The sequence below is a fragment of the Nocardia sp. NPDC051990 genome (genome assembly GCF_040680755.1).
Taxonomy (GTDB): domain Bacteria; phylum Actinomycetota; class Actinomycetes; order Mycobacteriales; family Mycobacteriaceae; genus Nocardia.
On record NZ_JBFAXH010000017.1, the window covers coordinates 1 to 57,671 of the forward strand.

The following is a 57,671-nucleotide window of genomic DNA, read 5'->3' on the forward strand; positions in this document are numbered from 1 at the left end:
CAGCAGGCGGCTGCGCCGACTGCCCCGCCCCCGGACCCGGCGGCGCGACAACATTGCCCTGCGGCACAGCGGTAACGCCCGGAGCAGAACCACCCGGGGCAGCCGTTCCCGGCGCTACCGCATTGTTGTTCGACGACCCCTGATTCGCCGGTGCCGACCCGTTCTGTCCCGGTACCGCCGGTTGGCCGGGTGCGGTCGGTTGGCCGGGTACGGTCGGACTCGTTCGTCGCCGCTTCGACCATGGGGTTGTCGGCGCGGATTGCCCCTGTTCGGCACCGCCTTCATCCGCCGGATGCTCGACGGCGATCTCCGCCTCTGTGCTCGTCACCGCGCACCGCCGAGCGGCCGTGCCGGACGCTCGAGCGGCAGGTGGTGGAGGTACATCCGGTATCTCCTCCTACATTGATCGCCCAGCGGACCGGAACAACATGGTGGCCACGGCAATTCTTGCACGTCCTACCGTCATCATCCTGACTCGTTCGGCGCGGACGTCGCGTTCCCACCCTTGGGAATCCTCAAGAATGAGTGGAGTCGATAGAAGTTCCACGCACGGTCGTCAACGGTCTATCGCCGGGTAGACGCGCACTCGACAGTGAATAGGTGATCACATGTTCGGTCTCGGATTGAAGGACATCATTTCCGGTGTGGCGACCGGCGTGGGATTCGCGTTCGGTGGACCGGTCGGTGGCGCTCTGGTGGGCGGGATCGTGGGTGGTGGCATCGCGATGTTCGAGGGTAAGGGCTGGGACGATGTTATGGAGGCCACCTTGGTCAACGGTGCCCTCGGCGCCATCCCGGGTGGCGTCGTCGGGGGTGCCGCCAAGGGTACCTTGCTCAAAGGTGGCACGAAGGCGCTCATGGAGAGCTTCAAAGACGCCGGAACCCTGTTCTTGAAGAAGGGTGCCAAGGCGCAGTACGGCGGATTCGCGGAACGCCTGGCGTTCTTGCGGGCGCCGATGAACAAAATGGGCTTGGGCACCACCACTGCGACATTGGCCTCGGCCTACGGCGGTAAAGCTTGGCGGGATTTCGATCAGACAACACAGGCAGCTCCGCCAGAACCCGCTGAACTCCCGACAATCATCATTACGTGACTGGGTCGCGGGGTAGCTCAGTGGAAATCACAATTCATGAGATGTGGATGCCTAATCTCACATTGATCAAACAGATGGCACCACAGTATGCATTCCTTGAAGCTACAGATATTTGGTATAGAACCCTGCCGAGGCAGTTTCGTGGCTATTTCGAAAGTTTCGGCAAGGATGGCAAGGCCGATCCGCCGAAGGCGGAACCGCCCCCGCAGGTTACAGGCGACCAGCTGGCGAACTTCAAGACCTACTCTGCCACGGCACAGAGCTTGAGGCAGGCGATGGTCACTCTCACCGAATCAGGGCAGGCGCTGGCGCCGTTGGCTCACAAGACGGCCGCTATATCCGAGGCTGGACAGCGAGCGATCAATAGAGCCATCGACATCATCAGCCAAAACGCACCGACGAAGCCCAAGCCCGGAATGAAGGAAGACCAGCACATCTACGAGTACTGCGATGCGGCAATTCAGGCGGCCGTGGAGGCCATTAACGGGGCGCAGCAGGCCAACAAGGAGAACGCCGCCGGGCTGGACCAGGAGTCCGCGAAACTTAAAGAGCTGGAAGAGCAGATCAAGAAGCTCCAGCAGGAGAACGCGGCTCTGAAGCAGCTGCGGGCCGACCCGGCCGACGTGCCCCAGATACCCACGCAGAACCCCACGCAGACTCCCCCCGGTGTCACCCCGATCGACGACAATTCCAAGGTCCCCGGGCTGGACAATCTCGATCCGACAACTCCCGGAGTCGATACCGGGACCACGCCGACCGGCCAATCGCTCGATGACAAGGTGCAGAAGGCGCTCGACAACCTCAACAACCCCACCAACCCCGCCACGAATCCGATTAACACCACGCCACAATCGGTGCCGAATACTCCCGCCGCATCACCGGCGAATTCCGGTATGGACATGATGAGTTCGATGCTGCCGATGATGATGATGCAGATGATGAACCGCGGCCAAGCCGACACCGACCTGAACAACCGGCGCCGCGAATACGACCCGTACGAGGACCAAATCCGAGCTGTCCCCGCGGCCGTCGTACCCGCCCAACCGGCGGTGCAGCCCGCCACCAGCACACCCGCGCCCGCAGCCCCGGCCAATACCGCGCCCCCGACGAGTTCGTCGTCCTCGCAGCCGACGACCGGCATGCCGGGCCGCACGCCGAACTCCGACGGAACTGTCGTGTACACCTTCCCGGACGGCCGTACGCAGAAGGTATCCGTCACGGTCGCACAGGCTTTGGATGCGGCGTTCGGCAATGCCAGCGGCACCGACGCCCAAGCGGCATACGCGAAGACCCCGGCGAAGTGGTCGAGGTCGAGGTCGTCGTCGGACACGGGACAGTCGTCGGACACGGGACAGGAAGAGAGGCAGATCGGGACCTCGGTCGATCCGTACCAGCTGATGACCGGCGATGTCGCGATCTGGGCCGTAGGCCAGAAAGTACGCACCGCGATCGTGGTGGTCTTCCCTGCCGACGACGGCGGCACACTGGAGGTCGTGGTCAACGGCCAGCTGAAGCAGTTCGCTGCGACGGAAATGTCCGATAGCGCTGGGGAATTCGGTGAATTCGTCGGATTCAACCGTCCGCTCGGCATCGAAGCGACCGCGCCGGAGGACCACGATCAGAGCAAGATGTCGGGTATGCAGGTCGCCAGCGATCCGTCGGCGGGTGCCGCGGTGACCGCTCCGGCGTGATGCTGAGCCGGATGGTGAGAGGAGGATGCAATGCCGCTCAATGTCGACCCGGCGCAACTCGTCGCTGTGGCCTCGAAGTTGGCCGCGCTGGCGCGTGACACCGGAGCCGGATTGCCGAACAGCTGGGTGCAGCCCGCGGGGGCCGACCCGATCTCCGGGGCCCATGTGCCCCGGCTCAACGCTCAGGCCGCGTCGCTGTTCAATGGTGTGCTCGGCGTGCTCAACGAGGTCCAGCGCCACGCACACCATGTTGGCGGCGCGGCAACCGATTACACCACCACTGATGATCAGAATGCCCGCATCGTGAGCGGCAGCGGCGCGGAGATCCTCGCCAATCCGGTAGGCGATGTGCAGGAGTTCGGTCTCCGGCAGCCACCGACCTTCAACCTGCCCGCGGCCACCGGATCCGTCGATCCGCTCACCTTCGCGAAGCAGTTGCATACCGGCCCCGGCCCTGAGCCCGCGACCAGTTTCGCGGCCGATATCCGCAAGTACACCGGCGGCTTCCACGCCGCCGCCGCCGAAGGCGTCGACGGTGCGGCCTTGTTGATGCAGAACTGGACGCCGGTCGGCACCACGGTGGCCGAGCACCTCACCGAACATCGGAATTGGCTGGGGCAGCTCGGCGCCGGATTGGGTGCGCTGGCCGACAATGTCGACGCCTACAGCACCGCGTTCACGGTCGCGAAGGCCAAACATCCGACACCCGATGAGATCATCGCCGCCCGGAAGCGGCTGCTGGCCTCGATGAAATCGAAGAACGAGTTGGCCCTCCAAGCGGCGCTCGCCGAATTCCAGGAGCAGAACGCCCGCTCCGCCGAGGCGATCACCGACTACACCACGACCGTCAACTCCCAGATTCCCACCGAGGGTGGCACGAGCGACACCGGTGGCAGCGGCAAGGGCAGCAGCAGTGGGAGCAATGGCAGCAGCAGTGGCAGCGATACCAGCATGCTGTCCCAGATGCTGCCCGCGATGATGAGCGCCATGACCTCCGCCGCCAGCATGGGCCAGAACCAGGACAACTCCGGCCTCGGCCTCGATGACGAGTACAGCGACTACGGATACGACGACCTCGGCATCCCCAGCGGTCTCGGAGCCATGAGTTCCGGGGCCGGGGGCAGCCCGATCTCCGGCGTCGGGGTGCCGGATATCTCGGGCGCGGTCACTTCGGTCTCGGTGGGCTCGATGCCGATCGTCGCGACCGCGGGCGCGGCATCGGGCACCCCGGTCGGAATGGCGAGGACACCGGTCATCGATCCAATGTCGTCCGCATCGTCGGGCGCGGCCGCCGCACGCGGTGCTGGTGCCGGGAACGGAATGATGCCGTATATGCCGATGTCCCCCGGTATGGGCGGTGCCGGTGCCGGCGGCGGCAATGGTAACGAACGCAATCGGGTGGTCGCCTGGCATCCCGACCGGCTGATGTACGTCGACGACACCCCGCATACCGAACAGGTCATCGGGGAACGGCCGACGATCGCCCCGACCGTGACACCGCCGACGCCTGCGCCAGGCCAGGGCCCGACCCAATCCGGAGGTTCCATGTGAGTGATATCCACCCCGATGTACAGGCGGCCCTTGACGCCGCCCGCGAGTTGCGGCATCGAATCGCCGATATGCGTGAGCGGATCGACGGTATCCGGGCGCGTCGTCCGTCGCCCAGCGGGGCGATCATCCCCGAGGTGGATGCGATGGGCCGGCTGACGGATCTGTTTCTGGCGCCGGGCACCGTGGACCGTCTGACCAATCAGGAACTGGTCACCGAGATCATGGCGGCCATTCGGGAGAGCACCGCCGATGCGGCACGGCAGTACCAGAGTGTCATGGAAGCGGTGCCGCCGCCCGAGGTGTTCGAGTCGACCGGCTCCTCCGGGTCGTCCTCGGCGACAGCTGGTGCGGTGCCGTCATGACCGAACCGGGCGCGGTTACCATCGCCGATACCGTGCGGTGGCTGCACGATGAGGGCCTGGTCCGGTTGGCCGGGGTCGCGGAACGCATGCCGAGTCTGGTGGCCGCGTACACCATCGACGTGGCAACCGGAACAGTCGTCGCCCATCCCGCGACCGGTGCCGGTGTCGGATCGGATGTGGTGACCCTCGGCGCGGACGATCTGCCCTATCCGGTCGGCACTGCGAAGCGGTTGGTGATCGTGGGTGTCACCACCGCCGAGACACTGCTGGTCATCGACCTGGCGACCGCATTGACCATTGCCATCAATGCCGATCGCCCTGAGCTCGTGGCTCGGGCCTGGGCGGTGCAACTGCTGCTCAACTCCGAGATCACGGTGACCACCAATAGCGCCGATATCGCGATCGCGAGCAGTCCGCGCTGCCGCCAGAGTTTCATCCCCGGTAGCAGCGCAACGATCATGAATATCGACGACGCGCGCCCGCCGATCACGACGGTTACGCTCAATCCGACCAACGAGGGGCCCGACCATCTCGATATCGCCCCGGACGGAACGGCCGAGATGTACCTCGGCGCTCGATTCTGGCAGCTACGCCAGATCATGACCATCGATGATGCCGCGTGGAGCGCGCTGGCCGGGCGACTGGACGCACCCGATGAGGATCCGTCCGGGCACGGTGCATCCTCGAATCGTCAACCTGCCGAACGACTTTAGGAGGGATCCCGTTGACTGACCCACATCAGGACGAGTTCGACGTGGACGAAGGCGCGCCGGCTCCCGACTGGCGGAGCATGGTCTACGAAGTGTTCAATCCCGACCACAGCTGCGGTGTCGCCTGCGACCGTGACGGTGAGATCGTCGGGATGCACATCACCGACGACGCTCGTGACAACGGCGATGCCTGGTTGGCCGCGGAGATTCTGAAGCTCGCGCGGCTGGCACATATGAAGTCCCGGGTCGGGCTGCGGGCCGAAATGGAGTACAAGGGCACGCGTTCCTACACGATCGACTCGTTCGATCTGCCCACCGAAGCTTCCTTCCGCGCCACGGTGAACGCCGCATTCGGCGCCACCGGCTGAACCGAAATTTCCGCACCGAACCTCTCTCAGACGGGATGCCGACATGGTGGATATGGATGAACCGCACGAAGTGAATGCTTCGGCAGGCAGATTCGCCGGAGCCATCGAAACGGTGTCGGGTCAGGTTTCCGGTACCGTCTCGGACCTGGTCCTACACCATCGGCCGGAATCGGCACTCGACCGGTCGCTCGACGCGCACCGGCAGGCAATTGTGACGGCATTCGGTCGCGCCCTGACGGCGAGTAACCGCGGTGCCCGGGTCACCCATGCCGCGACGGTGAGCACGACGAATGTCCTCACCGATGCGGATACGGCGGGCGCGGCGCACGTCAACCGATACGACTCGATCTGATCATCGGATGCCACCGGAGCACGAAAGTCCGTACTGGGATGAGATCGTCCAGGACAACTGGCCCGAAGTCCCGCCCGGTGACTGGAGTGCACTGGAAACCACGGCGCGTGACGGCGCCGCGGCGCTGGATACCCTAGGCGCCGAACAAGCACGCAAGGACTTCGACAATCGAGTCCGTGTCAGCGAGGGGCTCGAACCCGTCAAACAAAATATGCGGAAGCAGCGGGGAAACCCGCAGGCATTCACCGACGCGCTGGATGCTGCGGCCGATATCTTCGGGCATTTCTCCGATCTGGTCTATCGCACCCGCAACCAGATCCTCGACATCGTCGACGATGCCACCGCCAAGATTCGCCATGCGTATCAGGCCGCCGAGAACGACGAATCCGATGATGAGTCCGAACGTGAGGCCAAGGCGGCCGCACTTCGCGATCGTGTGGCCCGGATTATTGCCGAGGCCCGCGCCGAAGTAGATGATGTGGCGCGGACCGCGCTGAATTCGGTCGGTCCGACGAATTTGCCGTCGCTGGAGCGGCTTTATGATGCGCTGCGGCAGCCGGGTCCATGGACATCCGGCGGTTCCCATCGGCCGGACGGACCACCAGGACATCGGCCCGCACATCAACATGGACCCGACCCCCAGCACGAGATCGAGCACCCGGGGACCGGACCGAACTACCAGTTCCCGGGTCCGCTGGGCTTCGGTCCGCAACTCGATATGCCCGAGATGAATCCGTCCGACCCACAGTTGCCGGGGAGCGGGCCGATAGATCGTCCCGTGGATTCGCCGTCCCAGCGCACGCCGACGGCTGCGCCAACCGCCCCAGGAATGCCCCCCGTGGTCTCGGCCCCGCCCTCGACTCCGGGCGTCACCACGGGCTACGTACCGGTGGCGCATCCGGACGGTGCTGATCCAGGTGCTTCTGCGACCGGTGTCCCGTCGCGTGCGACGTCGCCCACAACCGGCGAATTCCAGGATCGCCCCGATGCCGGTGCCCATCATGCCGGTGCCCATGGCGAGATGGCAGGCGAGGCCACCGATTCTGGGCAGCATGGGGAAACCGGCACGGCCGGAGCCGATTCCGGGCACGGTGCCGATACCGCCGAGATCACCAGGGAGGCGGCGTCGACCAACTCGGCAGCGCAGATGTCGCCGATGCTGCCGCCGATCCTGCCGCCCGCGGCCGGATCGACCGGCATCTCCGCGGCGTCAGTGTCGTCCGCGCCGCAGGTGTCGGCTCAGACGTCGGCACAATCCCCAGCGGCGCAGTCGCGGCCGCTGGTGGTGGACTCGAAAGCCCCGCAGGTCGATTCGCGCGGATCGGGTTCCCTGGCCCCGAAGGTATCCGCCGGTCCGGCCGCGCCGGTGCCGAATGCGGCCGTCCCGACCGCGAAACCGAGTTCGCCGCAACGTGATCCGCAGGCCGTGGACAGACGGCCGGATACTGGCGGCAGCGATGAACTGATCCGCGATGTCGTGGGGGGTGCGATGGTGGCCGCCGCCGCTCCGACCTTCATACTCGGCGAGCGGGTCGACGGTGATCTCGTGCTGGCGCGGACATTGCTGGGCGGTGTACTGGCCGTGGTGGATTCGTCGGTGATCGGGCTGGAATGGGCAGTAGCGATAATGCGGCATTCCGGCGGCGTCAACGCGTTCGTCGCCTCGAATGAGGGCCGTAGCTGGCTCCCCGCGGGCCTCTATCTTCCGCGGGAGATTTCGACGCCTTGGATGTGGGAGGTAGCGGACCCCGCGTGGGAAGGCGTGTCCGATCCGGCGCGGGTGCTCGCCGAGTTCGGCGCGGCGTGGGGACGCCGAACGGGTGCCAAGGTGACGGCCATCGTATCGTCGCAACCGATCGATTCGGCTATGCGCGCCCAACTGCGTGAGGTACCGATGGACGGCCCGGTATCCGCCTCGTCGGCAATGGATTTGAGCGCCGCGGCAGCGGGATTGGCGGATCGGCTCGGCCTGGTCGCCGCGCCGCAGTTACTGGAGCGGGTCGGACAGGTGCCGGCGCAGGGGATCGGATCGCGCTGCATCGACCTCGCCTGGGATGCCCATCGGCGCGTCGGACAGGCGAGTGCGCCCGACTCGCTGGGGTTGCCGGGTTTGCGTCAGCGGATCCTGGAGGCGATTCGGCGGCGTCGGGAGGTGGCTGCCGACTGGTGGGAGGAATTGCGCGATGCCGACGATTTGCTCGCGGCGTCGATGCTGTCGCGCCGTGCTGATGTAGCGCGGGTGGCGTTGGGGGAGTTGCGATCCGATGCTGATGGGCGGTCGGCATCGGAGGCGATGCTGCTGCGCGGGATGGTATTCGAGCGGCGTTGTGACGAACTGGTGCTGCTGCTCGCGGAGGAGCCGAATCGACAGCGTTTGCGCGATGCGGTCTACGCCCATGGGCAGATCGTCGATCATCCGTTGTTCGTGGACGCGCCGCGCGCGCCCACCGGCACCACGGCCGCGCGGCGACCGACGATCAGCGCGGGACCACCACGTCAGTCGTAGTAGTCGTCGTACTCGTCGTCCTCAGGAACAACCGCGGCGGGCTCCGCGGCCACGTCCGATTTCCGCAGGCTTGGTGCGCCCGGCAATAGATCCTCCGGATCGGGCATGCCACCGACGATATCTTCGATGGGGCCGATGGTTTCGCTGACCCGCTGATGCGCCAGCCGCGCGGCCTCCCTGGCCGCTTCGGTGACGGCCCGGCCGAGATCCGCGGCCGCGCCACGTAAGGCGCGCGGCTCCAATCGCACGTCGGTGACAATGCCGGACTGATCAACGGTCACCTCGACCGCACCGTCGCGCGAACTGGCCTTGACGCTCAGGGCGGACAACTCGTCCCGGATATCCGCGAGCTGTGCCTTTTGCTGCTCGTATTGCCACTGCTCCATCAGTTGCTGTCTACCTCGAATGCCGCCTAGCCTCAGCGCTTTCTACGCATCGTGACAACGATATCCGTTCGTATCGCCAGCGGCCATTGCCTGCCAGGGCAGCACTACCGTGCCGCCCACACCGCGGTTCCATCGTCGGCGGTGCATTTACACGGGGCTACTCCTGGGCCAGGATCCGTTAGGAGATGATCTTGACGGGTGCGATGGAAACGTGAAGCAGTAGGTCTCGGCAGCAGAACATCATCGGCATCGAAGCCTTGGGGCGGGGCCGCTCGTACCTGACCATGTGGTCAAGGATTCGGCGTCGAGCGGTTGCGGGAACGCCGCGGGCGTTGGCCGGCTTCGACCGCGATCCGGTCCTCCAGCTCGGCAGGAATATGCCCGATGATGTCCAACCTGTTCGCGATCAGCAATTTCCGCAGGACGGCCGCGACCTGAGCATCGACGGTGCGGATCGAACTGCCCCGGCGGGCCGCGATCGCACTGTTGGCCCAGCCCGCGGCCGCTAGAACCGCGACTTCTCGCTCCGCGCGGGAGAGTTCGTGCCACCGCGAGGGATCGGCACCACCGCGGCGCACGGTGGACGGCGACTGGTAGATAGCACCCGCATCCAGCAGGAATTTCCGCAATTCGTCGAACTCTGGCCGTAGCGCTTCGCCACGCTGCATTGCGGCTGTGAACGCGTCTTCGCCGAGCACCTTGGTCGCGACGGCAGCGGCCAGCTCGAACTCTTGGCCGAACCAATTCAGTTTCGTCGGTGCGATGCCGTGTGCACGGTGCAGCACGGCGCTCATACCGCACATATGCGCAATCTCGGTGGCCGCTTTCCACAGTTGGGCGGGGTCGCCGTCGCCGGATGCGAGCTGACGGGTGATGGTATGACCCAGTGCGATCATGTTGAAAGGGATAAACCACAACGCCGAAAAGGTATCTCCCTTGGTAAAGAACTGCTCGAGCGCGGTCTGGCCCGCCCGCATCGCCTCGTCGATCTCCCCGTGCACACATATCGCATACAGCCACACCATCTCCGCCCAATCCAGCGACCAGCATGCCTGCGCAGCGATGGCACGATCGAGATGTCGCCGGGCAGTGCGTACGGCTCGCTCGGGGTCCCCGGTGACCGCACAGGCCAGTCCTTCGAACAGCTCGCTGCGCTGCTCGCCCGCCCGGTCACCCGCATCGGCGAACTTCCGGCGCGCACGCGACAACACGTCGGCAGCGGCCGGATGCAGCTCACACATCAACTCGATTCCCCAGGAGAACTCCACCGCAGCGGGCAGACCGATATCGGCGGTTGGCGTATCACGCCACGTCCTACGCAATTCGAGGTCGGACACACAATGGGCTACGCATTCGTCCAGGAGTTGCGCGGCAACGGCTATCTCGCCCTGCCATATCGCATTCCAGGCCATCAGCGCGGTCGCATCGACCCGGAGCCGAGTCGATGCCGGGTCGATGTGCCGGATGGCGCGTAGCGCGCGTTCGGCCAGTGAAGTGGCGGCGCGATTGGCGACCCCGAAAAACGGGACCAGCCACGCCATGAGGGCCGCGACCGTCTCGAGGCCGACAACAATCTCGGTGGGCTCATCGAAACTGGTTTCGATGCCGATCAGAATGTTCTCCCAGGCGGAGTTCACCCAAGAGAACCAGTTCCGCTCCTCCGGGCCGAGCCAGATTTCCTGTCCCGCAACGACTTTGTCCCGGTAGTAGCGCCGGTGCCGAGCAAGCAGCCGTGTTTCGTCCAAGTCGTCGTCGCGGCGACGCAAACGGTCTCTGGCGAACACTCGTACGCTCTCGAGCAGAAAGTATCGGACCGTGGTCGAGGAAATGTGCGTAGATACCAACGACCGTTCGACGAGACGCTCCAACAGTCTGTCGATATCTCCCGCGGGCAAGGATGGATCGGCACAGACCGCCCGGATGGCATCGGCTTCGGCGCCACCACTCGGTATGTCGGCGCCATCGGTGTCGGAGGCGGTCGCGAATACCGATATTCGATCGAGCAGAAGTTGTTCGCGTTCGGTGCACAGCAGGTACGACCAGGCAATCGCATCGTGCACGCTGCGATGGCGGTCCTCCACCCCGGCCCTGGCACCATGTGACCAGTGCATGCGAACGTCATCGACATCGCCGGTGAGCTCCCGCAATACGATCGCAGGTGGTTGATGCCGTAATCGCGCGGCCGCCAGCCGAATGAACAAGGGATTATTGTCGACGTGCCGGCAGATCTGTTCGACGATCGTGGGTTGTTCATGATCATCGGGAATCGAACGTCCGATAAGTTCGGCACGCTGGCGAAATAAGTCGACTGCCTGGTCTACCGGCAGTGGCGGCACGGTCACAATGTGCTCATCGATCCAGCCGATCGGTTCCCGGCTCGTCGCGGTGATCGTCAGCCCGGGAACCGAACTCAGTAGCACCGCGACCAGATGGGCCACGCCGGACAGGACATGTTCGCAGTTGTCCAGCATCAGCACGGTCGGGCGTGTATCCGTCACATCGTTACCGACCAGCGCGTCCACCATCCCCTCCCAAGCCGACTGCCCGGTGGCATCGCCCCGTGCGACCGATCGCATCACCTCTTCGGCCACCGAGTCGGTATCCGCATCCGGCGCCAGCCGCGCGAGCCGGGCCCAGCAAACCCTCCGATTCGAGACGATCCGGAAGCGAAGCAGCGCCTCGGCTGCCAGCGTCGTCTTGCCGATGCCGCCGGGGCCGACCAAGGTGATGAGCCGCGCCTCCCCGGACGACAGCAACGTTTCAACCTGTTGTAATTCCGTGTGTCGGCCGACGAATCCAGAAACCGCGGCGGAAAGATCGCCGCGCCGATGAACCGCGACGGGGCAGTCGGCGGCAGCGGCCTGGGGATTGTGGCAAATGAATACCGAGCACATTGGACGTAAGCTACCTATGACTTTCGATGCCGACTTGAAAAACCTGCTACGACTCGAGCGTGATGTGGAAATCCGGATGTGCGGACGTTCGGTACGATGCCCAGCGTCAGGTGGCACGCTTGACTCAGGTGGGAGCGATCCGCGAACCCCGCTTGCGCGGCCTCGGTGAGTGACAGTCCATGCATTGTCGATCCAACAGCGCGCGTCGCGCGCAGACACCGGACATAGGGCCGGAATGCCATGCCCTGGGCGGCTATGTGTGCTGGTGGGTGCGAGTGAGTCGTCGTCATCGTATGGGCATTCGATGGTGGGCCGGATCAGTCGGCGGTGCGGACGACGTAGGCGCGGGAGAAACGATAGTCGGAGCCGCCATTCTGTTGAGCCTCCGGCATTCGGCAACCCATCCAGCGACCCTGGCCGTCGATTCGCTGATGATCCGCAGTACCGCTTGGGTATCGGAATCGGTGAGGTAGATGCGTCCCTCGTTTTGTAGATCTGACTTATGGACGTAGCTTCCTGCATCGTTCGCATTCGAGTCCACGAGCGGCCGAGCGCTTCTCATCGCATCATTCAGAAACACGATCTCGGCCTTGATTCGCTCGAGCGTACCTTGATTCATATCGTCTATGAACTTGACTTTCGGCGCGATGCGGTTTTCTTCTTCGATCAAATCCCGGATGCAGTTTCTTTGTTCGACCAAGTTCCGCAGGTATTCATTGGTCCACGGTCCTGTGCCTACTTTCCCATCGGCCAGATCAGGATTGTTCAGGATGAGTAAGAGCATGTCATTGTCGAGCGGTGGGGGCGGTGTACTGCCGAGGGGGCCGAATAAATCAACGCTATCTTGAAATGCTCGTTGAGCGGCGTTGACGGCCTCGTGCACCACGTCGTTCTCGCCCTCGGGGTGTACCAGGGTGACCGTATTCGGATCTATGTCCACATGGGTCTGGAGATCCCGCATCGGATGCTGAGGGTCAATCATGGTTGTGCTCTGCCTCGACCGCAGTGTGGTTCAATGACACGTCTATCGATGCCGTCACCCCAAAATCTGCACCGATAGCGTCGCACTACTCTCACTTTGCCCACCTGACGTCGCATGTACCAGTGGGATTGTGGCGGGGACCAACGGCGCCGCGCATCCGTATGTTGATGTCGAAATATACGTAAGTAAGTTCGGCCCGGCGGTCAGCAGTGTCGATTCGTGGCGCATCAGTATATCTGCGTCGAAATATACTTAAGTAGGTTCAGTGTGTCGGTGACAGCGTGATCCGATATCAAGACCGTTGACAAACTTCTCATTATTGGGAAGTTTGTTGGGGTGCGTGATTTGTCAGACTTGGATGGATGTCACTCAGGGCATCGGCATACCTGCACTGAGAACGCATCGTGCAACCGTTCCCTACCTCGTGCAGTGGATCGATAACGCCCTGGAACGCTTTGTCTACGAACAGGATCATGTGGTGGCCGAGCACTTCGCTCAAGTCTGCAGACGACCGCCTGAAGCGCGGGATGGTGAGCTGTTTCCCCGAGCATTACCGCGTTTCTGGTGCCCGGCGGTGCCGATGGGCTGTCGGCGACGGAGCCGATCCAGAAGATGGGGCTCATGGGCTCGCCCACCACGCGACTCCACTTCGACGGCGCGCGCATTCCGGACAGCAGTCGAATCGGCGCGGAGGGGCAAGGCTTCACTATCTGCCATGCGGGTCACCGCCGATCCTGTCCAACTGCTTGGTGGTGTCGGTTACACCCGGGAGTTACAGGTCGAACGCTACCTTCGCGAGGCCAGGGTGCTGCAGGTCGGAGAGGGAACAAATCAGATTCAACGAACCGTCATTGCGAACCATCTCACGTTTGGGTAGCGATGAACCGTGCGGCTCCGCGGCTTTCGTCGCGCTCCTGGTCTATCAGTGTATCCGGGTAGGAGGATTCGGTATGGCTGTTCCCGTCTCGCGGACAGTTCGGCATCAGACGTATAATGGGGGCTTGGACTGATGAGTGAAAATCCTCCGCCGCTGAATCCTGATTCGGGAATACTGCGTGGCGAACAAAGAATTCCGCAGGGGCAATGGCTTTACTCGCCGAATAAGCAGTACAGGCTGGGCATGGAGAATGGCCAAATGGTCATCCAGCATGTACCTTCCGGACAAACTATTAGCAGTACGAAGTATCAATGGACAGATGATCGTCCTACTCAGATCAGATTTGAAACCGAAAAAGACAGCGGCGAACAGACTAGACTCGAATTCCACGACGACGATGACAACGAGATCGCCAACCTATCCAATTCAAATCTTGTGTCGCAAAAGGGTGATGCATGGACCCCGCATTGGGACGATCAAGATGACGAGAGCATAGGGCCGAAGCAGTTCGTTCTAACGAACGACGGAGAGCTATTCGCTCTCAAAAATGACGTACCGGACGGTTGGGATGGAAGACGCCCTGACAACGCGAATATCATTTGGCACCTGGAGTCTTTCGATGACGCTGCGAAACGACTCTATGTGGGCCTGAACCCTGTGGGTCCAGACGGTGAACTTATAAAGGCAGGCACCAGGATCTCTGATTTCAAGCTGGAAATTGGAGTTCCCCCAGGTAAAGTCTCGCCGGAGCTTAGATCGTGGATCGATCTCGCCAATGCTCAGCTGCGTTATCTGATGGATCAGATGGGCAATGGTCAGAATCAAAAACCGAAATTCTTGATTTCTCCTGATAAGGACGACGACAACTGGCGAGACGCTAATATCGCCAGTGTTAAGGACCCCAATCCCGACGATGACATTCTCGCGAATGACCTTATCCGCGAGCTCGAACACAGGGGTCAGGGTTCGGGATTTACTGCAGATTCCTATGACTCGGCCCGTATGCGTGCCAACGCTCTGGCGACCCAGTGGGTAAGCGGGGATCTCAAGTTCGGGCAGTCAACTGCAGCGCTTACCGCACTGAATTCTAGTTACTATCGGACGATGTATGATACGATCCGTCAGACTCGTGAGAATATCTGGAACAAACTCACTTTGGGGGTCGAGGGGCATTCGCCTGAGCAGCGAAAAATAGAGACAGCGCCCGGCGTCCAGGATGTTGCCGAGGAGGTGTCGATTTACGGCGTGATTGGTAAGGCTGTGAAGGATTGCGCCGATCAGGTCGTTAAATACGCGGATGATGTCGCGCGAATTTCCAAAGAAATTCCAATCAGTTCTAACCCTCCGGCTCCCCCCGCGAATCCGGATCCGCCCAAGAATCCGGATCCGCCTAAGGATCCGCCGCAGAATCCAGCTCCGCCTAAGGATCCGCCGCAGAATCCAGCTCCGCCGCAGAATCCGCCGCAGAATCCGGCCCCGCCGCAGAATCCGCCTCAGGTCACCACCCCCCAGCCGCTGAGCACGACTCCGGCGGCCACGAACGAGGATTTCGGTTCCACATACGACGATCTGCTCAAAACGCCCACGGACACCGCCGGTTCGGTGGACAGCACCCAGCCCACCGCGGGCAGCGGTACTGGCGAGACCGCCTCGAGTAGGGACCTCGATTCCCTACTGAATGCAGCGATGAAGAATGTCTCCGGAACCGGGACGGGCACCGGCGCGACCGCGCCAAGTGCCAATGCCACGCCAAGTGCCAATGCCACACCGGCGGCCAATACCGGCAACGGCATGGCCGACCTGATGGGACCGATGGTCATGATGAGCGCTCTGGCGCAGGCGAATCAGTCCCGGCCGCCGACCGGCGATGACAGAGGCCACGACGAGCGGGATTCGCGCGAGGAGCGAGAACGGGCCCGTGAGCGGAATCGTGCCACCCAAACGGCGAATACCGAGCCCGCCGCGCAGCCTGCTACTCCAGGCGTCACAGCACCGGCCTACGCGGGTTCTCCGCCTCCGATTACGACGCCCGGCGCGATGGTGGACTACAAGCTTCCGGACGATTCGACCGTGCAGGTGCCGTCGACGGTCGCCGATGCTTTGCAGAAGCAGCAGCAAAATACCGCCATCGATGCGGTGGCGGCATATTCGGGAACGCCGGGCGAGTCGACCCCGAACCATCCGTGGGCAACCGTCAATGACGTCGCCCAGCTGAAGACCGGCGATGTCGTGCAGTGGGAGAAGCACAGTGCGCTGATCATCAACAATCAGAATGGCCTGCACCTCTTCGATCAAGGTCAACTCATTCCGTTGGATCCCAACAGCCCCCCGCTGACCGAAAAGTATGGGAACTTCTCGGGCTACTTCCACCCGACGGGCAATGATGTCGGCTCCAATGCCGACCGTGGAACCGCTACGGCGTCACCGCCGACCGTGAGCACACCGCAACAAGCCGGTCCACCGCCGGTCACACCGCGGCAAATCTGAGTGGCAGGAAGACATGAGCGCGAAGACCTACATCATTGAAGGAGGCGGCATGCGAAATGATCTGGGCGCCAACGTGACTCCGAGTTCGATGCCTCTGCTGTCAGGGGAGTGGTGATCGTGGCGGACATCTGGCCTCGCGATATGCATCCCGATACGATCTCGGCGGTGCAATCCGGTCGAGCGGTGGCGAACGCCATCGATGACATGCTGGAAAAGATCGACCGGATCCGTGCCCGCCGCCCCTCACCCAGTTCCCGCGTGATACCGGAGGTGGACGGGATGGGCAGACTCACCGATCTTTACATCGCTCCCGGGACTATCGTCGGCGCCGCGAGCAGTGCGGAGCTGGTGTCCGACATCATGGCGGCGATTCGGGACAGTACTTTCGACGCCCTGCGGCAGCACAAGATCGTTGTTCAGGAGACGGCCTTGCCGAAAGTGCCATGGCCGCAACCGTGACTCGCCGGCCCGGTCGAGGATGCCCAGGAGTGACACCGTGACAGATCTGGATACCTCGGAAGACGCCGAGGCGGAAGCCGCGCGCGATTGGCGCAATTCGATCTACGAGGTGTTCAACCCCGACTATTCGGTTGGCGTAGCGTGCGATCGCGCGGGCATGATCGTTGGCCTGTATCTAGGCGATGATGTGCTCGAGCGCGCCGACGACGGTTGGCTCGCGGCCGAGGTGCTGCGGCTGGCCAGGCTGGCCCATGTGAAGTCTCGGGTCGGTCGTCGTGCGGAGCTGCTGTTCAACGGTGGGCCACCGGATCTGGCCGACTTGTTGGAGCTGCCAACCGAGGCAGCGTACGACCTTATGGAGAAGACCGAGTTCGCGCGAGACTCTGACTACGCGTAGGCGGAAGCCGTACATGTGCGGCTGCGTCGGCATCCATCCATTTCTCCGAGTCCTCGGTCTCAATGATGGGGATGCGTGAAATGGAGAGAACCGTTGAGAATGGAGAGTTCGTCGATATGGTCGAGAAATTCGCTCAAGACCCAGAGGAACTGCGGAGATTGGGTGACGCCAACCGCGCCGCCAGCGCTCCCGCCTATGCGCGGGCCGAGGGAGATCCTGAATGGGAGGCCGAGTTCGAATCTCGGTACGGCAAGGCTGCCAACGCGTACCGGGTGTTCGCCAGTCGATACATCATCGAGCGCGGAATCGGCTACACCAAAGTGGGTGATAGCCGAAACGCTACGGGTGATCATTCGACAGCCGCCGCGAATGCGTTCGAGACAACAGATGGCGATGGCGGCGCACAGGTGCGGCGGACGATCCCGGACGCGTGAAGCCGAGGCTTCAGTTCTCGAGCGCCGACACTTGGTCTTCGGGGTGATGTCAGGGCATCATTGTCGCGAAGGCGGCCCGAATCTTGTGCGGCCATCGCGGATTCGCGAGCTGGGCGTGTAACCAATCCGTGTTCCATCCGACGGGGAATGATGTCGGCTCCAATGCCGACCGTGGAACCGCTGCGGCGTCACCGCCGACCGTGAGCACATCGCAACAAGCCGGTCCACCGCCGGTCACACCGCGGCAGATCTGACCTGACTTGCACCAGTAGGTGCGATTTTCGGGATTCGTGGTCGCGTTTGCGCTGGTGACAGGGCTGTGGTGTGTGGTTTTGGCACACTAACAGGTCGGTAGGATCCGGGGGTGGCGTTCATTCGCAAGGTCCGTTCCGCGTCGGGGGCGACCGCGGTGCAGATCGCGGTCAAACAGGGCCGCCGCGACAAGGTCGTCGAGCATCTGGGCTCCGCCCATACCGGCAGCGAACTGGCCGCGCCGCTGGAAGCTGCTCGTTACCGGTTGCACGAAGGCCAGCACACCCTCGACCTCGGCCTTGGGCAAGGCAGTGGGGATCGGCCGTTGGTGATCGAGGCAAAACGCTCACGCTGGCTGATCGAGACACTCGCCCTGGCGTGGCAGCGCTTGGGGTTCGACGTGTTCGATGATGATGCGTTCTTCCAGTTGGTGGTCGCCCGGATCGTCGAACCCACCTCGATGAGCGACGCGGTCCGTGTCGTCGGAGAGATCGGGATCGCACCAGCCCACCGCAACACTTACACTCGTGCGCTCGAGCGTTGCGCCACACACGATTACCGCGATCTGGTCGCCGCCAAGTGCTTCGAATATGCGGCCTTGACCGGTGGCCTGGCCTTGGTGCTCTACGACGTCACCACCCTGTACTTCGAAGCCGAGAAAGAAGACGGCCTACGTAAGGTCGGATACTCCAAAGAACGCCGCGTCGATCCGCAGATCGTGGTCGGCCTACTGGTCGATCGCACCGGATTCCCGTTGGAGATAGGGTGTTTCGAGGGAAATACTGCCGAGACCACCACCATCGTCCCGGTCATCGAACGGTTCCGGGCCCGCCACGGCCTCCAGAAAACGCCGATGGTGATTGCCGCCGATGCCGGCGTGCTGTCCGCGTCCAACCTCAACGACCTGGATGCGGCCGGTTGCTCGTTCATCGTGGGCTCGCGCGTCACCAAAGCGCCCGGTGATCTGGCGTCGCATTTCCATTGGCACGGTGACATTTCCACCGACGGGCAGATCATCGATACCGTCACCCCACGCCACGCGAAAAGCACCGTGAACTCGAAATCCACACGCGCGGAACCTGTCTGGGCCCCAGATACACACCCCAAGGCATGGCAGGCGGTCTGGCAGTACTCGAGCAAGCGAGCGGTCCGCGATAACCGGACCCTCAACGCCCAGGAAGCGTGCGCCCGCGCCGTCATCGACGGCACCACACCCGCCAAAACCACCCGCTTCGTCACCGTCCGAGGCGACGCCCGCACCCTCGACAAGGCCAGCCTCGAGCGCGCCCGCTCCCTGGTCGGACTCAAGGGCTACGTCACCAACTTGCCCGTGACCGAGATGATCGCGACCGAGGTGATCGGCAAATACCACGACCTGTGGCACGTCGAGCAATCATTCCGCATGTCGAAAACAGACCTGCGGGCACGACCGATGTTCCATCACACCCCGACGCGATCGAGGCCCACTTGACCATCGTGTTCACCGCCCTCGCCCTGGCCCGCTACCTCCAAGGCCGCACCGGCACCTCGATCCAGAAACTCATTCGCACCCTGCGCCCGCTCCAAGAAATCACCCTCACCATCACCGGACAACCCCGCACCGCCGCCGACCCCCTCACCCCCGACGCCATGACCATCCTCAACAACCTCGAAATCCCCCACACCAGACCACGATTGGCACACTAAAACGGTACAAGTCAGGTCTGAGCGGCAGGAAGACATGAGCGCGAAGACCGACGTCATTGACGGAGCCTGCATGCGAAATGAGCTGGCGCCAACGTGAATCCGAGTTCGGAGCCTCTGCTGCGATCAGGGTGATATTTCGGCCTCTCAGGCCCACCCAATCACCCCAGAAGGCAGTGCAATTCGGTTCAGTCCGGGTCCGCGGTAGCAAGGCGAACGACCTCATGGTCGATGGCCGCCAGAGTTCCGGGGTCGTGGACCTGGCGGGCGGCGAATCCCAGTGCGGCGCGATATGGGCCGACCTCGTTGGTGCCGATGTCGACCCCCCCGGCCGCAGCCATCAGGCGCCGGACGGTAGCCGGGTCGATAGGCGGATGTGGATTGGCTGGGGACCACAACTGCCACAGGGCTCGGCAGGTCACACCAAATCGTGCCGTTGAGGGCCGCTCAATGAGCCATTCGAGGAGGCGAACGTCGACGTCGGCGGCTTCGAAAAGGAGGGCTCGTACCAGCGCGAGATCGATCTCGAGCATGTCGTACTCGAGATAGGCGGATTCCTGGGCGGCGACCAAGCCGATGATGCCCTCCCTGATCTTGGACGGATCAAGCTCGGCATAGGCGTGTGAGCTGGAGTCGAGAAGTGCTTCGGCGGCTCTGCCGAGATCAGCAGGCTTCTCGGTCATGGCACACCTCGCTTCCGCCGGTCGGCGGCTAGGACATCGTTCGTCGTGAGCTTTTCTCCAGGGGTGCCGCCGGCGATTAGATGCTGGCGCACGGCCTCGAGACTTTCGGCGGGCAACCACGGAAGTGGCTGCCCGCTCTCATCAACTCGGCGGAAAGTGTAGCTCGAGTTGTTGTCGATGCACCAGATGTCGCTGGGCGTGCCATTAGCGTTGCGAACGTTATACAGCTCGCCCCCCGCTCGCGCTGGACCACGTGCGGTGCCCCCCTCGCCAGGCTGAAGGTCACCGTGTTTCATATAGAAATATAGATCCGGCGGCAGTGGCTTCATGAAGTCGGAGGAGTTCTGCAGCTCCGGTGCGAACTTGAAGTTCCCCTCGGCGTCGACCACCCAGAGGTACTTTTCAATGGGACTGAGGGACTTCAGATCAAGCGGGGTCCCGGGTGGAACCGTGCACATATTCGGAGGGTTGGTGTAGGGCCACTCGCTCGGCCGAGGCTCCGGCCCGCCCTTCGCACCGGTATCGGTGGCCGCTGGCGCTCCTATCGACTCGCCCTTCCCCGGATCGAGGGTATTCATTGGGGGCGCCAGCTCGGGCTCCGGCGGGGACTCCTCCTCGCGGCGTGCGCGGGCTTCTTCTTGTTCGCGTTTGGCGCGGGCTTCCTCTTCTGCGCGTTCCGCTGAAGTGACTTCCTCGTGGGCGGGTGGAGTCGTTTCTTCGGTGCTCGGCTGTGATCTCGGTGGTTCTTTGGACGTGGTTTCTTCGGGCCTGGTGCCATGCCGTTCTTCGAGGGTTCTTGGGTTGAAAGCCGGGCCGGCCTCATCTATTTCGAACCAGTAGGTTTTCTGGCCGTTGGGGCCTTCCTCGATGCCGTATCGATGTGCGAAAGCCTGGAGTTTCTGTTCGATGAGGCGTTGTGCGTGTGGTGGTATCTCGGTTCTTGCTTGGCTGTTCGGTGCCGGTGGGGTGTCGGGTCGCGTCACCTCGACTCGCAGGACGCGGTTGCCAATCGGGCCGGTCTTGGTGGCCTGTATTTCGCCGCCGGGCCCGAGGTAGACGTGTGCTTCGAATAGCGCTCTCCCTAGATGTACGGCGGCTGTGGCCTGGTTGCGGTTGGCCCAGTCGTTGGTCATCGCGTGCATGCCGTCGACCACGTCGGGGACGTTCGCGGGATCGTCGTGGCCCGAGTGTCTCTGGTACAAGCTGATGGCCGGGTCCGGTTCGGTACCGTCGGATCGGGGTGGCGGGGGAAGCTCGTCCGGCAATGGACGATCGATTGGGCGTTGGTGCTCGAGAGCCTCATTGAGGCGCTGTATGTGCGGGGGCACATTGTCGGCACCGGAATCGATGCCCTCGGGCTCCGTGGGATGGGCCGGAGAGTCGTCGGGGGTGGACTTGGGTACGGAACGACCTTCGCCGTCCGCGCCTTCGCCCGGTGCGGCTGTATCCGGTGCTGCCTCGCCTGGGGGATGTGGTGGTGTGGTGCCAGGTTTGGTGTCGGGCCGGGGTGTGTCGGTGTCCTGGCCGTCGTGTGTGCCGGGCTTTCCGGGCTTGGATGCGTCGCCGTCGCCTTGGTTGTCGGGTGGTGTGGGTTCGCCCTCTGGGGGTATCTGTGGGGGTTGCTCTTGTTCTAGCTTGTCGGGTTTCGGCCGTGTGGGTTCGGGTTGGGGTCTGTTGGGGTCAGGTGTATCGGTGGTGGGCGGTGGGTCGGGTAAAGGTCCGTCGTCGGGGTCGTCTGTGGGTCGGTGTGTGTCGTCGCGCTGGCCGTTGCGTGGTGTGCCGGGTTCAGGTGGTGTGGGTTCGCCCTCTGGGGGTATCTGTGGGGGTTGCTCTTGTTCTGGCTTGTCGGGTTTCGGCCGTGTGGGTTCGGGTTGGGGTCTGTTGGGGTCAGGTGTATCGGTGGTGGGCGGTGGGTCGGGTAAAGGTCCGTCGTCCGGGTCGTCTGTGGGTCGGTATGTGTCGTCGCGCTGGCCGTTGCGTGGTGTGCCGGGTTCAGGTGGTGTGGGTTCACGAGGGATGCGGGGTCCGGGATCGGAGCCGCCCGGTGGTGTGATGCCGCCTGGTGGCGGGGTGCCGCCTGGCGGTGTGGTGCCCGGGTGTGTGCCGCTGCCGCTGGGTGGGGTGCTCGGTGGTGTGGTGGAGGTACTCGAGTTCGAGGAGTCCGTCTTGGCCGTGACTCGCATCCCCGGCGGCAATGGGCGGGCGAAGACGGTGGCCGAGCCGACGAAGCCGCCGACGAGTCCTTGGATCACGCTCGTTCGTAGTTCGTCGGTGTTGGGGATGTGTCCGGTGACGATGATCCCGGCGCCTGCGCCGCTGATCGCGCCGGCTAGGCCGCCGACTCCACCGATCAGTAGTCCGCTGGTGATGTGCGTGCTGTAGCGGACGATGTTGGATTCCGATTTCGCGGCGAGCTTGCCGAGGAACTTGTTGATCCCGGGTGCGAAGCGTGAGGCGAAGCGTGCTCCGATGCCGCCGCCGACGCCACCGATGATCGCGGCATCTCGGACCAGGTCCCACTCCATCTTGTCGCGGTGATGGAATACCTCCTTCTGGTAGAACTGGGCACCGGTATTGACGGCGGCTGCGGTACCGGCACCGAGTACGAACCCGATGGCGGTGGCTTTGGCCAGCGGCAAACCCTTACGTTTGGTGGCGCACTCCAGCCCGACCTTTTTGATGTTGCCGTGGTAGCGGCGTGCGCTCGCGGTCCAGGACGCCTCGGCCGCCGCCCGATCCTCGGCCGCCTTCACCACGCCCGGTGCGGCCAGCCAGACATCCACCGCCAGCTGGGCCAGCAGCGCGATTCCGGTTCCGATTACTTGCAGTTTGGTGAATTCGCAGTCGTTGGCCTTCTGGTAGCACTGCTCGGCCATGGAGTCGAAGTACTCGGCCTGGTTGCACATATCGTCGCCGATCTGCACATTCCTGGTTGCTTTCGTGTCGGCGCTGTAGCCGTGCAGGGCGGCTTTTTCCGCTGTGGCCGCCACATCGTGCCGATTGCCGAGCTGTCGGCAGCTGTCGGCAGCCGCCTTCCAGTGGTCACCTTCGCGGCGCAGCGCGTCCTCATCGCAATCCGGCCAGTACCCCGCCACGGCCTCGACCAGCCACTTGGGAAATGCCGCCGGCAGCGCCAGAGTCATAACAATGCACCCAATAACACGTTGTTCCCCGGTCAGCTCCGCCGCTGCGGAACGGACTAATTCGTAAATCCGTCGTACGACGGCTGAATCAGTCGTCGCGTGTTCATCACAATTGCTGAACTGCTGTATCTCACGTCAGCTGGGATTGTGACAGTGACCATCGGAACTGCGCATCAGTATATTTGCTTGGAAAGGCGCTTAAGTAGGTTCGGTGCGTCGGCGACAGCGTGATCCGATACCTAGGAGCGTTAACAAACTTTCCGCCAATGGGAAGTTTGCGTGAGCGGGTGATTTGTCAGACTGATGCGGACGATAATCAGGGCGTTGGCCTACTTGCAACGCATCGTGTAACTGTTCTCTATCTCGTGCAGCGGATCGGTTACGTCCTGGAACGCTTTGTCTACGAACAGGATCCTGTGGTGGCCGAGCCCTTCGCCCATGTATGCACACGACCGCCTGAAGCGCGGTATGGTGAGCTGTTTGCCCGCATCCGGGAAGTGGTTGTCAACTGACTGAGAGTGCACCGCTTACTGACATTGATGGCGGCATCCTGACTCGGGAACAAAGGATTCGGCAGGGCGAATGGCTTTATTCGCAGAATCCGGGCTCCGAAAATAGCCAGTCGGCCAACGATCACGGTGGCGATAGCGGGGGCAACGGCGGGTCCACCGGTGCTCCGAATTTGACTCAGGTCACATCCGCCCAGCCGCTGAGCACGACTCCGGCGAGCATGAACGAGGATTTCGGTTCCACATACGATGATCTGCTCGGCACCGTGGGCAACCGTCAATGACGTCGCCCAGCTGAAGACCGGCGATGTTGTGCAGTGGGAGAAACACAGTGCGTTGATCATCAACAATCAGAATGGCCTGCACATCCTTGATGGAGGTCAACTTATTCTCTTGGATCCCAACAGTCCCCCGCTGACCGAAAAAATTCTGATTGTTGCTGCTCGTATCTATCGTGCATCAGTGGGTGTCCGACTCCGGCAATTCCCGGCCTTCGGCGGGGTGACTGCGCATTATCGGCACGATCCATGCTCGCAGTTCATGCGCGAATTCTTGGTTCGCGACCTGAGTGCGCAGCCGCTCTAGATCAGGGCGATGGGTTTCATTGACTCTCGACCACAAGGCTGCAATAGCTTCCCATATCCAAAGTGGCCAGTGCGCGCATGAACTCCGCACCGTTCGTGCGGGGTACGACTTTCATTCCTGCCCGATCCGGTACACCGTTGTCGTAATACTGTTGAGCGATCCGACTCCATTCGGATTCGGAGACGGTCAGTGTTACTCCTGACGTCGTGGACCATCGAAACTCGGCGACGCGTTGGGGTTTGCCAGATGTGATGACGTACATGGCAATCAAATGAGGGGTATTGGTCATTAGATTTCTTTATCGGTGAGTGGGTGATCATCTAAGTATTCGCCCATATTGCGGTAACCCGGCGGGTAGACTACCTTTAATGTCTCGTTCGCGATTGCAGCGCCCCAGGCTTCGCCGGTAATCTTGCCGTGCTGCTGAACCTCGGCGAGTCGGCGGGCGGCCGAATCGGCAGTTGAGGCGGGATAATCCAAAGACTGGAGATATGCACTGAATTCGTCGGGATCCACCGTTCTGAGGTGTTCGATCAAGCCGGGATCGAGTGGTTGATCGAAGTTTTTCACGACAGAATTAGATCGTATCATTCCCACTCCATCGGCCCTGAGATTCGGAAGTATCGACTCGTTGTCGATACCTGCAATTCCGCCCGGTACATCCGCGCGCTGGAGTGCGTTGGCATAGTGTCTGTCTCCACTGGCCATGATGTAATCGAAGACCGCCAGTGCCTGTCCTTGCGGGGTCCCCAATTCCCAGGCGGGGCCGTGGTTCGGCACGAACTCCTGCAGCGTGCCCTTACCCTCGGGGCCGGTCCACTCTCGTGTGTAGGGAATAAGGTCGAGGCCGAGCATCTGGTCGTCGATGCTCCAGGCGGAGACTTCGTTCTTGATGGCCACTGCGTACTCTTCGCGCTCGCGTGGCTTGTAGATGCCGATCGGATCGCCTTCGTAATAGACCACCTGGTTGAAACCGACTCCGCCGCCTTGGGGTATAAGTTCGATGATGCCGATCGGATTGCCTTGATAATAGACTTCGTACTCGTTACTTGTTTCGCCGCCTTGACGTACGAATTCGAGTTGGTCCGACGGGGGCATGTTTCGCGCGCTGAGCGGCTGTGTGGGATCGAACTCTGAGGTCGGCGGATGCTGAGGTCCATCCGGTTCGGGTGCGATTGTTTCGTGTGGTGCCTCCAATGGTGGGTCGGATGCGACCGGCTCGTCGCGGGGGTGGGGGCGCAGTTGCGGTGTGCCTTGGTTTTCGCCTGGCTCTCCGCTGCGTGATTCTCTGGGCTTTTCTCCGGGTGTGGGTTCTGCGGGCTTTGATGTTGTGGTTTCAGGCTTGGGTTCGGCCGAAGTGGGCTTGCGCGCGGAGTGGCCATTGCCTTCCGTGCCTTCGCCCGGCGTGGTTGTTTCGGCCTCCCCTGGCAGGTGGCGTGGTGGGCCGGATGCGACCAGCTTGTCGCCAGGGTAGGGGCCCTCCCTCGGTGTTGTGGGTTGGTCGTGTTGTGGGAAGGCGGGGGGTTCGAGGTCGCGTGGTGTGGTGCCGGGTTGGTTGTCGGGTCCGCGTGTGGCGGTGCCCTGGCCGTCGTGTGTGTCGGGCTTGGCTTTTCCGGGGTTGGATGCGTTGCCGTCGCTGTCCGTGTCCTCGGGTTTGTGTCGTTGGCCGGTTTGTGGTGTGTCGCCGTCGCTTCGGTCGCCGTGTGCTGCGGAATGGTCTTCGCCCGGTGGGACTGTGTGGTCCGGGTTGGCCGGAGCTGGTTGGTCTGGTTTGTGCGCGGATGGTGGAGTTGGTTCTGCGCCTTCTGGGGGCGCGGTGTGTGGCGGTGTCTTTGGTTGTGGCTCGGTCTCGGCTGGTTTCCTTTCGGGTTGCCTGTGGTCGGGGTCGGGGCGCGGAGCTGCTTCTTCGTCGGGTGCACGCGGGGGCCAGACCCGTTCGTCTGGACGCGGAGTGGCGGGTCTGCCGCCGGTCGGGTCAGGGCCGGTGGCGTCTGGGCGTTGTCCCGTCGTGCCGGGCGGATGTGGTCCGGATCCGCTCGGCGGTGTACCGGTGTCGGGGCGCGGTGCGGCGGGTGGTGGGGTGGCGCCGGGTCGCGACCCATCGGAGTCTGGACGCGGAGTGGCGGGTTTGCCGCCGGTCGGGTCAGGGCCGGTGGCGTCTGGGCGTTGTCCCGTCGTGCCGGGCGGATGTGGTCCGGATCCGCTCGGCGGTGTACCGGTGTCGGGGCGCGGTGCGGCGGGTGGTGGGGTGCCGCCGGTTGGCGGTACGACGGGCGGTGGGTGGCCGCCGGTTGGCGGTACGGGTGGTGGGTGGCCGCCGGTTGGCGGTACGGGTGGTGGTGGGGTGCCGCCGGTTGGCGGTACGACGGGTGGTCGGGTGCCGCCCGGTGGTGTGATGCCGCCTGATGGTGGGGTGCCGCCCGCCGGTGCGGGTGGTGGGGTGCCGCCTGATGGTGGGGTGCCGCCCGGTGGTGTGGTGCCGCCTTGTGGTGTGGTGCTCGGCGGTGTGGTGGAGGCACTCGAGTTCGGAGTGTCGGTCTTGGCCGTGACTCGCATCCCGGGTGGCAAGGGGCGGGCGAAGACGGTGGCCGAACCGACGAAGCCGCCGACGAGACCTTGGATCACCGCGGTTCGTAGTTCGTCGGCGTTCGGGAGGTGCCAGGCCACGACTGCTCCCGCGACCGCGCCGCTGCCCGCGCCGGCTAGGCCGCCGACTCCACCGATCAGTAGCCCGCTGGTGACGTGCGTGCTGTAGCGGACGAAATTCGATTCCGATTTCGCGGCGAGCTTGCCGAGGAATTTGTTGATCCCGGGTGCGAAGCGTGAGGCGAAGCGTGCTCCGATGCCGCCGCCGACGCCAGCGATGATCGCGGCATCTCGGACCAGGTCCCACTCCATCTTGTCGCGGTGATGGAATACCTCCTTCTGCCACAACTGGGCACCGGTATTGACCGCGGCTGCGGTACCGGCACCGAGTACGAACCCGATTGCCGTGGCCTTGGCCAGCGGCAAACCCTTGCGTTTGGTGGCACACTCGAGTCCGACCTTTTTGACCTTGCCGTGGTACCGGCGTGCGCTCGCGGTCCAGGACGCCTTGGCCGCCGCCCGGTCCTCGGCCGCCTTTACGACGCCAGGCGCGGCCAGCCAGACATCCACCGCCAGCTGCGCCAGCAGCGCGATTCCGGTTCCGATTACTTGCAGTTTGGTGAATTCGCAGTCGTTGGCCTTCTGGTAGCACTGCTCGGCCATGGAGTCGCAGTAGGTGGCCTGGTTGCGCAGATCGTCGCCGAGCTGCGCATTCCTGGTCGCCTTCGTGTCGGCGCTGTAGCCGCGCAGGGCGGACTTTTCCGTTGCGGCCGCCACATCGTGGCGTTTGCCGAGCTGGCGGCAGCTGTCGCCGGTCGTCTTCCAGTGGTCACCTTCGCGGCGGCACGCGTCCTCATCACAATCCGGCCAGTATCCCGCCACGGCCTCGACCAGCCATTTGGGAAATGCCGCCGGCAGCGTCAAAGTCACTGCGCCGCACCCGGTATGGCGGCCGGTTCTTCGGGCAGTGCCGGAACCTCGGCAACAATGTCGGCGACAACCGACTCGGCGACGAATGCCCGACGTGCGGTCGCGATCATGTCGTCGGTGATATCCGGATGAGCCAGGGCAATAGTGATCAATGCCGAGTCGGTGTCGGGTCCCAACCCCACGTGCATCCGCATCGGCTGACCGCCGACTGCCGCGGACAGTTCGGTCTCGAAGGTGCTGAACCGCGCTTCGGCGGTGTGCCCACCGCCGAAGCTCACGGCGTGGCCGATTTCCGTGCGGTCTCGACCAGCAAGCGGTGCAACACCTTTGCCGGCGTCGCCGCCTCCGAACCGTTGATCTGGACCTCGGTGAACGCGTCCGCCACCGCCATCCCGGCGTCGAAGCGACCGTTGTGGAATCCGTAACCGCTCAGCTGAGCGCGCCACTGCTCGTACTCCGAACTCGACGCGGTATCCACCCCCTCCCGCGGTGCGGTACCTCGGGTGCGCGTGAACTCGGCGATGAGTGCGTCTTGAGCCGCTTGCCTGGCGCGGAAGCTACCGGCGACATCGAGTGCGTGGCCGAGTTCGCGGACCATTGTCGAATACACCGGGCGCCGATCCGAACCCCGTGCGATTTTTCCGGAATGCGTTGCGGTGCGGATGTATTCGGCGAATACGCTGGGATTGCGGGCGACCACGGTATCGAGCACGATGCGACGGGTGAACGGCTCCGGCCCGGTGGCCCCCGCGACCCAGTCCCATTCCAAGCGGGTGGCGGATTCGGTGGATTCGGCGATCGCTATCTGCCGCAGATCGACATACGGGTACTGGGTGAGCACGTCGTCCAGTGCCGCCGCGACCTCCCGGATCGTGTACCCGTCGACGGTCGGATCGTCGAAGCCGACGAGCTCGAGATCATGTCGATCGGCCAATTTCCGTGCCAGCAACGCGTTTTCACCGAGGGCGGCGCCATCGGCCGCCCACGGATGACGCGCGCCGGATTTCGACTCGGCGCCGAAGGCCTTGCCCGCCGCCTTCGGCGCCGGACGGACGTGCTGCTGATTTTGGTCGGGCAGGTGCGGCGCGGATATCCGCGGCGGCATACTCGACGGCGCCGATACCCGCGGCGTGGTGTTGGTCGGTGTCGCTGACTGCGCGGATGCGGCGGCCGCCTTAGGTCCGGGGGTGTCCGATGTGGCACCGGTCCCGGACGTACCTTTCGACCACGGTGTGTTCGGTTGCTTGCGGTCGGCCGCGGGAGCGTCGACGGCCGGTCGGGCAGTGGCCGCTGGTGCCGCATCACCGGTGGTGGTCGCCGATTCCGGTCGGGGACCGGAGGTGTCGCGCATAATCGGCGGGCCGGCACCGCCACCGCCACCGCCACCGCCACCGTACGGACTGTTCAGCCCGGGCATGCCGTTTCCGTATTGGCCGCTGGGGGTTGAGGGTGCGGTGGATGTGGGAGTCGGCTGTGCGCTACCCGAGGTATCGGGTGTGACGGTCGAAGACGGCGCGGACCGATTGCCGGTTGTGGGTTGCGATCCGGTTGGCGATTGCGTGGCGTCGGGGGTGGAGTTCGTCGCTACCGGAGTCTGCCAGCCCTGCCCGTATTGATCGGTCGGCATGGTCGGGTCGACGTTGGGACGGTTGGATGGCGATTGCTGTACGGTGTCACCGATCATGCGAGCGGCCTCGCGATCCTGACGGTCGAAGCTGTCGAGGAGATCGCTGACGACCTTGCCCTCTTCGCGCAGGCTGGCGACTGTCTTCGCCAGGCTCGCGATTCCTTTGTCCCTATCCGGTACATAGGTCTCGGCGAATGCCTGGCCCGGAGCGTCTTTGCCCCAGGGTTCGCCTTCACGCTCGAGCGCGGCCTTCAACTGATCGAGTACGCGCTGCGCTTCGGCGCCGATATCCTCGAATTCCGGCACCAGTGCACGAAGTCGCTCCTCATCGACTTCCAACGACTGCGCCACACCAACTCCTCACGCCTGCTGCGGCCAATTCTCACGCGCGCCGCCCAACCTTCCCAGGAGTGGGAGTATTCAGCCTGCGCGCGGACCATCGTTCTTGGCGGATTCGCGGGCATCGCGCCAGCTCGGGGCTTCTGGTACCAGATCGGGCAGATCGGGCATGAGCTCGGCGGCGTCGACGATCGGTGCGATCAGCGCGTCGTGTTGCGAGCGCGCCGACCGCGCCGCCGCCTGCGCGGCCTCGACAATCGCCCGCCCGACATTTTCGGGCTTCGCGCGCATCGCCTGCGCGGTCAGTTGGACGTCGGTGACCACCCCGGTGCCGTCCACGGTCACCTCGACCAACTGATCGGATGAACTGGCCCGTACCCGCAGTGTGTCCAGTTGCTGCTGGATCTCGGCGAGCTGGGCCTGCTGTTTCTCGTAGACGTCCATGATGTAGTCGATCTGGTTTCGCATGCCGTTGTTCGCCGACCGCAGGCTTTCGAGCTCCCATTGATCCATTGCCAGCTCCCGCCTTGTTCATCGCTGCCGTCGGCGCTGGTCCGGCACCCGTTCGGCGGGATTCGTCGGCGCCACCGTCCGCCGATTATGGATCGGCGGCATCCGACTTCCCGTAGGTGGGAGTTCCTTCCGGATTCCCCATCAGTGGGAAGGATCGACAATGTTGAAGTCGGCGGCGGGAAAGGGTCTGATCGAACAATGCCGGAAACCAGCATGAATATCGACCCCGCGGTGCTGCGCCAGTTGGCGCATCAGCATGAGCAGGTCGGGCGCGATACTCTTGCCTGGTCGGAGCCGCCGCACGCGTGGCTGGCCAGCTTCGAGTCGACCTACGGCACTATCGCCGATCCTGTCCGTCAGGCGCTGGAGAAGTACTACAACGCCCGTGAGCGCGCCGGCAAGGCGCTCGCACAGGAGCATTTCAACACTGCGAAGTCGCTGCGGGACTCGGCGGATTCCTATGAACGCACCGACCACGAGATGGCGTCGCACATTCGAAACGTCGGACAGGATTCAGGGGGCACGCACAACGGGCCCCCGCCCAGCGGCGTGACCCCGAATACTCAGCACACCCCGTCGCTGGGTGGCCCCGTTGGTGGGCCCGGTGGACCGGGCGGTGGACCAGGCGGTGGGCCTACCTCGACCGATACCCCGATGGCGCCCGCGGCATCGAATGGTTCGACACCGACGAGCGGCGCACCGGGCGGTCCCGGCGGCACATCCGCTACGCCGGCCACATCCGGTATGCCAGGGGCGGTTTCGCACCCGGACCAGACGACCGGGACATCCGGCGTGACAGCCGGAACCACACCATCGTCGGTATCGGCCGGTCCGCTCGGCTCCGGTCCGGGCGTGGGACCGGTGTACACCGGTTCGATGGACGATCGCGGTTCGGGTCAGCCACCGGCCGGGCCCACCGCGGCCGGCGATGCCACCCCGATGCCGGTGCCGATGGGCACACCGTTCGCGTCCGCCGTAGCCGCCGCGAAGGACAAAGAGGCCGAACCGGCCTATGTGGTGGGCAATGCGGTGAACGACGATCTGGTACTGGCCAGAACCCTGCTCAGCAGTGTGCTCGCGGCCGTCGATTCGCCGGTGGGGATGGCCTGGGCGGTTGCGGTGATGCGCGGTCCGGGCGGTGCCGGTGTATTCATCACCTCGAACGAGGGGCGCGGCTGGCTGCCCGCCAAGCTCTACCTGCCGCGCGAAGTCTCGACGCCGTGGTTGTGGGGTGAAGTGCTCGGCCCCGATACCGACACCTCATCCTGGGAAAGTGTGTCGGATCCGGCCCGGGTGCTGGTCGAATTCGGCCTGGCCTGGGGACCGAAGGCGAACGCGGGCTTGTCGGCGCTGGTCTCCTCCGGCCCGATCGATCCCGGTCTGCGGACGCAGCTGAGCGATGTGGCCATGGAAGGACTCGTCGGTCCGACCTACGACGTCGACTTGCGCGAGTTCACCCCGGATACAGCGGACCGGCTCGGTCTGGTCGGTTCCCCGACCGCGCTGCAATCCGTTGCGACCGTGTCGGATGAGCAGGTGCGCGAGCGCTGTGTCCAATTGGCGACGGACGCGCACACCCGAGTCGGTCGGTCGGTGGCCGCCAGCGCGGATGCGGCAGGGGCGCGGCAACTGCGCGAGCGGATCCTCGCGAGCTTGGCGGCGGGGCAGACCGTATCCCGGCAGATATGGGATGAACTGCGCGATGCCGACGATCTGCTGGCCGCATCGATGCTGTCGCGCCGGGTCGATGTGGGCCGGGTCGGACTCGGCGACTTGCGAGGTGACACCGAGAATTCGGCATTGCGCGACATGATCTTCGAGCGCCGCTGCAACGAGTTGGTGTTGTTGCTGGCCGAAGAGGCGGAGCGGCAGAACCTGCGCGACGCGATCTACGCACACGAGCAGGTCGTGGCCCATCCGCAATTCGTGGAGGTTCCGGCCGCGGTCTCGGTTGCCGAGGACGAGCGGGTTTCCCGCCCGGCGGGTGCTGCGGTCAGTACCCCTGCGGTCGGTGCTCCCACAGTGAGTGCTCCGGTCACGGCCGGACCGCCGACCGGGGCCGTGGTCGCTCCGACATCGCCGCCGCCTGTCGTTGCGCCGGACCGACACTGAGGTCGTGGGACGGTGACTGCCGCTGTAGTTCGATGGCGGCAGTCTCGTCTTGGCCGAGCCGACCGGAGCTTGCGTACTACGCGGTACTCCACGTGGGCGTGCCATAGACATTGAGTTTGTCGATGCCGTGGTCGGCGGAGAAGCCGAGTCCGATTGCCGAGTAGTGCCAGATCGCCCCACACGATTCTGCTGCCTGGGCGAGGGCATCGACGGCGTGGGTCGTGCCGTGGTGTCGAGACGCGATTTCGTGCACGAGCTCGGTCAGGTCGTCGCCTTGCCGTGCGCTGATGGACAGACCGAAGGTGGGGTCGCCCGCACCGCGTTGACAGCAGACGAACCAGTCGTATTCGTGCAGCTTGGCCGCATCGGCGCCACACCGAACGAACTCGGACAGCATTTCCCATGCCGGATCACCGAAGTGGCGCGTCAGCTTCATCGGCACGGCAGCGTCGCCGCGCGTGGCCTTCAGGTAGATCTTGTGGTTCACGTTGCCGAGCGCATCCACCTCGATCGCGGCGCCCGCAGGCTTTATGAGCTCCTCATGATCGGGTACCGACGCCAATCCAGCGAAACCGGGCAATACACTGCACAACCGCTGCAGCGCCCCCGGCACGATCGTCGGACCGCCGTATACCTTGAGACGGGCCGCATGGTGCGGCGCCGCGGCATGATGCACAACCCCTATCCACGTAGCGGAGCGGTACCGCGCTGAGACTTTCGCAGGATCGGGATATAGAGCCGCGACGAAAGACTGCAGCATATCGGCGACCACCTCATCGCCGTTCGGCAACCACGCGACGAGATCCCGGATCGCGGCGACCTGAGCAGAAACGCGAGAGCTGAACTCCGTCTCCTGCGTCGCGGTCTCGGTGATATAGCGAACCGCTGGCGAGAACTTCCCTCGGCCACCGCTCACACTGGCTTCGAATGGAGCCCCCGAGATGGTCAGTGTGCTGGCTCGCTTCCCATCCGGCCCGCGCGCATCCAACTGTCCGCTACAGGCGCGTTCCGCCATGGCGCGGATCGGTTCCGGGGCACAACTCGGCACCAACCGCTCGGCCAAATCGACGAGGAATTCTCCGGCAGCTCCAGCCATCACCATCGTCAGGATCGCCCGGTGTTCGGATGCGGAAATCCTTGGAAGGCACCGAATTCGGCTCCGTCCTGCGGATTGCCATTCTCACCCATACGGACTAACTCCCTCATTTCGACCGACATCCTCATTCTTCCGCATCCCACCCCTGGGAACAGCGCGCACATGTGACGCTGGTCGGCCTCGGCGCGGCACTATGCCACGCCGACCTCAGTAGCGCGCCGATGTATTCTGGCGGCGTCTCGCCGGTTGGTCGGGATAGGAGAGAGAAAGCAGGGGTGTGGTGGTGGGTGAGACCTCCCAGGCAGTTGCCGCGGCGTGCGAGTTCCTGGTCGAACACCAAGACCCCGATGGCCATTGGCGCGACTACGCCGAATTGCCGCCGGGCAGATCCGAATCCTGGATCACCGGATGCGTGGGTGTCACGCTGGATTTTGCTGCGGCAGTCGTCGCCCCCGATTCCAACCATGCCGGGGCCGTAGACCGCGCCGTTGCCGTGTTGCGGGACTCACAACGACGCGGCGGATGGGGATACAACCGCAACGTCGCATGCGACGCCGACTCCACGTCATGGGTGGTGCGTCTGATCGCTACACGTGATCCTGAACCGGCACTGTTGAAGGGCCTCTTCACCGACTACCTCGCCGCAAGTGGCGGCGTGCGCACCTTCCGATCGCCTGCGCTATTCGGGTCCTGGGCCGATGAACACGACGAGGTCGCCCCAATGGCCGGGCTTGCTCTCCTCGCGCTCGGCGACGATGCGACCGCCGATATCATCCGTATGCACATTCTGAGCCGCCACCGAGAGCATGGCAGGTGGCTTCCGTTCTGGTGGCGGTCGGACGCCTACGTAACGGCCCACAACCTGACCTTCCTGGCCCGTTCCGGGGGGATACCCCCGCAGATTGCCGCAGCGGAGCGGGAACGCTCGAGTGAATTTGTCGACCCTGTGGACTCGGCCTCAGGACAGGAATCATCCTTCGATACAGCTCAGCGTCTGATCACCGCTGTACACCTGCGCGCATCCGGTCACGCAGAACTGCTCCGTCAGGCCGTGCTGGCGGCACAGCTGCCGGACGGCAGCTGGCCCGCCTCGCTCGGGCTGCTGGTCCCAGGCCAATGGGATCCATCCACCCAGATATTCGCCGATAATCGCAGGTTACTCAGCACGGCCATGTCCGTGCTGGCCCTAGTGGACGTTGCGATGGCAGCCCAATCGCTGAAATCGCCGGGCGGGGAAGAGATTTAGCTCGGGTTACGATGCCCAACGAGCTGGCTGTCGGACTGACACAGCTAGCCGGCTGCTGCACCGACCTGAGGTCGGCGTGGCTGGCTGGAGTCAACAGGCAGGCGCTCTGTCAGCAAATAGCGGGATGAATGAGGATCTATGAGAGACATCCACCCAAACGTACGCGCTGGAGCGAGCCTGAGGCGGGAGTTGCGGAACCGCATCGCGGACATGCGCGAACGTGCCGATGCGATCGTTGCGCGTCGTCCGTCCCCGAGCGGCTTGGTCATTCCCGAGGTCGATGCGATGGGACGGATGCGGGATCTGTATCTGGCGCCAGGAACCTGTGCCCGGTTCGACAATAGGGAATTGGCCGACGAAATTGTGATCGCCATCGCCGAAAGCGCCAGGGATGCGCGGCGGCAGTACGAGATCGCCATGAACAACCCCGACAATCTGCCACGACCGCTCGCGGAGATCATGCGGGAATGGCAGGCCGGGCCCGCGTCGGATCGGCAGCCCCCCAATTTTGGGAAGGCGGGAGAATGAAGCGGAGATAGCTGGTGGGAGGATCAGTCGAGCATGCCCGAATACCTGGTTGTCGAGCCAGATGAGCTGCGCGCAATCGCCAAGCAGCACGAAGAGACCGCGGCAAAAATCCGGAAGTGGGGTGAAATCCCGCATGCTTGGCTCGCCGAATTCCCGGTTACATACGGCACGATCGCTGATCCGATGCGCTCGGCTCTGGTGGACTACTACAAGAAGCGCCACGACCGTGCCGAACGACTCGCCGTCGATCATGAGCGGACACGAGACCAATTGCTCGAGGCGGCAAGATCGCTCGAAGAAAGCGATCAGGCCGCTGGGCGTCACGTCGCCCAGTCGGGTGTCAACAACCACGGAGCTCCGTTAGGCGGTCCGGCACCTGGCGCGCCGACGGATCCCGCGCCGCGGGTACCTACCGGCCTGGACACGCCGAAGTCGAACGGCACCCAACCGGTGCATCCTTCGGCCTACACCCCCGAGGCCCCGGGGACTTCGGGCGAGACCGTCCGCTCCGACCAGGTATCCCTGCCACCAACCGCATCGGCGCTGCCACCAACCGCATCGGTGTTGCCGCCGGTCGCCTCAGCGCCACAGATCTACGCCACCGCGCCGACCGAGACCACGCCACCCTTGATCGACGTACCGGAGTCCGGTGCCGCCATATCCATGGCTCCGGCTGCCGACACGAACGGTACCGCGGGTATGGCTGGCGGGATGCCTGCACCACTGGTGACGGACCCATTTGCTGCACCAGTCGTCGCCGGTGGTGCAGACATGGCTGGCGGGATGCCTGCACCAGTGGCGACGGGCCCATTCGCGGCAGCGGTCCACGCGGCCGAGGATAAGCGGGCGCTACCGTCGTTCGTAATAGGTGAGCAGGTTGAAGAGGACTTGGTGCTCGCCCGCACCCTACTCGCCGCGACCCTTGCCGCCGTAGCTGATTCGGCGCTCGGTCTGGAATGGGCAGTGGCGGTGGTGCGAACCCCCATCGGGCCCATCGTTTTGCTGACCTCGACTGAGGGCCGTGGCTGGTTGCCACCCGGACTGTTCCTGCCGTCAGAGGTCGCCCTTCCGTGGAAATGGGACGCTGTCCTCGGCCCTGCGGCTCGGGACACCACTGCGGCGTTGGAAGACACCACCGATCCGGCCCGGATACTCGCCGAGTTCGGGTTCACGGCGCGCCACACGAGTGTCCGAATCAGCGCCTTGGTGTCGTCTGCGGCAATTCTCGACGACCTGAGCACGGCCCTTGGCGAGGATGTGGCCATCGAGGGTTGGGTGTCCGCCGCCGAGTCCGCGGTCGACCTCACTGCGCCGGGTGTCGGACTGGTCGACAGGCTCGCGCTGGCAGGTTCGGACGAGTTGCTGCGCCTGGCGGAGATGGTGCCCGAAGCCGAGATTCGGCCCAAGTGTCTCGAGCTGGCGCGAGCCGCGGATGCATGGGTCCGCGCCGCCATCTCCGGCGTCGACGATGAGAGCGCCGCTCGCCATGCCCGGAGGCAACGAATCCTCGATGCACTGGATGCCGGTCAGCCCGTCCCTGCGAGCTGGTGGGGCCAGATGCGCGCCGCTGATGACATCGCGGCGGCGGCACTGCGGTCGCGGCGGGTGGACGTGTCATTTATTCCCATTGGCGGCGTCCGCCCAGATGTATCTACCGAAGCCCTTCGCGGCATGGTTTTCGAGCGCCGTGCCGACGAACTGTTGCTGTTGCTCGCGCGCGAACCTGACCGGCAGACCCTGCGCGATGTGCTGTACACGTACGGCCAGATAACTGAGCATCCGCTGTTCCCGGTGGCGGTGCGGGTGATGACGACCGGCGCAGGTCTGGCGGTTCCAGATATCGAGGTTGCCCAGGGTATCGGGCCCCGTGTCCATAGCGTTGGTTCCGTCAGCGTCGGTCCCATCCATCTCGGTGGGGGTCCCCCGCCCATCACCGAGTTGCTGAATCGTCCGGCGGGGTCCGAGGGCTCCAGCGAGCAGAGGAGAGGCTGATGGGTGACTCGGTCGCCGATGTCGTCGGTTCCATCAAAAAAGACTACCGGCACGGGAGCTGGGATAACGCCGGTTTCCAGGACGACCAAGCAAAAAACTCGCTGGACAAGCTGGCCAAGTTGGATTCAACCCAGCTCAAGCAGGCTTTAGACGAACTCAAACAAGCCGAACAGGAGAGCGGTGTAGACGAGATCCTACCGGAACTCGCCCACGCCGCACGCAAGCACGGCCTCGACGATAAATCTGAATACAAATCCATGATCGACGCGCTTGCGAGAGGTGATACAGACGCAATCGTAGCTGCCCAAAAGAAAAAAGAGGATGATGCCGATAAGCCGGAGTTCGAGGATTACGGGTCTAAGAAGTTCACGGGAGAGGATAAACATGCGTATGACGTTGACCTACCCCTACCCCTACCCCTGCCAAAGGGGCACAGCAGCCAGCTGGAAGCCCTGATCGATGACACCAGTTTCACCATGCAGTGGGATCTCGACACTCTCGGTGTCGGTAACCCGAAGGAAAATCCCGAATTCACTCGAGTGCTCGACGGAGCCGAGGTTAAGAGCGCGGGCGGCTGGTCAAAAATCAGAGACGCGGCCGATGGACTACAGAAGCAGCTGGAAAAAAGGCAGAGTGACTACAAAAAAGACCACAAAGAGGTCTCGAACGCCACATACAAATCCGAAATAACCGGTAAGGACACCTTCAAACAGCTGAAGCAGATGGTGAGAGAGCTCGCCGAGCACCTCACGTTCGAGCCTGGTGGCCTCACGCGTACCGGAAACACGCTCACGGAAAACTCCGGCGGGCGTAAAGAAGAACAACATCAGGTGGCCGTCTACGAGAAGAATACGAAAGAGGGCACCAAGGGTTATGGCAAATATATCCTGACCCCTGAAGCGGAACAGAGATACTACGTCAGGATAATTGAAGAGACAGTTCACAAATGGGACAAGGTATACGCGGAAGCGGTTAAGTTATACCAGAAGGAGGCGGAAAAGGTCGACGGCTCCGGGGATGATCCGCCCAAGACGCCAACCCCAACCCCAACCCCGACGCCCACCCCAACCCCGACGCCAACCCCAACCCCTACCCCCGCCCCGACCCCAACTCCCACCGACGAGGACTACAGCAAAACTTACAAGGATCTCTTCGGCGACGGTTCGGATGCGAACACTGCTGACGGCACGGCTGACGGCACTGCTGACGGCACCGGTACCGGTACGAGCGGCCTGAACAGCAGCATCCTGGCCGCGGTCAATTCGGCGATCAGTGCGATCGAGAACGGCAAGTCGGGAACCGGCGCGAGCAAGTCGAGGACCAACGCGACGCAGGCCGGGTACAACACGGGCGGCGGCGGATCGTCGGGATCCGGTGGCATGGATATGGGCTCGATGATGATGCCGATGATGCTCATGCAGATGATGTCGCAGATGATGTCGCAGATGATGGGGAACAACGGCCAGGACGACCGGAGACAGCGCGAGGAGGATCGCGACGAGCGGCGGCGTCGGCGCAGGGAACAAGAGCAGCAGGCCGCGGCACAGGCACAGGCGCAGGCGCAGGCACAGGCACAACAGGCTGTTGCGACGAACACGCCGACCAATGTGGTCCAGGCGGACGTCAGTGCGACACCGCCGCCGGTGGGTGCCGGTGGGCGGTCGATGGTCGATATGAAGCTGCCCGACGGCACGACACAGAAGGTGTCCTCGGCGGTCTCGCAGGCCGTGAACAAGGAGCTCAACAATCCGAACGGCAGCGATGCCAGGTCGGCTTACGCGGGCACTACCGGACAGCCCACGGCGGGCAGTCCGTGGGTCTCGGTCGACAGTGCGCACCTGCAGACCGGTGACGTGGTGCAGTGGGCGAATAGGAGCGCGATTGTCGTAGTGGAACCCTCGGGATTGGAGGTCATCGTCAACGGCCAGCTCGTGCCGCTGGACCCGAACAACCCACCCGATGGCGGCACCGGCGGTTACGGAGAGTTTCAGGGGTTCTTCCACCCGAGCGGCGCCGATCTGGACAATTCCGCGCCGCAGCCGGAACAGGCATCGACGCCGAGCACCCCAAGGGTCACCACCGCGCCGGCGGCGCCGACAGCTCCGCCCGCGGTTCCACCGCCGATGACGATCTGACATGGCACTGCGGTCCCCCTGAAATTCGAGGGGGACCGCGGCGGACCGATCGGTGCCGCGCTCGTCGCCGCGGCGGCATTGTGAGTTGCCGACGTACGAGTCGACAAGCGGAATTCAGTTCGTGCCTGACCAATTCGGCCGTGGTAGCTACGGGCAGACGATATCGCCTGCCCGTAGCGGGACGAAGGAATCAGCGGTTACGCCTGCACCACAGGCGAATCCACGGTGACGTCGTCGTCGAGATCGTCCTTGTGCGCTTCGTTGGTATCGGCATCGGTCGGAGTCGATCCGGTCCGATTCACCGCACGTCGGACATTGGTGCGAGCCGACACCGGGGACATGTTCGCGACCGGCGTGGCCGATGCGGCGGGCGCACTCGCGCTTGCCGCCGGTGCTGCCGCCACGGGTTGGCCGGTACCGGGTGCCGCTGGGGCCGGGGCGGGACTGCCAGGCGCGGCCCCGGGTGCCGCCGCTGCTGGCTGGCCCTCGCCGGTCTTCGCGCCGGCTTCGGCCGCGTCTTTGTCCTTGTCTTTGTCTTTGCCGTGCGGCTTCAGCAATTGCGGCAACTGCGACACCAATGGCATTGCCATCATGGGCAGCATTGCGAGCATCGACATCATTTGCCCGAGCCCACCGTCGCCACCGCCGCCGCCAGAACCGCCGGATCCGGACTGGCCACCGCCGCCGCCGGATCCGCCGCCGTCGGAACCGTTGTTACCGTTTCCGGCCATATCCTGGTTGAGCTGGTAGACCGCCTCGACCTTCTCGTAGACGAGGTCGATCGCCTCGGCGACCAGTTTCATCAGGGCCACCTCTTGCGCGGGTTTGAGCTTCCCGCTTCCGGCGGCCTTCAGCTTCGTCTGGAGTTCGGTGACGATCCCTTTGATCGCGCGCAGTGTCTCATCACTGCCCGCGGCGACCACGATGGAGGTCTTCATGACCTTGGTGTCGTAGGTCAGCAGTGCGGTCTGCCGGGACTGGACCTTCGCCAGAGCTTGCTCGTACTGCGTTTTCATCAGGCTGTCGCCGATGCTCTCGTAGATCACCGGTCGCAGCAGATCGTCAACCTTGGGCGGCAGCTCGGGGGTACCCCGGCCCAGCAGATCGACGGCCGTTTGGATGGCCTCTTCGGCCATGGCGATGAATGCCTTCAAACCTGCCGACGCGCCTGGTGGCGGTGTCAGTTTCACCGTCCAGTAGTGGCCGGTCTTGGGCTTGCTCGGAGTGCTGGGGGTTGGGGTGGCTGGAGTGCTAGGGGATGGGCTCGGCTCCCCGACCGCTATTCCACTGGATGGAGTGCTAGGGGATGGGGTGCCTGGAGTGCCGGGCGGTGGAGCGCCGGGCGGTGGAGCGCCGGGCGGTGGAGCGCCGGGCGGTGGAGCGCCGGGCGGTGGAGCGCCGGGCGGTGGGCCCGACGGAGCGCCGGGCGGTGGGCCCGACGGAGCGCCGGGGAATGGTCCGGATGGAGCTCCGGGGAATGGGCCGGATGGAGCACTAGGCGACGGTCCGAAGGTAGCGCCGGGCTCTGCGGGATTGCTAGCGGTCGGGGAGCCGAAGAGTGTCTGCCAGGTCTCGGCTGCGGTACCCACCAGTTCTGCCGCCATATTGTCGCCACCGCCTCCCAGAAGTTGTCCTCATTGTCGTGTCTTCCCGCCGCTGGGAAGATGAATCATTCGCGCAATTGCCTCATAGTCGTTGTCATCCCGAGATTCGGGGCGACCGGTGCCAACCGGCGAAACATTTGGCGAGCAGGTCCGGAGAGGCGGTCGGTGATGAGCGAGAGCGAGTCGGTCGAATGCCACCGGAATTGACAGGCGACCTCAACGAGGTCTTGCGTGCCCTGCTCGGGCTGTACGGAAACGGACAACCCGACCCGGCCGCCACAGCGAGCATCGTTCAATCGGTCACCAACGATATGAGTGCCCACGCCGGAAGAGGCGTGGCCAACTACACCGATGCGCGCGGCATCCAATCGACGATCGCGGAATCACATGCGGGCAAAGACGGTGTCGTGCACAAGACCGTGGGCGAGGCCGGGGACGGTACGGTCGGCGGACGCAATCGCTTGACCAATCAGATCGCCGATCTGCAATCGCGAATCCAGGCGATCGCATCGGTCGGCGATACCCGGTTCAGCGGCCCCGCCCTACTCGAAGCGGCGCATACGACCATCGCCAAAGCGGCCAAACAGGTCGATACCGATGTCGCGGCGGCGCGTCAGCGGGCGGCGCAGATCATGCCGCCTGGCATGCCCGAACTGTCCCGGCGAAAGGCCGGCAGTTCGACACCACGTCGTCGTCGGCGCGCTCGTTCGCGATCCGCGTTGCTGTCGAACGGCCGGCGCGGCCGACCTCGGGTGCCCTTGGATGGAACCGCGGGTAGCAAGGCCGTCGGCGCGGCCAGCGAATGGCTCGGCGCACCGTATATCTGGGGTGGGGGTGGCGCCGGTGGACCGAGCGGCGGTGGCTTCGACTGCTCCGGTCTCACCCAGTACGCGATCGCTCAGGCCTCCGACGGCCATGTGGTGCTGCCGCGGACGACCTACGAGCAGATCTACAGCGGAGTGCGGGTCTCCCCGGCGGATGTGCGGCCCGGTGACCTGGTGTTCCCCGCGAGTTCGTTCAGCGCGCGGGGACCGGAGCACGTCCAGTTGGCCGCGGGCAACGGCATGGTCATCGAGGCGCCGTATTCCGGTTCGACCGTGAAGTGGTCGCGCATGTCCAGCGACGCAGTTGTGGTGCGGGTGCTGTAGTGGCGGTGGAGATTCCGCCGGAGGTCGCGGAATTCCTCGACTGCTGTGGGGTTCGATACCCGGATATCGACGAAGGCGATGTGCGCGGGCTCGCAGTGAAGGTGCGCACGTTCGCCGCGAATGCTCACGGGCCCGGTGGGGATGCGATCGCCGCGTACGAGCGCCTGGCCGCGACATGGGCCAGGTCCGATGGCGACCATCGGGCCGAGCTCGATCGGGTATGCGCCATCATCGCGAATGCACTGGATGCGGTGGCCTACGTCATTACCGTGACGAAGGCGGTGGTCCTAACCGAACTGGCCGCGCTCGCAACGACTTACGCGGCCATGGCGGCCACACCCGCGGCCCGGATCGCCGGACCGCTCGTCACCACCGCGGCACAGCGACTGTGCGCACAGATGGAGCGGGCGCTGATCGGCTACCTCGTCATTGAGGTGATCGGGCGGGCCGTCGAACCGCTCGGACGCAACCTCGACAAATTGTTCACCGGCGCGGCATCAGTAACGACCCCGCCCGCCGAACGGGTCGACGAACCGCGAATGCCCTTGGCGCCCCTTGCCGAACCGCGGATACTCGACGTGCCCCCTGCTCAACCGCAGCAGTCCGGTGCGGCCCCTGTTGACCCGCGGTTGTGTGGTGCGGCCCCTGTTGACCCGCGGTTGTCTGGTGCGGCGCCTGTCGAGCCGCAGCAGCCTGGTGAGGCGCCTGCCGAGCCGCAGTTGTCTGTCGTGCCTCCTGCTGAACCGCAGTTGTCTGGCGCGGCCTTTGACGAAGACGTGCCGGCCGTCTCGGGTGTTGCCCAAGGTGGTCGAGTCGGCCCCCACACGCAAGCGTCGCTCGGCCCGAGCCGTTCGCGTGGCTTCGTAACACCGTGGGCGCATGCGGTCCGGGCATCGGCACAGCGCGCGGCCAGCTCGAAAACAATGCCCGCCAAGGCCTTCCAATCCTTGGATCGGCGCGCGACAACGGCACGCAAGCCGCGGGAAACACCGTGGTCGAAGCTCGCTCGGCAATCGGAGACACCATCGAGCGAATTGGCTGGGGCCGCCACCGTGCCTACGATCCGGCGCCGCGCAGACGGCGGTCGGTGAACGGACCGCCGAACGAGGGCGGCGGCCGACGGTGTTGGGATACCGACGGCCGCCGCGTGACAGATCGTCGGGGTTTGGGGGTGACGATCCGCCTCTTGCCAGCCGATGGGCGGCTGCCGGATCACGGCCACCAACCACAACTGGAGGGGCTGGGTCTTCGGGATGAGGGACCGTCGACCCATGTTTCAATATACCGCTAAATAACGGTACATTCAACATCGAGCCGATAAAAAGTGTGTCCATAGACCCGGTCGTCGGGTAACGATGCTGTCTTCCCAGTCTTGGGGATAGTTCGGTGGTCGTGACCATGCGCCGAAATGGTTATCTTCGATCCACGAGGATCGTCGGAAGGGAAGTCCGAGTTGTCTGCGGCCGAGGACGCGTTCTACACAGGTGTGCAAAGTCTGGCGCTCGTCGCCGGGGGCGTGCGAAATGAACATCAGGCCGCGGCTGCCTTTCGCGCCGCCACGGACCTGGATCCGGATATGTGCGATGCCTGGTTGGGCCGCGCCATGGCCGGTGAAGTCACCTCTGAAGTGATTTACGGTGCGTACCGATCGGTGCACAACCTGTACCGGGATCAGCAACGGGCGGGTCTGGTCGATCGTGCGCTGTGGTGTCAGGTCGAGATCGGCGTCTTCGGGCTGCGCGTGGCCATGGCGGATCGGGATCAGATCGCCGTCGCACAGGCATGCTCTTATGCCGATGGCGGCGAATGGCAGGAAGCCGCAGCGATTCTCGCCGAAGTGCCGCCCGACGATGTGGCCGACTTCGTGCGGATGTCGCTGTTCTTCCGCACCAAACAATGGCTCGATGTGCTCGCCGCGCGCAATGCCAAGCCCGCGCTCGAGGATGGGCTGCTGGATATCGCGGCCGAGCTGATGACGGCACAGGCGCTGGCGCATCTGGGCCGGCTCGGCGAGGCCCTGCCGCGCGCGCAGCGCATTGTCGAGGACAGTCAGTCCGGTAATCTGTCCTACATCTGGGCGGACGCGCACTTCCTGCTCGGCATGCTGCTGCGCCACGACGGCGAGCACGATGCCGCCGACAAGATCCTCAAGGGGCTGCAGGGTTCCGCGCTGTGGTCGGACCGCCCCGAATGGCAACGTGCGGTGCGGGACAAGAGCTATCGACTCGAGATCACCAGCGCCGAGGTCATCGCCTCGCGCACCAATCAGTGGGATCCGAAGTCCGGTGACGACCCGACCGAGGTAGCCGCATCCGCCGCGAAGCTCGCACGCGAGTCGCAGCTGGAGGAAGCCTCCGAGCTGCTGCGGGCGCAGATCGGCATGGACTCGGTCAAGGAGCAGGTCGACCGGCTCAAGTCGGGTGTGCTGATGGATCAGGTACGGGCCAAACGCGGCCTGGCCGTGGATTCCCGATCGCAGCATCTGATCTTCTCCGGTCCACCGGGTACCGGCAAGACGACCATCGCCCGCGTTATCGCCAAAATCTTCGCCGGGCTCGGCGTCGTCGAGAACGCCGAGGTCATCGAGGTGTCGCGCAACGATATGGTCGGCACCCACCTCGGCCATACCGCGCCGAAGACGAACGCGCTGATCGATTCCGCGCTCGGTGGTGTGCTGTTCATCGATGAGGCGTACACCCTGATCCAGGAGGGGCTCTCCGGTGGTGACGCCTTCGGCAAGGAAGCCGTCGACACCCTGCTGGCCCGCATGGAGAACGACCGCGACAAATTGGTCGTGATCATCGCGGGTTACGAGGACCAGATCGACCGATTCCTGGCCTCCAACGACGGTCTCGCATCGCGGTTCACCAAGCGCATCCGCTTCTCCAGCTATGACGCCGACGAACTGGTGCGGATCGCCGATCATATTGCGCACAAGAAGGATTCGATTCTGTCCGGCGAGGCCAAAGACGTGCTGCGGGTGCGGTGCGAGCAACTGTCGGGGCAGAGCAAGAACGGTCGGCGGCTGATCGATCTGGCGGGCAACGGTCGTTTCGTCCGCAATGTGGTCGAGTCCGCCGAAGCCGAGCGGGACTACCGTTTCACCAAAGACAACGCGGACGTGCTTTCGATGACCAATGAGGAGTTGATGACCATCGACTCCGCGGACATCACTGCCGCGCTCGCGGGCTTGGCGCCGGCCGCGACGGGCTGATCCGCATGGCACGCTTCCGGGTGGTGACCAAGCACCAGATATCGGGCTGGCGGTTTCTGCTGCGCCGGATCGAGCATGCGCTGGTCCGTCGGGACGCCTCGATGATCGATGATCCGCAGCGCGGTCGCTCCACCGCGCTGTCGATCGGTATCGCATTGGCCTGCATGGTGATCGCCGGTGCGGCTGTGATGGCGTTCTTCAAGCCCGCCAAGAAGGTGGGGGATTCGAAGATCATCGCGGAAAAGGACACCGGCGCGCTGTACGTGCGCGTCGGCGGTCGGTTGCATCCAGCGCTGAATCTGACCTCGGCGCGGCTGATCGCCGGTTCGCCGGACAATCCGGTACCGGTCTCGCGTGACGAGTTGTCCAAGTATCCGCGCGGGCCGTGGGTCGGTATTCCGGGTGCACCCGGCGTGATCGCGGACAACGGCGACCGGGCCTCGTCGTGGACGGTGTGTGATACCGCGAAGGTCGGTGCGGCGGCACCGGTCAATCCGCAGACCGGATTGCCGACCGTCGCTTTGTCGCCGGTGCTGACCACCGCAATCAGCGGTCCGCTGACCGTCGACGGCGATGCGGTCCGCGGGTTGGCCGCTGATGAGGCGCGGCTGCTGCGCGATGACACCACCACCTGGCTGGTGTACTCCGATCCACAGCAGGGCATTGTTCGGGCGTCGATAGATCTGAGTAATTCGGCGGTGATCCTGGCCCTTGGCATCGATCCGACCTCGACCGTGGTCTCGGCGTCCAAGGGTTTCCTCTCCGCCATCCCAGAGGTGCCGCCGCTGCGCGTGCCCGAGGTACCCGGTGCGGGAAATACCGTGACATTCTCCTCGGGTCTGAGCGTGCCGGTCGGTTCGGTGCTCACAGTATCGGCGCCTGATCGTGGCGCATTCTACTATTTGGTATCGGAATCCGGTGTGGTACAGATCAATTCGGTGCTCGCATCGATCATCCGCAATGCCGATTCGCACGGTTCGGTTTCGACGCGGACGGTCGGACCGGATGTCATCGCGGCGAATCTGCGTCCGGGTGCTTGGCCCGGGACGGCCGCCTACCCGACGCGACCGGTACACGTCGTCGACCCGATGCGTTTGGGGGTGACCTGCTATCACTGGTGGCGTGCGGGCACCGATCAGAATGCCTCGACCGAGCTGCTCGTGGGACGGCAGCTGCCGTTGCAGGTGGACGAACAGAATCGAACCGTCGGTCTGGTGACAGCCACCGGTTCCCGCGGCACCACCGCCGATGCCGCGTATCTGCCGCGCAACACTGGGCGCTTCGTCCAGGTGACCGGCGCGGACCCTGGATCGCCGCGGCGGGAGTCGCTGTTCTGGATCTCCGACAGCGGCGTTCGCTACGGCATCAATGCCGTGGTGGAGCCCAACTCCAATCCGGATTCGACCTTGACGTCGCTCGGACTGCGAACCCCGGTGCCCGCACCGTGGTCCATCGTGTCACTGTTCGCGGTCGGCCCCACTCTGTCGAAGAAGGATGCCCGGATCCAGCACGACGGCATCCCGACGAATAAGGCCGTGATCGGCCTCCCGGGTGGTACCTCGTGACAGCTACCCGCCGATTCGTGCGGCCCGCTCGGATGGTGCGTGGACCCAAAGCTCCTGCGGTGACCGAATTGCGGCTGCAGCCGCCGACCGAACTGCCCAAGCCGGTGCCACCGTCACGGCTGAAGATGATCATGCCGGTGGTCATGGTGTGTGCCATGGCCGGGATGATGGTGATGATGTTCCGCGGCGGCGGGCAGATGTCGCCGATGATGCTGATGTTCCCGATCATGATGCTGGTTTCCATGGGCGGGATGATGGGCGGTGCGTTCTCCGGCAGCGGTGCCGGAGGCGCGGCGAGTCTGAACGAGGAACGCAAGGACTATCTGCGCAGCATTACCGATAACCGCAAGACCGTGCATGCCGCGGAGTCCGAACTGCATAACTACCTGCGCTATACCCATCCCGGTCCGGCCGAAATCGCCGCGTTGATCGGTGGCAAGCGCATGTGGGAGGTCCAGGTCGCCAGTCCGCAGTTCCTACGGGTACGGGTCGGGCGAGGTCGGATCGCCAACCAGGTGCGGGTCATCGTGCCCGAGGCCGCGCCGACGTCGGATCTCGATCCGGTCGGCGTGGTCGAGGTGACCCGATTCGCGAAGGCGTATTCGACTGTCGGGGGTATGCCGGTCGCGATCAATCTGCTTTCGGCGCCGCAGATCGGTGTCGACGGCGATCCCGATACGGTGGCCGCGCTGGTGCGGGCGATGATTGCCGAGGTCGTCGTACTACACGGCCCGGATCAGGTCGCGGTCGCGGCGGTACTGTCGAATCCGGACGCACCGGAGTGGTCGTGGCTGAAATGGTTGCCGCACACCCAACATTCGAGTGATACCGACGCGATCGGGTCGAGCCGGATGGTGTATCGCAGCGTTTCGGAGTTGCGTGCCAAGGCGTTGGCCGGACTCAATCGTGGTCCGTTCTCCGCGAATTCCGAACCAACGCTGGATCGCAAGCACTATCTACTGATCGTCGATGACAGCAGTCCGGCCACCGATCGGGATATCTCCGGTATCGACGGCTGCACCTGGCTGCGGCTGGGCCGGGCCGAGCAGACCTTGCCGAGGGCGCTGAAGTTCACGGTGGGGCCCGATCGGGCGCTGCACGAGGTTACCCCGCGCGGGCTGCGCCGGGTCGGAGCCGCCGACGGGATGTCGGTGGCGACGGCGAAAGCATTGGCCCGCAATATCTCCCCGTACCGGCTGTCCACCGTGGTCGAGGCCGTGGTCGCGGACCAGGCCAGCGGTGGCACGTCGTGGGAGGACCTGGTCAACATTATCGATCCGGGGGCCATCCGGGTCGAGCAGCAGTGGCCGCCCCGCCGTGACGCGGACCGATCCCGGCTGAACATTCCTTTCGGTCACGACCCGGCCGGTGGCGTGGTCCATCTCGATATCAAGGAATCGGCCGAGGAGGGTATGGGCCCGCACGGCATGTGCATCGGCGCCACCGGTTCCGGAAAGTCGGAATTTCTTCGCACCCTTGTGCTTTCAGCGGTGGCGACGCATACCCCGGATGCGCTGAACCTGCTGCTGGTCGACTTCAAGGGCGGCGCGACCTTTCTCGGGTTCGACCGGCTGCACCATGTGACGGCCGTGGTCACCAATATGGAGGAAGAGGCAGATCTCGTCACCCGCATGGAAGACGTGATCAACGGCGAAATGGGCCGTCGGCAAAGGGTTTTGCGCGATGCGGGCAACTTCGCCAGCGTCGCCGACTACGAGCGGGCCCGCGAACAGGGTGCGCAGCTCGCGCCGCTGCCGACGCTGTTGATTATCCTCGACGAGTTCGCCGAACTGCTCGAACAGCATCCGAACTTCTCCAAGCTGTTCGTCGCGATCGGCCGGTTGGGTCGCTCGTTGCGCATCCACCTGCTGCTGGCCTCACAGAAGGTGCCCGCCAACCGGATGGGTGAGCTGGAAGCACACTTGTCCTATCGAATCGCGCTGCGCACCAACCAGACCGCTGATTCCCGCGACGCCATCGGTACCGCCGACGCGTATCACCTGCCGAAGAAGCCGGGTGCGGGTTATCTGCGAGTCGGTTCGGGTGATCTGCAGCGATTCCAGGCCGCCTATGTCGGCTCGCCGTATGTCGCGCCCGCGCAGGCGTCGGCATCCAGTGCCCAACGGGCCAGGCGACCCGGCGGTGGCTACCGGCCGCCACAGCAATTCACCACGGGGCACATAATCGATGTGCGGCCCGCGGCGGTCGAGCCCGAACCTGTTGTGCAGCGATCGGAGACGCCGGAGGGTGAGCCGGTGACCGTGATGGAGACGGTGCTGCAACAACTGGGCGGATTCGGCACACCAGCGCACAAGATGTGGCTGCCCCCGCTGACCGTGCCGCCGACTCTGGACAAGTTCATGTCCGCCGTGACTCCGGGTTCGCTGCAATTGCCGTGGGCGATTGTGGATAAGCCGCGCCAGCAGCGTCAGGATATATGGTCGGTCGACTTGTCCGGTTCGGGTGGCCACGTGGCCGTCGTCGGCGGTCCGCAGTCCGGTAAGTCGACCGCACTGCAAACGCTGATCATGTCCGCTGCGTTGACGCATACGCCCGAACAGGTCCAGTTCTACTGCCTCGACTTCTCGGGTGGTCTGTCCGGACTGCGGAATGTGCCGCATGTCGGGTCGGTCGCCTCGGGACGCGATGGCGATCGGGTGCGGCGCACCTTCGCGCTCATCACCAATCTCATCGCGAGTCGACAGGTGCTGTTCGGTGACCTCGGCATCGACACCATGCGCGAATTCCGGCGCAGGCGCTCCTCGCCACGAGAATCGGCGGAACTCACCGCCCGCGGTGACGAACACGGCGATGTCTTCATCGTCGTCGATGGCTGGGATATCGGATTCGCGGTCACCGGACCGTATTTCGACGAATACCTCCCGGTCATGGAGTCGATCGCGGTGCAGGGTCTGAACTACGGCATCCACTTGGTGGTCACCAGTTCGCGCTGGGCGGCGATCCGTCCCGCCATCAAGGATCTGTTGCAGACCCGGGTGGAGATGCGGCTCGGTGATCTCACCGACACGATCTTCCTCGGACAACGCAATGTGGTTGCCGCGATTCCATCCGATCGGCCTGGTCGCTGTATCTCCAACGACGGACTGCACATGCTGACCGCGCTGCCGCGCATGGATGGGGTGGGCGAGGCCGAATCCGCCGGTGCGGGTATGGCTGCCGCGGTCGAGCAGCTGAACCAGAAGTACCAGAGCCGCCGGGCTCCGGAGGTCAAACTGCTGCCCGCCCAGATCACCTTGGCCGAGGTCCGCGCGGGCCGCCCGGAACCGACGAATCTGGCACAGCGCCTCGTGGTGCCCTTCGGCATTCGCGAATCCGATTTGTACCCTGCCACAGTCGATTTCGGTGTTTCGACGCATCTGGTCGTGCTCGGCTCGTCCGGCTCGGGCAAGTCGACGGTGCTGGCCGCGCTGCTGGAGTCGATCCGGCTGCAATTCAACAAGGATCAGGCCAGGGTGCTGTTGGTCGACTACCGCCGCCAGCATATGGACTCCATCCCGGACGACCAGTCGATCGGCTATCTGACCAGTGAGCGCGATCTGCGTGAAGGGTTGCCGCCGTTCGCGGAGAAGATGCGCAGCCGACGCCCTCCGGACGGTGTGACCTCGCAACAGCTCAAGGACCGCTCATGGTGGTCCGGGCCGGAGATCTTCGTGGTGATCGACGATTACCACATGGTCGCCCAGCGAGGTATGCCCAATCCACTGGATCCGCTCAAGGACATCATTGTCGACGGCCGCGACACCGGTCTGCACGTAATCGCGGCCCGCAACATCGCCCAGGCTGATACCGCGCTGTACGACAGTGTGCTCGGACAGATCAAGAATCTGAATTCGTCGGGCTTCATCATGGACGGCTCGAAACTGGACGGAATTCTGATCGGCGATGTGAAGCCGACCAAGCAACCGGTGGGCCGAGGCATCTTTGTCGAGCCGCTGCACTCGCGCCGGGATCTCGTGCAGTCGGCCTGGACGCCACCGGAGGACTAACGCTGGTCGGCAGTGGCGCGGAATGTATTCGAGATCGATTCGACGAATCTTCCCAAGACTGAGAATGCCTTAGCGTTTGTGCTGTACCGCTCACTACGAGTCGGTGCTCACGTTAGGAGAACTCTCATGGCTCTCGAAGTCGACCCGGCGCATCTTCCGGTAGTCAGTTCCCAACTCGACTTGATTGCCGACCAGGCAATCGCTTCGCTCGCCGCGTCGGCGGCTACCTGCGTCGTACACCCGCCGGCGTGGGACATCGTGAGCGCGGTGGTTCTTCCCCTTGCGACCGCCACGTATGGCGTATCGTTCTTCAGTTGCACGGGTGAAGGATTCGTGCATCGCGAAGTTGGGTCGGCGTCGCTGCCGTCAACCGCCCTCGCCTATTCCGGAAGTGACGTCATGAATAGTGGCACCGTCGCGTCCATAATCGCGGCCATCACCGAGGAACCCTGGTAGTCCGAGCCGCAGGAACGAGCGAAGGCTGATGTCATGCCAGGCATATGGGATGCATTTCCTCCGGAGGTAAACGTCGGCAATCTGCTCGGCGGTGACGGGGTAGTGGCCATCACGGCCGCGGCCGATTCCTACCTGGCCGCGGCGCACACATTCGCGGCTGCCGCGGGAAGCACCGCCTCCACGATGGCCGATATGGGTGGGACCTGGACTGGCGAGTCGGGTGATCTGGCGCAGGCGGCATTCAGTCACCATACGAAGTGGTTGCAGCAGCAGTCCCATGTCGCCATGTCAGTGTCGAAGGTATTGCACAAGCTGGCAGCTACATTCACCGGTGCCCATTCCGCGATGGCGGGGGTCGGTACATGGCTGGCCGCGAATCGGATGGAGCACTTCATTCTCGTCGCGACCAACGCGATCACCGGGAGCGAGGGAATTCCACTACTTCTCAACCAACTCGAGTACTTCGTGATCTGGGGCGCTGCTGCCGCAGTGATGGACGGCTACGAGGCCGCGGCGGTGCATACCCTGGGGACGCTGCCGCCGCCCGCACTGTCGAAGCCCATCGTGACGAATCCGGGCCCACTGCCGCCACCGCCGAACTTTCAAGTGCCGGTATACGAACCGAAGGTGGGCACGCCTAACAACAACACGAATACGAACAACAACACGAATACGAACAGCAACACGAATACGAACAGCAACACGAATACGAACAGCAACACAAATACCAACAACAATACGAACACCAACAACAACACCGGGGATACGAATACCGGTAATACCGACACCGGCAATACCCCCACCGACACCGCCCAATCGCCGACTCAGCCCGCGACAATGGATCCGAGTGAGGTTACTTCGCCACTGAGCGATTCGGGATCGTATGGCGGCACGGACGGGTCGGCCGGGCCGCAGGGATTCTATGGAACTTCGCCAAATTCGCCGACATTGGCGGGTTTGAACGGGGGCGCGGGAAGTCTGGTCGCGTTGAATTTGGCCCGGGGCGGACTCGGCTCGATGCCGGGTGCGTCCACCGGATTCCGGATGCCGTCCAATTGGCTGCGTGGTCCGGGCACGGCGTACGGCGCGTCGTCCAATCCGGGGGGCACCGCACCGTCCGGCCGCGCGGCGCCGCGGCGGGGCGCGATCGCACCGAAGGCCCAGCTGCGTCGCCGTCGTCGGGACGAGGAACGCAAACCAGGCAAGGTATTCGTGCCGGGTGAACAGTTGGAAGTGCCGGTATTGGAGAAGCCGCCGGTGATCGGCGTCATCGAATATGCCGATGAACGTCCGGAAGATGTTGTCGTCGAGGGTGATTCGCTTGTGGGTATCCTCGAGCGCTCCGATGACGACGAGCGTTCGGATGACGCGGCGGCGGTAGCCGAGCCAGAGCCTGCCCGGTGAGATACCGCGGCGGAATTTAGATCCACTCCAGAGAGGAACAACAGTGACCACCACTTACACCGGTGATCCGAAGGTATTGAACCAAACCGCGGTCAATGCCATGGCTTGCCAGGGCGAACTCGAAGGCTATCTGCGCAGCTGGATGAGCCTGCGTGACGAATTCGCCAGCGCGGTCCACGGTTCGCAAACCGGTACGCAAATCCAGAACACGATGGACACCGCGCACACCGCCGGTGTGAAACTGGCCCGGACCCTGCAGGAAATCATCGACACGCTGAAAGACACCGGTGTCCACATCGACGCGACCGATCTCGAGAACGCTGCCCGTATGGCGCGGGCAGTCGAACTCGGTACGAACAACACGGTCGACACCGGCTCGTGGCAGTAAAGCCGCGTGTGACGCATTACGAATCGTAATAACCCATAGATAAGGCTGGCAGGCAATGTATAACAACTACGCAGGCGTCGATTCGGCGAGTCTCAACGTGCAGGGCGTTCTGAACGGTATGGACTCGAACGCTATGCACTTGCACTCACTGATCAAGGAACTCGAAGGCGTCTTCTCGGGTTTGGCCGCGGATGTCGCCAAACCGCTGATGGACAAGTTCAAGGCGGCGCTAGGCAACGCCCAAGAAAGAACCGGCTACCAGGGGCAACTCATGCAGGTGAAGGACGCGATCTCCCAGACCACCGGCTCCGAGGGCTTCCTGCGGGAGACCGACCACCAGCAGGGCGCCAGGTTCCTGGCGATCGGTGGCGTCTAGTAATCTCACAGCCCCCGTCCGCTTCGTCGGCCCGGCCACGGCGAAACGAGGCTGCGGGCGACTGGTCAATTGGTGAAGGTGTGGAAACTGATCCGATCGCGATCGATCTGAATGTCGATGCCGCGCTGTTGTTGCGAGACATGGCCGGCATCGATTCCTACCCGCCGATCCTGGCGTTGATGCCGAATATCTTCGACGTCGACGACCTGGAGCGGGTGCGCGCTGTCGTCGCGGAACAGCTCACCGAGGTGGGCATTATCGACGGCGACCGCGTGCACCCGACGGTCGAGCACTGGTTGCAGTGCCTGGACCGCCCGGATGTTGAGCTGATGGCGCTGGTGTTGGCCACCGGACTGGATGGCGAACAAAAGGGCATGCTGCGCATGTCGTTGGTGCGTCGCGGCGATACCCATGTTTTGGCGGTGCGCTGTGACGACGAGATCGTCATCCAGGCGGTGTACCAGCAGGAACAGCAATTGGATTCGGTATGGGCCGCAGTCGGTGCGGCGCTGGGATCCACTCCGGCACTGAGTTTCGCGCCGGTGACCGTGGCACAGGCCGAGCTCGCCGAGATTCCCGGCGACCAGGACGGACGACGGCAGGCACTGCTGGAGTTGGGGGCGCAGCCGCATACCGCGGGTGTGCTGGGCCGGGCACTCGATGAGGTCGTCCGGCGCGCGGAAGTGACGGTGGTACAACACCAGGACGGAGTCGAGCTGAAGCCGAAGTACGGTGTGAGCGTGCTGGACACGCTGTCGGGGCGCATCGTTGTGACACCGAGTGTGGCGATGGACGGGGAAGTTCGATCGACATACACACCCGGTGACGACGCGGCACTGCACGCCGCGATCGTGGGACTCGTCGAGTTGTTGCCGGGCCGAAGTTGGTTCGATACCAGCCGGATTGGTTGAACGTCCCAATGGGTTTTTGGAGAGGACGACAGATATGAGCCGAGCGCCGAGTACCAATGGTCATCCGGCCGAGTCCGTCCGACACAAGGGCGGTTACGACGCCTTTTTCATGGAAGCGGCGCCGGAGAGCGGCCCAGCGACCGGCAGCGTCCCCGCCCGCCCACAATCCGGCTACAGCGAACCGGTGATCGGCGCACGCGATCAGTCGATCGCGCAGACCGCGGCGGGTGCCGCGGGTCCGGTGTCAGCGCAGAGCGTAACCGCGTCGGAAGCCGGTGCGGCGCGCCCCGCCGCATCGCATCCGGCCACACCGAATGTGGCTGCGCCAACCGCGGACTCGGCACGCGAGAGCTATGCGGCGGCTACGTCTTCGGCGCCCGAGATGTGGACGGCCCATGCGGGGGCCGATCCCGCTACCGCTCGGATCACCCACACGGCATCGGCGAACACATCGAGTAGCGACGCCGGGCCCAGCGCCGAAAGAGCCAGCGTCGAAAGACCAGGCGCCGAATCCACCGATACGCCATGGCAACCCGCCCAGGCGACGAACTGGGTGCTCGATCGCGTCGATCGTACGGCGGCGCCGCAAGTCGAGGTGCTGCCCGCGGCATTGACCTCGATGGACCTGTTGGCCGATATCTCGGCGGCCAATCGGGCCAGGCTGCAATCCAGCACTGGTGTGCGCGGCGCGCTGAACAAGGTCGGATTCCGCCTCGGCCTTTCACCCGCCGAGCAGCGCGCCGAGGATCGGCGCGCCCGAGTTCGCCGTCAGCTCAACACGCCCTACCAGATCGCGGTGATCAGTGTGAAGGGCGGCGTCGGCCGCACCACCACCGCCGCGACGCTCGGCTCGACCTTCGCGGCGTTGCGCCCGGACCGGGTCGTCGCCGTCGACGCGAATCCGGACTTCGGCGATCTGCCCACCCGCACCGCTCCGCACCCGTACGGCCTGACCCTGCGTGATCTGGCGCAGGCGTCGAATCTCGAGGCGTTCTCGACAGTGCAGTCGTTCATGTCGATCAACTCGGCCGATCTCGCCACCATCGCCTCGCCGTGGACCATCGAAGCCAGCGAGGCACTTTCGGGCCGCGAATACACCACGGCTGTCGAGGTTTTGCGCCGCCACTTCAATCTTCTGCTCGTCGACTGCGGTACGGGCGTACTGGATTCGGTGACGCTGAGCGTGCTGCAGACCAGCGATGCCGTCGTGGTGGTCACTCCGCCCACCGTCGGCGGGGTGAAAGGTGCGGTGGCCACGTTGAATTGGCTGAGTTCGCATGGTATGCAGCATCTGATCGCCAAATCGGTCGTCTCGATCGTGCATCAGCAACCGTCCAAGCCGGTCGTCGACGTCGCGGCGATCGAGAAGCTGTTCGCCACCGGGCAGCGCCCGACCTGCATTCTGCCCTTCGACAACCATCTGGCCGAGGGCGGCGAGATCGATCTGCGCCTGGTGGACAAAGAAACCCTGCTCGCCTTCGAAGAACTCGCGGCCGGGCTTGCCGATGGATTTCCGAACTATATGGGTGGCGCCGGCGGCGGCCGGGCCACCGGAGGGTGGCGATGAGTACTGCCGTTGCTTCGCCACCGGGCGCGGCGCCCGCGGCATCCGCCGAGGTGGCGCGCGCCCGAATGGCGATCCTGGTGTCCAGCTACCAGGTCGACGTCGTGGTGCCGACCAAATTCACCATCGAGACTTTCATCGATGACCTGCTCGTCGTCCTGGCCAAGGCCATCGACGACGAGACCGTCGATTTCACCCCGCCGACCGGACAGTGGAGCCTGGCTCGGCCGGGCGAAGCGCCGATGCCGCGCTGGCGTAGCCTGGCCGACCACGATGTCGTCGACGGCACCGTGCTGATGTTGGCCCCGGTCGAATCCGCGGAGGTCTTCACGCCGGTCGTGGAGGACATCACCGACGCGCTCGCGCTGATCAACGAGCGCGAATTCGCCGAATTCGACGCGCAGACCGCCGCGGTCGTCGGTCTGAGCACACTGGGTGTCGGTGCGGTCGCCATCGCGGCGCTGTTGTCGGTGTCATGGACCGAATCCGGGTCGATCTGGTGGTACGCGCTGCCCGCGCTGCTGCTCGGCGCGGTGTGCTGGGGCGGCGCGGTGCAGGCGCGACAGCGCAACTTCGCGCCGCGGATCTGTCTCGGGTTGGCATTGTCCTCGATTCCGCTGTTGTTCGCGGGCGGCGCGATGCTGGTGCCGCCGGCCTACGGTGAGCCGGGTCCGTTCGCCGCCGCCAATCTGGCCGCCGGATCGGTTGTCGCGGCCGTCGCGGCCGCGGCGATGATGCGCGTGACGAAGCTCGGAATCGCGACTTTGATGGCGGTCACCGTGCTCGGCGTGACCGTGGCGGCCGCGGCGATTCCGCTGACCTATCTGGATCTGTCGGTGCGCCAGATATCCGGTGGCGCGGCACTTGTCGGACTCGTGCTGCTGACCACCGCACCGCGCCTTGCCGTCGTGGTCGCCCGGATTCGGCCACCGGATCTGCCGGACCCCGGCAACGAGGTCAACCCGGCCACGCTGACCGACATCTTCGATGCCGAATCCGCGCGCGATGACGCCGAACTCGAGTCCGCCGAGGACATCGAACGACAGCGCGAGCAGGCCGGGGCCGGCATCGAGGGCCGGGCCCGACTGGCGGTGACCAGTCTGCGCGGGCTCATCGCCGCCACCGCGGCACTTTTGGCGGGCGCCGCCGTGCTGTCGGCCGCGGTGAGCCCCGGTGGTATCCGGGAAATCGTGCTGGCCGCGGCTGTGGCGGGTCTGTTGGCCCTGCGCGCGCGCTGGTTCCCGGACCGGGTACAGGCCATCGCGCTCGTCATCGCGTCGGCGGTGACCGTGGTCGGCGTCGGCTTCGTGCTGATCACTGCGTACGAAACGGCGCCGGCGCGGCTGGTGGTCGTTCTCGTTGTCGGCATCGCGGCCACCGCGGCATGTGTTGCGGCGGTGAAGTTGCCGGGTCGGCGGCTCTCGCCGGTCACCCGACGGATCATCGACCTGGTGGAGTATGCCCTGATTTTGGTGATCCCGATCATCGCCTGCTGGATCATGGGCATCTATACCGCGATGCGGGC

General features: G+C 64.2%; 44 protein-coding genes and 3 pseudogenes (1 of these 47 running past the window's edge). 34 read left to right on the forward strand and 13 right to left on the reverse strand.

Annotated elements, in window-relative coordinates; all coding sequences use genetic code 11:
* Positions 1 to 328 (reverse strand): annotated as a pseudogene (locus AB0L63_RS25465) (hypothetical protein); the annotation flags it as partial.
* Positions 329 to 608: 280 nt separating this feature from the next.
* Between AB0L63_RS25465 and AB0L63_RS25470 the strand changes: the two are divergent.
* From AB0L63_RS25470 to AB0L63_RS25505, 8 genes are all read left to right on the forward strand, one after another.
* Positions 609 to 1,094 (forward strand): hypothetical protein, encoded by a 486-nt coding sequence (locus AB0L63_RS25470; protein ID WP_364505389.1) that lies wholly within the window; start codon positions 609 to 611, stop codon positions 1,092 to 1,094.
* Positions 1,095 to 1,369: 275 nt separating this feature from the next.
* Positions 1,370 to 2,785 carry a cell division protein ZapB gene (locus AB0L63_RS25475; RefSeq protein WP_364505391.1) on the forward strand — a complete coding sequence of 472 codons (1,416 nt, stop codon included), beginning with the start codon at positions 1,370 to 1,372 and terminating at the stop codon, positions 2,783 to 2,785.
* 30 nt (positions 2,786 to 2,815) lie between these two features.
* Complete coding sequence (locus tag AB0L63_RS25480) at positions 2,816 to 4,336, forward strand: PPE domain-containing protein (RefSeq protein WP_364505393.1); 1,521 nt, start codon at positions 2,816 to 2,818, stop codon at positions 4,334 to 4,336.
* Positions 4,333 to 4,698 carry a YbaB/EbfC family nucleoid-associated protein gene (locus AB0L63_RS25485; RefSeq protein WP_364505395.1) on the forward strand — a complete coding sequence of 122 codons (366 nt, stop codon included), beginning with the start codon at positions 4,333 to 4,335 and terminating at the stop codon, positions 4,696 to 4,698. Before AB0L63_RS25480 ends, AB0L63_RS25485 begins: the two co-directional genes overlap by 4 nt.
* Positions 4,695 to 5,411, forward strand: coding sequence for a hypothetical protein (locus AB0L63_RS25490; RefSeq protein ID WP_364505397.1), 717 nt, complete (start codon positions 4,695 to 4,697; stop codon positions 5,409 to 5,411). Before AB0L63_RS25485 ends, AB0L63_RS25490 begins: the two co-directional genes overlap by 4 nt.
* A gap of 11 nt (positions 5,412 to 5,422) precedes the next feature.
* Positions 5,423 to 5,776 (forward strand): hypothetical protein, encoded by a 354-nt coding sequence (locus AB0L63_RS25495; protein WP_364505399.1) that lies wholly within the window; start codon positions 5,423 to 5,425, stop codon positions 5,774 to 5,776.
* A gap of 43 nt (positions 5,777 to 5,819) precedes the next feature.
* Positions 5,820 to 6,128, forward strand: coding sequence for a hypothetical protein (locus AB0L63_RS25500; protein ID WP_364505401.1), 309 nt, complete (start codon positions 5,820 to 5,822; stop codon positions 6,126 to 6,128).
* 7 nt (positions 6,129 to 6,135) lie between these two features.
* Positions 6,136 to 8,634: a hypothetical protein gene (locus AB0L63_RS25505; RefSeq protein ID WP_364505403.1), complete on the forward strand. Its 2,499-nt coding sequence runs from the start codon at positions 6,136 to 6,138 to the stop codon at positions 8,632 to 8,634.
* Here the strand turns inward: AB0L63_RS25505 and AB0L63_RS25510 are convergent.
* From AB0L63_RS25510 to AB0L63_RS25520, 3 genes are all read right to left on the reverse strand, one after another.
* Complete coding sequence (locus AB0L63_RS25510) at positions 8,625 to 9,020, reverse strand: YbaB/EbfC family nucleoid-associated protein (protein WP_364505405.1); 396 nt, start codon at positions 9,018 to 9,020, stop codon at positions 8,625 to 8,627. The genes AB0L63_RS25505 and AB0L63_RS25510 overlap by 10 nt on opposite strands.
* Positions 9,021 to 9,310: 290 nt before the next feature.
* Positions 9,311 to 11,914: an AAA family ATPase gene (locus AB0L63_RS25515; protein ID WP_364505407.1), complete on the reverse strand. Its 2,604-nt coding sequence runs from the start codon at positions 11,912 to 11,914 to the stop codon at positions 9,311 to 9,313.
* 286 nt (positions 11,915 to 12,200) lie between these two features.
* The gene (locus AB0L63_RS25520) at positions 12,201 to 12,896 is read right to left on the reverse strand and encodes a hypothetical protein (protein WP_364505409.1); all 696 of its coding nucleotides are present in this window, start codon (positions 12,894 to 12,896) and stop codon (positions 12,201 to 12,203) included.
* Between the two features lie 715 nt (positions 12,897 to 13,611).
* Here AB0L63_RS25520 and AB0L63_RS25525 point away from each other — a divergent pair.
* The 6 genes and pseudogenes from AB0L63_RS25525 to AB0L63_RS25550 all read left to right on the forward strand — a co-directional run bounded on the left by AB0L63_RS25525 (position 13,612) and on the right by AB0L63_RS25550 (position 19,488).
* Positions 13,612 to 13,773 (forward strand): acyl-CoA dehydrogenase family protein, encoded by a 162-nt coding sequence (locus AB0L63_RS25525; RefSeq protein WP_364505411.1) that lies wholly within the window; start codon positions 13,612 to 13,614, stop codon positions 13,771 to 13,773.
* 132 nt (positions 13,774 to 13,905) lie between these two features.
* Positions 13,906 to 16,260, forward strand: coding sequence for a hypothetical protein (locus AB0L63_RS25530; protein WP_364505413.1), 2,355 nt, complete (start codon positions 13,906 to 13,908; stop codon positions 16,258 to 16,260).
* Positions 16,261 to 16,443: 183 nt separating this feature from the next.
* Positions 16,444 to 16,719: a hypothetical protein gene (locus AB0L63_RS25535; protein ID WP_364505415.1), complete on the forward strand. Its 276-nt coding sequence runs from the start codon at positions 16,444 to 16,446 to the stop codon at positions 16,717 to 16,719.
* A 37-nt stretch (positions 16,720 to 16,756) separates the two neighbouring features.
* Positions 16,757 to 17,116 (forward strand): hypothetical protein, encoded by a 360-nt coding sequence (locus AB0L63_RS25540; RefSeq protein ID WP_364505417.1) that lies wholly within the window; start codon positions 16,757 to 16,759, stop codon positions 17,114 to 17,116.
* A gap of 71 nt (positions 17,117 to 17,187) precedes the next feature.
* A complete protein-coding gene (locus AB0L63_RS25545) occupies positions 17,188 to 17,550 on the forward strand; it encodes a hypothetical protein (protein WP_364505419.1) in 363 nt (120 codons plus the stop codon).
* A 364-nt stretch (positions 17,551 to 17,914) separates the two neighbouring features.
* Positions 17,915 to 19,488, forward strand: a pseudogene (locus tag AB0L63_RS25550) (IS1634 family transposase).
* 185 nt (positions 19,489 to 19,673) lie between these two features.
* Here AB0L63_RS25550 and AB0L63_RS25555 read toward each other — a convergent pair.
* Together AB0L63_RS25555 and AB0L63_RS25560 are read right to left on the reverse strand one after the other, a co-directional pair.
* A complete protein-coding gene (locus tag AB0L63_RS25555; protein ID WP_364505421.1) occupies positions 19,674 to 20,168 on the reverse strand; it encodes a hypothetical protein in 495 nt (164 codons plus the stop codon).
* Positions 20,165 to 23,311, reverse strand: a complete 3,147-nt coding sequence (locus AB0L63_RS25560; protein ID WP_364505423.1) for a hypothetical protein — start codon at positions 23,309 to 23,311, stop codon at positions 20,165 to 20,167. The genes AB0L63_RS25555 and AB0L63_RS25560 overlap by 4 nt, the downstream gene beginning before the upstream one ends.
* A 266-nt stretch (positions 23,312 to 23,577) precedes the next feature.
* On the opposite strand from AB0L63_RS25560, the gene AB0L63_RS25565 reads away from it, so the two are divergent.
* Both AB0L63_RS25565 and AB0L63_RS25570 read left to right on the forward strand, forming a co-directional pair.
* Positions 23,578 to 23,823, forward strand: a complete 246-nt coding sequence (locus AB0L63_RS25565) for a hypothetical protein (RefSeq protein ID WP_364505425.1) — start codon at positions 23,578 to 23,580, stop codon at positions 23,821 to 23,823.
* 246 nt (positions 23,824 to 24,069) lie between these two features.
* Complete coding sequence (locus AB0L63_RS25570; protein ID WP_364505427.1) at positions 24,070 to 24,405, forward strand: hypothetical protein; 336 nt, start codon at positions 24,070 to 24,072, stop codon at positions 24,403 to 24,405.
* Positions 24,406 to 24,421: 16 nt separating this feature from the next.
* Here the strand turns inward: AB0L63_RS25570 and AB0L63_RS25575 are convergent, their stop codons facing one another.
* The 5 genes from AB0L63_RS25575 to AB0L63_RS25595 all read right to left on the reverse strand — a co-directional run bounded on the left by AB0L63_RS25575 (position 24,422) and on the right by AB0L63_RS25595 (position 30,400).
* The gene (locus tag AB0L63_RS25575; RefSeq protein ID WP_364505429.1) at positions 24,422 to 24,694 is read right to left on the reverse strand and encodes a hypothetical protein; all 273 of its coding nucleotides are present in this window, start codon (positions 24,692 to 24,694) and stop codon (positions 24,422 to 24,424) included.
* Positions 24,694 to 27,921, reverse strand: coding sequence for a hypothetical protein (locus AB0L63_RS25580; RefSeq protein ID WP_364505431.1), 3,228 nt, complete (start codon positions 27,919 to 27,921; stop codon positions 24,694 to 24,696). Before AB0L63_RS25580 ends, AB0L63_RS25575 begins: the two co-directional genes overlap by 1 nt.
* On the reverse strand, positions 27,918 to 28,199 hold the full coding sequence (locus AB0L63_RS25585; protein ID WP_364505433.1) for a hypothetical protein: 282 nt from the start codon (positions 28,197 to 28,199) through the stop codon (positions 27,918 to 27,920). Before AB0L63_RS25585 ends, AB0L63_RS25580 begins: the two co-directional genes overlap by 4 nt.
* On the reverse strand, positions 28,196 to 29,899 hold the full coding sequence (locus tag AB0L63_RS25590; protein ID WP_364505435.1) for a hypothetical protein: 1,704 nt from the start codon (positions 29,897 to 29,899) through the stop codon (positions 28,196 to 28,198). Before AB0L63_RS25590 ends, AB0L63_RS25585 begins: the two co-directional genes overlap by 4 nt.
* A 69-nt stretch (positions 29,900 to 29,968) precedes the next feature.
* Positions 29,969 to 30,400 (reverse strand): YbaB/EbfC family nucleoid-associated protein, encoded by a 432-nt coding sequence (locus AB0L63_RS25595; protein WP_364505437.1) that lies wholly within the window; start codon positions 30,398 to 30,400, stop codon positions 29,969 to 29,971.
* Between the two features lie 198 nt (positions 30,401 to 30,598).
* Between AB0L63_RS25595 and AB0L63_RS25600 the strand changes: the two genes are divergently transcribed.
* The gene (locus AB0L63_RS25600) at positions 30,599 to 32,512 is read left to right on the forward strand and encodes a type VII secretion target (RefSeq protein WP_364505439.1); all 1,914 of its coding nucleotides are present in this window, start codon (positions 30,599 to 30,601) and stop codon (positions 32,510 to 32,512) included.
* A 76-nt stretch (positions 32,513 to 32,588) separates the two neighbouring features.
* Here AB0L63_RS25600 and AB0L63_RS25605 read toward each other — a convergent pair whose 3' ends face one another.
* On the reverse strand, positions 32,589 to 33,608 hold the full coding sequence (locus AB0L63_RS25605) for a hypothetical protein (protein ID WP_364505441.1): 1,020 nt from the start codon (positions 33,606 to 33,608) through the stop codon (positions 32,589 to 32,591).
* Between the two features lie 283 nt (positions 33,609 to 33,891).
* On the opposite strand from AB0L63_RS25605, the pseudogene AB0L63_RS25610 reads away from it, so the two are divergent.
* The 5 genes and pseudogenes from AB0L63_RS25610 to AB0L63_RS25630 form a co-directional block, all read left to right on the forward strand.
* A pseudogene (locus AB0L63_RS25610) lies at positions 33,892 to 33,975 on the forward strand (hypothetical protein); the annotation flags it as partial.
* Between the two features lie 45 nt (positions 33,976 to 34,020).
* Positions 34,021 to 34,854: a hypothetical protein gene (locus tag AB0L63_RS25615; protein ID WP_364505617.1), complete on the forward strand. Its 834-nt coding sequence runs from the start codon at positions 34,021 to 34,023 to the stop codon at positions 34,852 to 34,854.
* Positions 34,855 to 35,043: 189 nt separating this feature from the next.
* Complete coding sequence (locus AB0L63_RS25620) at positions 35,044 to 35,382, forward strand: hypothetical protein (protein WP_364505443.1); 339 nt, start codon at positions 35,044 to 35,046, stop codon at positions 35,380 to 35,382.
* 33 nt (positions 35,383 to 35,415) lie between these two features.
* Complete coding sequence (locus tag AB0L63_RS25625; RefSeq protein WP_364505445.1) at positions 35,416 to 37,374, forward strand: type VII secretion target; 1,959 nt, start codon at positions 35,416 to 35,418, stop codon at positions 37,372 to 37,374.
* The gene (locus AB0L63_RS25630; protein ID WP_364505447.1) at positions 37,374 to 39,509 is read left to right on the forward strand and encodes a hypothetical protein; all 2,136 of its coding nucleotides are present in this window, start codon (positions 37,374 to 37,376) and stop codon (positions 39,507 to 39,509) included. The genes AB0L63_RS25625 and AB0L63_RS25630 overlap by 1 nt, the downstream gene beginning before the upstream one ends.
* A gap of 197 nt (positions 39,510 to 39,706) precedes the next feature.
* Here AB0L63_RS25630 and AB0L63_RS25635 read toward each other — a convergent pair whose 3' ends face one another.
* Positions 39,707 to 40,699 (reverse strand): hypothetical protein, encoded by a 993-nt coding sequence (locus AB0L63_RS25635; RefSeq protein ID WP_364505449.1) that lies wholly within the window; start codon positions 40,697 to 40,699, stop codon positions 39,707 to 39,709.
* A gap of 605 nt (positions 40,700 to 41,304) precedes the next feature.
* Here AB0L63_RS25635 and AB0L63_RS25640 point away from each other — a divergent pair.
* The 12 genes from AB0L63_RS25640 to eccD all read left to right on the forward strand — a co-directional run.
* Positions 41,305 to 42,261, forward strand: coding sequence for an NlpC/P60 family protein (locus AB0L63_RS25640; RefSeq protein ID WP_364505451.1), 957 nt, complete (start codon positions 41,305 to 41,307; stop codon positions 42,259 to 42,261).
* The gene (locus AB0L63_RS25645; RefSeq protein ID WP_364505454.1) at positions 42,261 to 43,352 is read left to right on the forward strand and encodes a hypothetical protein; all 1,092 of its coding nucleotides are present in this window, start codon (positions 42,261 to 42,263) and stop codon (positions 43,350 to 43,352) included. Before AB0L63_RS25640 ends, AB0L63_RS25645 begins: the two co-directional genes overlap by 1 nt.
* A 317-nt stretch (positions 43,353 to 43,669) precedes the next feature.
* Complete coding sequence (eccA, locus tag AB0L63_RS25650; protein WP_364505456.1) at positions 43,670 to 45,475, forward strand: type VII secretion AAA-ATPase EccA; 1,806 nt, start codon at positions 43,670 to 43,672, stop codon at positions 45,473 to 45,475.
* Positions 45,476 to 45,480: 5 nt separating this feature from the next.
* A complete protein-coding gene (gene eccB / locus AB0L63_RS25655) occupies positions 45,481 to 47,040 on the forward strand; it encodes a type VII secretion protein EccB (RefSeq protein WP_364505458.1) in 1,560 nt (519 codons plus the stop codon).
* Between the two features lie 59 nt (positions 47,041 to 47,099).
* Positions 47,100 to 51,047 carry a type VII secretion protein EccCa gene (gene eccCa, locus AB0L63_RS25660; RefSeq protein WP_364505460.1) on the forward strand — a complete coding sequence of 1,316 codons (3,948 nt, stop codon included), beginning with the start codon at positions 47,100 to 47,102 and terminating at the stop codon, positions 51,045 to 51,047.
* A gap of 126 nt (positions 51,048 to 51,173) precedes the next feature.
* Positions 51,174 to 51,503 (forward strand): hypothetical protein, encoded by a 330-nt coding sequence (locus AB0L63_RS25665; RefSeq protein WP_364505462.1) that lies wholly within the window; start codon positions 51,174 to 51,176, stop codon positions 51,501 to 51,503.
* 33 nt (positions 51,504 to 51,536) lie between these two features.
* Positions 51,537 to 52,907: a PPE domain-containing protein gene (locus AB0L63_RS25670; protein ID WP_364505464.1), complete on the forward strand. Its 1,371-nt coding sequence runs from the start codon at positions 51,537 to 51,539 to the stop codon at positions 52,905 to 52,907.
* Between the two features lie 43 nt (positions 52,908 to 52,950).
* Entirely contained in the window at positions 52,951 to 53,295 is a 345-nt protein-coding gene (locus AB0L63_RS25675) for a hypothetical protein (protein ID WP_364505466.1), read from the forward strand.
* 55 nt (positions 53,296 to 53,350) lie between these two features.
* Positions 53,351 to 53,671: a hypothetical protein gene (locus AB0L63_RS25680; RefSeq protein WP_364505468.1), complete on the forward strand. Its 321-nt coding sequence runs from the start codon at positions 53,351 to 53,353 to the stop codon at positions 53,669 to 53,671.
* An 80-nt stretch (positions 53,672 to 53,751) separates the two neighbouring features.
* Complete coding sequence (locus tag AB0L63_RS25685; protein ID WP_364505470.1) at positions 53,752 to 54,582, forward strand: ESX secretion-associated protein EspG; 831 nt, start codon at positions 53,752 to 53,754, stop codon at positions 54,580 to 54,582.
* Between the two features lie 34 nt (positions 54,583 to 54,616).
* Positions 54,617 to 56,149 (forward strand): AAA family ATPase, encoded by a 1,533-nt coding sequence (locus tag AB0L63_RS25690; RefSeq protein WP_364505472.1) that lies wholly within the window; start codon positions 54,617 to 54,619, stop codon positions 56,147 to 56,149.
* Positions 56,146 to 57,671, forward strand: partial view of a type VII secretion integral membrane protein EccD gene (gene eccD / locus AB0L63_RS25695; RefSeq protein WP_364505475.1) — the 5' portion only. It continues 7 nt past the right edge of the window; the window shows 1,526 of its 1,533 coding nt (coding positions 1-1,526); its start codon is at positions 56,146 to 56,148; its stop codon lies beyond the right edge, outside the window. The genes AB0L63_RS25690 and eccD overlap by 4 nt, the downstream gene beginning before the upstream one ends.

What these genes read in the sequence shown, in the direction of transcription:
- AB0L63_RS25530 (WP_364505413.1), top strand. Translation starts at nt 13,906, where the DNA reads ATGAGTGAAAATCCTCCGCCGCTGAATCCTGATTCGGGAATACTGCGT.
- AB0L63_RS25505 (WP_364505403.1), top strand. Translation starts at nt 6,136, where the DNA reads ATGCCACCGGAGCACGAAAGTCCGTACTGGGATGAGATCGTCCAGGAC.
- AB0L63_RS25560 (WP_364505423.1), bottom strand. Translation starts at nt 23,311, where the DNA reads ATGACTCTGGCGCTGCCGGCGGCATTTCCCAAGTGGCTGGTCGAGGCC.
- AB0L63_RS25565 (WP_364505425.1), top strand. Translation starts at nt 23,578, where the DNA reads ATGGGAAGTTTGCGTGAGCGGGTGATTTGTCAGACTGATGCGGACGAT.
- AB0L63_RS25625 (WP_364505445.1), top strand. Translation starts at nt 35,416, where the DNA reads ATGCCCGAATACCTGGTTGTCGAGCCAGATGAGCTGCGCGCAATCGCC.
- AB0L63_RS25475 (WP_364505391.1), top strand. Translation starts at nt 1,370, where the DNA reads ATGGTCACTCTCACCGAATCAGGGCAGGCGCTGGCGCCGTTGGCTCAC.
- AB0L63_RS25640 (WP_364505451.1), top strand. Translation starts at nt 41,305, where the DNA reads ATGCCACCGGAATTGACAGGCGACCTCAACGAGGTCTTGCGTGCCCTG.
- AB0L63_RS25525 (WP_364505411.1), top strand. Translation starts at nt 13,612, where the DNA reads ATGCGGGTCACCGCCGATCCTGTCCAACTGCTTGGTGGTGTCGGTTAC.
- AB0L63_RS25545 (WP_364505419.1), top strand. Translation starts at nt 17,188, where the DNA reads ATGCGTGAAATGGAGAGAACCGTTGAGAATGGAGAGTTCGTCGATATG.
- AB0L63_RS25470 (WP_364505389.1), top strand. Translation starts at nt 609, where the DNA reads ATGTTCGGTCTCGGATTGAAGGACATCATTTCCGGTGTGGCGACCGGC.
- AB0L63_RS25630 (WP_364505447.1), top strand. Translation starts at nt 37,374, where the DNA reads ATGGGTGACTCGGTCGCCGATGTCGTCGGTTCCATCAAAAAAGACTAC.
- AB0L63_RS25690 (WP_364505472.1), top strand. Translation starts at nt 54,617, where the DNA reads ATGAGCCGAGCGCCGAGTACCAATGGTCATCCGGCCGAGTCCGTCCGA.
- AB0L63_RS25600 (WP_364505439.1), top strand. Translation starts at nt 30,599, where the DNA reads ATGCCGGAAACCAGCATGAATATCGACCCCGCGGTGCTGCGCCAGTTG.
- AB0L63_RS25520 (WP_364505409.1), bottom strand. Translation starts at nt 12,896, where the DNA reads ATGATTGACCCTCAGCATCCGATGCGGGATCTCCAGACCCATGTGGAC.
- AB0L63_RS25595 (WP_364505437.1), bottom strand. Translation starts at nt 30,400, where the DNA reads ATGGATCAATGGGAGCTCGAAAGCCTGCGGTCGGCGAACAACGGCATG.
- AB0L63_RS25605 (WP_364505441.1), bottom strand. Translation starts at nt 33,608, where the DNA reads ATGGCTGGAGCTGCCGGAGAATTCCTCGTCGATTTGGCCGAGCGGTTG.
- AB0L63_RS25670 (WP_364505464.1), top strand. Translation starts at nt 51,537, where the DNA reads ATGCCAGGCATATGGGATGCATTTCCTCCGGAGGTAAACGTCGGCAAT.
- AB0L63_RS25575 (WP_364505429.1), bottom strand. Translation starts at nt 24,694, where the DNA reads ATGACCAATACCCCTCATTTGATTGCCATGTACGTCATCACATCTGGC.
- AB0L63_RS25500 (WP_364505401.1), top strand. Translation starts at nt 5,820, where the DNA reads ATGGTGGATATGGATGAACCGCACGAAGTGAATGCTTCGGCAGGCAGA.
- eccA (WP_364505456.1), top strand. Translation starts at nt 43,670, where the DNA reads ATGGTTATCTTCGATCCACGAGGATCGTCGGAAGGGAAGTCCGAGTTG.
- AB0L63_RS25555 (WP_364505421.1), bottom strand. Translation starts at nt 20,168, where the DNA reads ATGACCGAGAAGCCTGCTGATCTCGGCAGAGCCGCCGAAGCACTTCTC.
- AB0L63_RS25480 (WP_364505393.1), top strand. Translation starts at nt 2,816, where the DNA reads ATGCCGCTCAATGTCGACCCGGCGCAACTCGTCGCTGTGGCCTCGAAG.
- AB0L63_RS25515 (WP_364505407.1), bottom strand. Translation starts at nt 11,914, where the DNA reads ATGTGCTCGGTATTCATTTGCCACAATCCCCAGGCCGCTGCCGCCGAC.
- AB0L63_RS25680 (WP_364505468.1), top strand. Translation starts at nt 53,351, where the DNA reads ATGTATAACAACTACGCAGGCGTCGATTCGGCGAGTCTCAACGTGCAG.
- AB0L63_RS25490 (WP_364505397.1), top strand. Translation starts at nt 4,695, where the DNA reads ATGACCGAACCGGGCGCGGTTACCATCGCCGATACCGTGCGGTGGCTG.
- AB0L63_RS25570 (WP_364505427.1), top strand. Translation starts at nt 24,070, where the DNA reads ATGATCTGCTCGGCACCGTGGGCAACCGTCAATGACGTCGCCCAGCTG.
- AB0L63_RS25665 (WP_364505462.1), top strand. Translation starts at nt 51,174, where the DNA reads ATGGCTCTCGAAGTCGACCCGGCGCATCTTCCGGTAGTCAGTTCCCAA.
- AB0L63_RS25510 (WP_364505405.1), bottom strand. Translation starts at nt 9,020, where the DNA reads ATGGAGCAGTGGCAATACGAGCAGCAAAAGGCACAGCTCGCGGATATC.
- eccB (WP_364505458.1), top strand. Translation starts at nt 45,481, where the DNA reads ATGGCACGCTTCCGGGTGGTGACCAAGCACCAGATATCGGGCTGGCGG.